Below are 46,634 nucleotides of genomic sequence, written 5' to 3'. Positions count from 1 at the left end.
CGTCGAGCTCGACTGGAGCGGCGTCCTGGTCGGTCTCGCCGCGCAGCAGACGCTCCTGCTCGGCGGGACCGACACCGCCGACGTCGAGCTCGCCGACCCCCGCGTGACCCTGGGCCTCGGAGCGCGCGTCGGTCTCGGCGGCTGGTGACGATGTTCTTCCGGAGCGGTATCCTCCGCGTCCGCCTTGGGAGGGCCCATGTCGAAGGAAGCCATCGAAAGCCTGCTGAAGGAGACGCGTAGGTTCGATCCGCCGGCCGAGTTTGCCGCGCGCGCGCGCATCAAATCGCGCGAGGCCTACGACGCGCTCTACCGCGAGAGCCTCGACGATCCGGACACGTTCTGGCGTCGCGAGGCGAAGGACCTCGTGTTCCGCACGCCGTGGACGCAGACGGTCGAGTGGAACCTCCCGCACGCGAAGTGGTTCGAGGGCGCGACGCTCAACGTCTCGGAGAGCTGCCTCGATCGGCACATGTCGACGCCGACGCGGAACAAGGCGGCGATCATCTGGGAAGGCGAGTACGGCGAGACGCGCACGCTGACGTACGCGCAGCTCTACCGCGACACCGTGCTCTTCGCCGACGCGCTCGCGAAGCTCGGCGTGGAGAAGGGCGACCGCGTGGCGATCTACATGGGCATGGTGCCCGAGGTCGTGGTGGCGATGCTCGCGTGTGCGCGGCTCGGCGCGGTGCACACCGTGATCTTCGGCGGCTTCGCGGCGGACGCGATCCGCGACCGCGTGCACGACAGCCAGGCGAAGGTCGTCATCACGCAGGACGGCGGCTACCGGCGCGGCAACGTGCTCGAGCTGAAGTCGACCGTCGACAAGGCGCTCGCGCAGCCGCAATCGGCGAGCGTGCAGAAGACCGTCGTGCTGCGTCACCTCGGCAGCGAGAAGTGTCCCGTGCAGATGACCGAGGGACGCGACGTGTGGTGGCACGAGATCGTCGATCCGAACGGCCACGCGCGTCGCGAGGCCACGATCGTCGACGCCGAGCACCCGCTGTTCATCCTCTACACCTCGGGCTCCACGGGCAAACCCAAGGGCGTGCTGCACACGACCGCGGGTTATCTCGTCGGCGCGCACGTCACCACGAAGTACGTCTTCGACCTGCGTGACGACGACGTCTACTGGTGCACGGCCGACGTCGGTTGGGTGACCGGGCACAGCTACATCGTCTACGGCCCGCTCTCGAACGGCGCGACGTGCCTGCTCTACGAAGGCGCGCCGAACTTCCCCGACTGGGGCCGCTTCTGGCGCCTCATCGAGCGGCACGGCGTGACCATCCTCTACACCGCGCCGACCGCGATCCGCGCCTTCATGCGCCAGGGCGACGACTGGCCGAAGAAGAGTGATCTTTCGAGCCTGCGCCTGCTCGGCTCCGTCGGCGAGCCGATCAATCCCGAGGCGTGGATCTGGTACCACAAGAACATCGGCGGCGAGCGTTGCCCCATCGTCGACACGTGGTGGCAAACGGAGACGGGCTCGATCCTCATGACGACCTTGCCCGGCGCCGCGTCGGCGAAGCCCGGATCGACGGGTTTGCCCATGTTCGGCGTGGTGCCGGACGTCGTGACCAAGGACGGCACGAGCGTCGGGGCGAACGAGGGCGGCATGCTCGTCCTCCGGCGCCCGTGGCCCTCGATCTTGCGCACCGTGTGGGGCGACGACGAGCGCTTCCGCAAGCAGTACTTCAGCGATGTCGAGGGCTGTTACTTCACGGGCGATGGCGCGCGCCGCGACGCGGACGGCTACTACTGGGTCGTCGGCCGCATCGACGATGTCCTGAACGTTGCGGGTCATCGCATCGGCACCGCGGAGATCGAGAGCACGCTCGTCTCGCACCCAGCCGTCGCCGAGGCGGCCGCGGTCGGTCGGCCGGACGACCTCAAGGGCCAAGCGCTCGTGGTCTTCGTGTCGCTTCGCCCCGGATTTACGGCGAGTCCCGAGCTCGCGACGAAGCTCGCGAACCACGTCGGCCAAGAGATCGGCAAGTTCGCCCGACCCGATCAGGTCCGCTTCGCCGACGCGCTGCCGAAGACGAGAAGCGGCAAGATCATGCGGCGCCTCTTGAAGGATGTGGCCACGGGGCGCGAGACCACCGGCGACACCTCGACCCTCGAAGACCTCAGCGTGCTCGCCAAGCTCCGCTCCAACGAGGAGTAAGACGCCCCCCTCGAACCGCGTCGTTCGACGCTCGGGGCTCTCGCTCCGCGAGCGGAGCTACGCCCCGAACCCCTGCGGTTCTCTTTCCGATCCAGCACGACCCGCGGTACCCTTTGGGGCATGCGGTCCGCGCTGACGCGTACGTTCTCCGCGATCACGGCTCTCGCCATGCTCGCCGCTGCGTGCCCGGCCCTCGCGCAGGGCAAAGGCGCCGGCAAGAAGCCCCCGGCCGAGCCCGCAGCGCCCGAGGATCCGAAGCTCGTCGAAGCGAAGAAGCACATGGAGGCGGGCGCGGCCTTCTACAACGATCCCTCCGGGCACAAGTGCGAGGAGGCGTATCGCGAGTTCAAGAAGGCCTACGAGCTCTCGGGCTCGATGAACGCGGTCAAGGGCATGGGCCTCTGCGCGATGGAGCTCGAGCGCGACGGCGAGGCGATCTCTCTGCTCGACAAATTCCTCGAAGCGAAGGGCGATCAGCTCGACCCCGCGGACAAGCAGCAGATGGAGACGGACCTCAAGGCGCTGCGGTCCGTGGTCGCGTGGGTGACGCTGAAGTCCGATCGTCCGGGCGTGACGATCACGGACGTGCGCACGCCGGCGCGCGGCTTTCCGATCACGAACCGCTACACGATCGGCCTCACGGACACGCGCATCGGCATCCACCCCGGCTCGCACGAGTTCAAGGCCAGCGTCGACGGCGCGCCCGATCAGATCTGGAAGGTCGACATCCCGAACGGCGGCAAGTTCGAGCGCGAGTTCGAGTTCGACAAGGGCAAACCCGTGACGGCCGAGGGTTTTACCGAGAAGGACTTCCAGAGCGGCGGCGAGGACAAACCCGCCGAGCAGCCCTCGCGTCCCGTGCCGATGACGGTGTTCATCGTGGGCGGCGCGGCGATCGCCGCGGGCATCGCGGGCGCGGTGGTCGGAGGCGTGCTCGCGACGGGCGCGAAAGCCGACTTCGACGCGTCGAACGGGAAGGCGAACACCGCATCGGAGCTCGTGGTCCTCGAGGACATGCGTTCGAAGGTCGTCACGCTGAACACGGTCGCGGACGTGTGCTTCGGCTTGGCCGCGGCGGGCGCGGTGGCGGCGACGGTCCTCTTCGTCATGCGGCCCGAGAAGAAGCCGACCGAGCCGCCGAAGGAGTCGTTTGCCTTCGCTCCATGGGCCACACCGCAGGGCGGCGGCATGATGGCCGTCGGGACGTTCTAGTCCGAAGGGACGAGGCGCACGTTTGGAGATCGAAGCCGGCACCATCATCGCGAATCGCTACCGCGTGATCCGCCCGCTCGGGCGCGGCGGGATGGGCGAGGTGTTCGCCGCGGAGAACACGCGCACCGGGCGCCAGGTGGCGATCAAGGTGCTGCACGCCGACGTGAAGGCGAAGCACTCGGCCGTCGAGCGCTTCCGGCGCGAGGCGCGCGCGGCGGGCTCGATCAACAGCGACTACGTCACGCAGGTCCTCGACGTCGAGGAGGACGCGAACTTCGGCATCGTGCTCGTCTTCGAGCTGCTCGAAGGCGAGAGCCTCATCGATCGGCTGAAGCGCACCGGGCCGATCCACTTCGACGAGCTCTACTTCATCCTCGAACAGGTCTGGATGGGCCTCGCGGACGCGCACCGCGTGAAGATCATCCACCGCGACCTCAAGCCCTCGAACGTCTTCCTCGAACGCCGTCCGGATGGCTCCACGCGGGTAAAGATCCTCGACTTCGGCATCTCGAAGCTGCCGAAGGAGTTGGAGGGCGAGACGCTCACCGAGATGGGCCAGAGCCTCGGAACGTTCTCGTTCATGCCGCCCGAGCAGATCGGCAAGGCAAAGATGGTCGACGAGCGCGCGGACATCTACGCGTGCACGACGATGATCTACCAGTCGCTCACGGGACAGCTCCCCTACCTCGCGAAGAACGTGCTCGTGATGGTGGAGATGAAGGCGAAGGCGCCGCCGCGCAGGATCGGCGACGCGATGGATGGCCCCATCGATCCACGGCTCGAAGCGTTCGTCGCACGCGGGCTCGCGCGTGATCCGGACCAGCGGTTCCAGACAGCGACGGAGGCGCTCGCCGCGTGGCGCGAACTGAGCCCGCGTTCGTCGGGCGTGCCGTACGCGCAGCCGAACACGCTCGGGACCGCACACACGATGCCCGCGCCGCAGACGGGGGTGTCGATGTCGCGCACGCCTTCGCATGCGTCGGCGTCCTTGAGCGGCGGGCCGCGCGGGACGATTCCCTACGACGTGACGCGCCAGGAGTCGCACATCCGTCGCCCCGAGCCTCCGCCGATCGAGGCGGAGAACACGACCGACGACGCGGCCGCGACGCTGGCAATGCCGATCGCGCGGCTCATGCCGAACCAGACCGGAGGGGCCCCGCAGTGGCCGCCGCTGCCGCAGCCGTCGGGATCGAGCGCGGCGCGGCCAAGCCCCTCGGGATATGGTTCGACCTCCAACAGTTACCCGGGTCTGTCGAGCTCGGGCACGTACGGCGCGGTGCAACCGCCCGTGCCCGCGTCGCCGAGCTACGGCGCGCCGATGCCGAACGCGACGTACCCGGAGGCCTCGCGATCCTATGGGCAGCAACCGATGAGCATGCCGGCGCAGCAGGCCCCGTGGCCGCAGCAAACCGGCATGCAGCCCCTCGCGACCGACCTCGCGCCGCAGCATGCGCCGCGCCGTGTGTGGCCCTTCCTGCTCGGCGGCGTTCTGTTCGCGCTGATCGGCTTCGCCATCGTCGCGGCGATCATGCTCTCGACGGGCAAGTGATCGCCGCGCGCGTCGCGCGCACAAAACGCATCACGCGCCGTGGGTGCGGCGCGTGAACGCGGGTCGGTGTTCGCCTTGGATCAGAGCGTCCAGCGGACGAGGACGCACGTGACGTTGTCGGGTCCGCCGTTCTCGTTGGCGCGCTCGATGAGCTTCGCGGTCGCGGTCTTGATGTCGCCGTGGCGCGAGAGGATGTCGGCGATCTCGGGGTCGCTCACGGGGCCGGAGAGGCCGTCGGAGCAGAGCAGGTAGGTGTCGTTGACGGCGGGCACCTCGAAGCGCGTGTCGACCTTGACGGTCTCCTTCATCCCGAGCGCGCGCACGATGACGTTCTTGTGCGGGAAGTTCGCGATCTCCTCGGGCGTGAGGCGCTTCATCTTGATGTAGTCGTTGAGCAACGAGTGGTCCTCGGTGAGGCACTCGAGCTTGCCGTCGCGATGCCGGTAGACGCGGCTGTCACCGACGTGCGCGATGTACACGCCGTCGTTCGCCGTGAAGATGCCGACGAACGTCGTCCCCATGCCGCGCTTCTTCGACTCGCGCTGCGCGGTTTCGTAGATGCGCAGGTTCGCGAGCTTGATGCCCGTGATGAGGCGGTTCTCCTCGTAGCCCTTCGTGCGGTCCATCTTGTAGGGCCACGTGCGCTCGGGATCCTCTTGCGTCTGCGCGAAGAATTCTTGCATCGCGTCGACGGCCATCTTCGAGGCGACCTCGCCCGATGCATGACCACCCATGCCGTCGGCCACGATGAAGAGGCCGTACTCCGCCATGATCGCGAAGTTGTCTTCGTTGTGATTACGCTTGCGGCCGACGTTCGTCTCGCCGGCAACCTCGATGCGGAGCTGTTGAGCCACGGTTCACCGAATGTGGGGGACGGAGCGGCTCGCCTTTTCTCGGTACCGATGGGTAGCCGAGAGCCGCGCTCGTCATGGTCGGGATCGTTCGGCGGGGTGTCAACGAGATCCCGCGAGTGGGTCGTCGCGAGTTCGTTTCCACGGGATCAGATGGGATCGATCTTACCTCCTGCGGTCGAGCACGTCCGCTCTGGGACGGGCTTGCGTGGGGGGAGGCGCATCGCCGAGCGTCGGCAACTCGGCCGGATGCGCAGGCGGCGCCTTGGGTGCGGCGCGCGGATCGGGCGCCTGACGAAGCGCGACCGTCACCTGACGATACTTGCCCTGGCCAAACACCGTGAGCGGCACCTTCTCGCCGACCGCGTGCGTCCGGATGACCTCCGCGAGCTGCTCGGGGCTCGTCACGGGCACGCCGTCGACGGCGACGATCATGTCGCTGACGGAGGGATCGCCGCCCTTGAGCTTGGCCTCGGCCGCGGGGCTGTCCGGGTGGATGCTCTGCACACGGACGCCCTTGGCGAACGTTCCGACCTCGGACGAACCCTGGATGCCGAGCCAAGCCGCGGGCGGGACCGCGGTCGGCGGGACCGTGCGCAGGAAGGAGCGGATCGCGTTGATCGGGATGCCGAACGCGACGGGGGTGCAGGGGCGACCCTCGTTCGGGGAGCAGCCGCGGCCGAGCAGGGCGACGACGCGCCCGTCCTCGTCGACGATCGGCGCGCCGAGGTCGAGCGGCGAGATGCGCGAGCCGAGCTCGAAGGCGTTCGCGAGCGTGGCGTCGTCGGCGCCGAGGAGGTTTTTCCGGCCGCGGATCACCATCTGCGAGACCGAAGGTTTGCCCTTGGCGCCCATCGCGAAGCTGCGGATGGTCGCGTCGGTGCGGAGCGGATCACGCGTGGAGGCGACGAGCCCTTCGGTCCAGCGGCCCGACTGCGGGACGAGGAGCGCGAGGTCCCAGGTGCGGTCGTGGTGGCCGAGCTTGACGCGAACGACGGAGCCGTCGGCGAAGCGCGCTTCGAGGTCGTTACCCGAGCCGAGCGGCGAGAGCGCGGCGAGGATGCGGCCATCCCCCGCGAGCGCAGCGCCGAGCGAAAGGGGCTGACCGGCGCGTTCGATCGCGACGACACCGCGGAGCGCCTTCTCCTCGACGGAGGGTTCTTTCTTCGCGTTGGGATCCGCGGGCGCGTTGGGATCCGCGGCGGGCGCGGGAGGGATCGCGGCGGGCGGAGCGGCTTGCAGCGCGGGCAGTTGCGGCGGCGGCGCGATGCGACGGGGCGGCGCGTTCGGCTGAGGCCGTGCGACCGGCGGGGCGGCGACATCGGCCGGCGCGACCGCGGGCGCCGCTTGGGCGAAGACCGCGGTCGGGGCCATGAGCGCGAGGACGGCGAGGCTGCCCGCGATCGACCAGCGTTGAAGATTCTTCACGCCGGAGGTGTGACCGAACGCGGGGGACTTTTCGGGCGAGGCGGGGAAATTCGTCATGGGAGGCGCTCCTCGAAGCTCGTCGGCGAGATCGGCGCTCGCGCGATGATGTAGCGTGGACGGGGGCGCTGCAAAGGTCGCGCCGTGGGCGGCCGGGTCGCCGGCAGGGGCCGGCGATCTCGATCGATCCTACCACGGCGAGGGGCGGAGCGCCTCGGGTCCACGCAAGTCGTTGGACGGGGATTTGGGGGGATCGCTTCGGTCGCGGTCACAAAAGAGGAGCTCCGAGCAACATGGCAGGCGAAGAGGCAACCATGGCCCCGGGTCTGGCACGTGCAGAGATGAAGGAAGGCCGATCGCACGCCGAGGAGGCGCGCGACATCGAGGAGCTCCTCGCGGCGGGCAACCATCGCGAGGCGCTCGCGCGGTGCGCCCGGGTTTATGCAGCGCCGATCGGTCGGCTTTGCATGGCCTTCACGGGCTCGCAGGCGGACAGCGAGGAGCTCGTGCAAGAGACCTTGCTGGCCGCGTACGACGCGTTCCCGACGTACCGAGCGGAAGGAAGCGTGAGAGCGTTCCTGTTCGGGATCGCGCGTCGCATTTGCGGTCGGTTCTCCGAGACGCAGGCGCGGCAGAAGGCGCGGCTCCGGCTGGTGCACGACACGTCGTCGGGACGGGCGGACGCGGGCGAGCTCGCGCTGGAGAAGGAGAGAGCGTCACGCGCGCGCGAGGCGCTCTCGAAGCTCAAGCCGAGCGAGCGGGAGGCCCTGGTGCTTCGGTACGACGCGGGGCTCAGCTTCCGAGAGGTGGCCCAGGCGTGCGGGATCGACGAGGCGGCGGCGCGGAAACGCGTGAGCCGCGCGCTCGGGAAGATGCGGGCGGAGATCGGCGAGGAGTGAAGCGATGAGCACGAGCGAGACGAACGTGGGTGGGCTCTGCCGCGAGGTCGAGGAGCGAATCGCCGAGGTGCTGGATGGTTCGGCGCCGAAGGAGTTGTTCGAGCACATCGCCGACTGCGACGCGTGCCGGGACCTCCGGTACGACGCGGAGCGCGCAGCGGAGTTCGTGGGGCACGCGGGCGGAGACTTTCGCGTGGACGCGGGTTTTGCGGAGAAGGTGCTCGCGCGGCTCGACGTGGAGAACCTGAAGCCGCCGGCCGGCGTGGCGCCGAAGAGCGTCGAGGCCGCGGTGTCGGCGCCGCGCACGGCGAAGAGCGTGGTTGCCGAGGATCGGGTCTCCGAGCCGAGGGTGACGGACATCGCGACGGCGAAGACGGAGGTCGCGACCGAGCCCCCGCCGGCGCGGACGAACACGTTGGTGTCCAAAGTTTCGGAGAACGGACTCGGTTCGACGCAGCCTTCGGAGGCGGTGAGCGACGAGGTCAAGGCGGCGCAGCCCGCGCAGGCGATCACCGAGCGTGAAACGTCGCGCTCGCGCGAGCCCGAGGCGAAAAGCGGGACGATGGGAGCCGCGCGCACGGCGCCGCCGCGGACGACGAAGGGGAGCGAGGGGGGCAAGGTCGTCTCGCTCTTTCGCCGCCCGAAGTTCGTCGCAGGGCTTCTCGGCGCGATGGCCGCGGCGGCCGCCGCCGGGTTCTACCTGAAAGGCCAAAAACAAGGGCCGGAGGAGCTGACGTTCGAAGCCGCGTGGTCGGGGAAGATCGACTCGATCTCGCGCGCGTCCGCCGACAAGGAAGGCGGGCTCGAAGCGTGTGATGCGAGCGGCGCGTGCAAGCCGGTCAAGCCGGGATGGGCGTGGAAGAGCGACACGACGCTGCGCACGGACGCGCGCACGCGGGCGTACGTGTCGCTCGCGGATGGCTCGCAGCTCGCGATCGATCGAGGCTCGTCGGTCTCGCTCGAGGGCGGCAAGGTGCGTCAGGCGAAGCTCGCCTTTGGGACGATCGTCGCGGACGTGGCGAGCCTGAAGCACGGGCCGTCGGCGAAGATCAGCGTCGATGACGGCGAGGTCGAGGTGGTCGGCACGAAGCTCGTCATGACGGCCAGCAAGGGCCGCGCGAGCGTCGAGGTTGCGCGGGGCGTGGTCCTCGTGCGTTCGGCGGCGTCGGGCAAGCCGGTCGCCGTGCGCGCGGGCGAGGAGGCAACGATCGAGAAGGGCCGCGAGCCGCTCGTGGCAAGCTCGTCGAGCGTCGCGGACTCGCTCGAATGGAGCGATCGATCGCCGGAGGAGCTCGACGCGCCGGTGCTGCGCGGTCTCGGGGAGCTCCGGGCGCGTAAGCCGGGACAAACCAAGGAGAAGGACCACGCGGTGCGGCTCGCGAAGCACTCGGTGAAGGTGCGCATCGTGGACGTCGTGGCGCGGACCGAGGTCGACGAGACGTTCACGAACGACACGGACGAGGAGCTCGAAGGCATCTTCCGGTTCCCGCTGCCACCGGGCGCGCAGATCGAAAAACTCGCGCTGGAGGTGGACGGCAAGATGATGGAGGGCGCGTTCGTCGACCGCGACAAGGGCGCGGCGATCTGGCGCGGCGTCATCCAGAACGCGGCGCCGAAGACGCCGAAGCCGCGGGAGGAGATCATCTGGGTGCCCGGGCCGTGGCGCGATCCGGCGCTGCTCGAGTGGCAGCGAGGCGGTCGTTTTGAGCTCAAAATTTTTCCGATCCCGAAGCGTGGCTCGCGTCGCGTGGTGCTGACGTACACGCAGACCGTGGACCAGGCGGCTGGCGTCCGGCGCTTCACCTATCCGCTCGCGCACGATCCGAGCGGGACGACGAAGATCGACGCGTTCGACCTCGACCTGCAGGTGCTCGGTCACGACAAGGAGTTCGGCGTGCAGACGCGCGGCTACGAGCTCTCGCCCTCGGGCGGCGACGCGTCGGCCGAGCGACGCACGATGAACGCGACGGGGTTCATTCCGGCCGGTGATCTGACGGTCGAGTACGCGCTCCCCGATCGGGATCGCGAGGCGACGGCGTGGGCGTACCGGATGGAGCCCGCGAGCGCACCGCTGCCGGAGGAGCCGAAGGACGGGCCGGCGGCGACGAAGGCGAAGACGACGGAGGAGAAGGACGCGGCCGCGGCGGCGCGCGCCATCGCGTTCGATGCGTCGCCGTACGTGGCGATCGCGCTCCGGCCGAAGCTGCCGCGATGGCAGGTGGCGAAGGAGCACGTGCACGCGATCGTCGTGGACACGAGCCGGTCGATGGTGGGAGAGCGTTTCGCGCGGGCGACGCGGCTCGCCTCGACGATCGTGCGCGAGATGGATCGGCGCGACTCGTTCGTGCTGCTCGCATGCGACACAGTGTGCCGGCCGATGACGCAGGACGGCCGCAGCGGTTTGCCGAGCCCGCCGGGCGCAGCGTCAGCAGGCGAGGTGGAGCGCTTCCTCGGGAGCGTCGAGCCGGACGGCGGCAGCGACATGGCCGCGGCCGTGAGCGCGGCGCGGAGCGCGGCAGGTGCGCTCGGCGGCAAGGAGCTCAGGATCGTCTACCTCGGCGACGGCACGCCGACCGTGGGCCCGACGCGTCCGTCGCACATCGAGGCCGCGGTGCGTAGCTCGCTGCCGGGCAGCGATGGTTCGGTCGTGGCCGTGGCCATGGGCGCCGACGCGGATCTGACCTCGCTCGCGGCGCTCGCGCGCGGCGGCGGCGGCGTGGTGGTGCCGTACGTGCCCGGGCAGAAGGTCTCGTCCGCGGCGCTCGACGTGCTCTCGGCGGCGTACGGCGTGACGCTGCGGGATCCGGAGATCGAGCTGCCGTCGGGACTCACGCAGGTCACGCCCGGGCGGCTCGATCCGATCCGCGCCGGCGGCGAGACGTTCGTCGTGGCGCGCATGTCGAGCGGCGACGCGATCGAAGGGGCGATCCGGCTGCGCGGCCGCGTCGCGAGCGAGCGGTTCGAGCAGACGTACCCGATCAAGATCCTCGCGACGTCGAGCGCGGGCAACGCGTTCGTGCCGCGGCTCTACGCCGCCGCGAAGATCGCGGAGCTCGAGAACACGGGCGGCGCGGCGAGCAAGCTCGCGGCGATCGAGCTGTCGAAGCGCTTTGCAGTCGCGAGCCGCTTCACCTCGCTGCTCGTGCTGGAGAGCGAGGCGATGATGAACGCGTTCGGCCTCGAACGAACGCGCGTCGCGCCGACGTTCACGGGCGAGGAGCTCGCGCAAAGCTCGAACGCGGACGCCGAGGGCGAGGAGAAGACCGCCGACCCGGCGAAGGAAGAGGCCGAGGGCTCTGGCGAGCTCGACACGCGGGGCGCTGAAACGTCGAAGAAGGGCGGGGCGAGCGCACCTGCTGCCGAGGCCCCGTTCGATGCGTTCAACGACGACGCCGCAGCGGCGCCCCCGCCGCCTGCCGCGCCCGCGGCGACCGCAACGGCGGCGCCGGCGCCGAAGCCCGCGTCGAGGGCCCTCGGCGGCGAAGGCTGGGGCGGGAGCGGCCGGGGAGACGACGGCTTCGGCTCGGGCCGGGGGCGATTGGGCCGGACGCAGCGCCTCGTCCCGATGCGTCGAATCTTTGAGCGCAAAGGATCGTTCGAGGCGCTGAACACGCTCGCCTCGCAGAACGCCTCGAAGCTCCTCGCTGCCGAGAGCGCGCTCGCGAGCACGCCCGACAGCCGCGACAAGACCGTGGATCTCTTCGCGCTCTACGCGACGGCCGGGCGCCTCGGCGAGGCGCAAGAGCTCACGGCGAAGTGGAGCGGGCGCGACGCGCTCGATCCGGACGCGCTGACGGCGCGCGCGGATCTCGCGGCGCGGCAGGGCGATCGGGAGCGCGCGATCCGGATCCTCGGCGGCCTCGCGGACGTTCGTCCGGGCGATCGCGCCACGCAGACGCGGCTCGCGAAGATGCACGAGGCCTCGGGCAACCACGCCCTCGCCTGCGAGCACCGCATCGCGCTCGCGGACATGGCACCCGGCGAGGCGAAGCTCGTCGCGGATGCGGTGCGCTGCGCGAACACGCTCGGCATGACGGAGCTCGCGAGCCTGCTCAAGCTCGACGCGAGCGAGTCGGTGCGCGCCTCGATCGACAAACTCCTCGCGCTGCCCGGCCCCCCGCCCTCGTCCGTGCTCACCGGCGACATCCAGGTCTCGGCCGAGTGGACGGGTGGCGTGGACCTCGACATCGGGCTCATCGACGCGCAAGGCCGCCGCACCTCGTGGCTCGGCTCGCCTGGCAAGGCGCTCCTCAGCGCGCGGGACGTGACGAGCACACGGACCGAGGCGCTCGGGCTCGTGAACACGCCTTCGGGCAGCTACGTGGTCGAGATCGCCCGCGCGTCGGGCGCGGATCAGAACATCCCGGTGCGCGGCGAGCTGACGCTCAAGCTCGCGGGCGAGACGCGGAAGGTGCCGTTCGTGCTCACGGGTCCGCGCGCGGAGGTCGGGACGATGCGGGTGTTCTTCACCTCTCGCCTGGTCCCGGTCACGGACGTGCCCTTCAATCCCTGGGGTCCGTGAAAGGGCCGGCCCCCTGGAGCGCGCATCGGCCGGGGGGCTTCCCATGGACTTCGGGCCGGAAGTGGGGCATTCCCTCCCCACCATGAGCGCAGCGCACGACGCCCACGGAGATCACGCCGCGGGCCACCACGCCTCCCACGATCACGACCACTTCGACAACGATCCGGTGCAGGAGCTGCCGGCCGACGAGCCGCGCACGCCCACGTGGATCCCGATCGTGGGGCTCTTGCTCTTCTTCTTCGCGGGCACCGCGTGGCTGCTCGCGGGCAGCGGTGACGAGGCCCAGCCGAAGACCGACAGCGCGCCCGCCCAGGTCGCGCCGCAAGCCGCGCCGCAGCCGCAAGCGCTGCAGCCGCAAGCGCAGCCCGCGCGCTTGCCGCCTGCGGCCCCGCAGGCGCGTCCGACCCCGGCGCCGCTCGGCTCCGGTGGCCTGCGTCAGCTCACGCCGGATCAGGCGAAGCAGATCCAGCAGCAGATCGAGGCGCTCCGCGCGCGGCAGCAGCAGCCGGGCGGCGCGCCGCAGCCGCAGCCCGCGCCGCCGGTGCCGCGATGAGCGAGGTGATCCAGGCTTCGGACGTGCGTCGCGTCGTGGTCCTCGGCGCGGGCACGATGGGCCAGGGCATCGCGCAGGTGACGGCGCAGGCCGGGTACGTGACGCATCTCTACGACGTGGATGCGGCGCGGATCGGGCGCGCGATCGAGTCGATCAAGCAGGCGACGGATCGGCTCGTGCAGAAGGGCAAGATGCTGAACGAGGCGCGCAGCGAGCTCATCGGCGCGCTCGTGCCCACGTCGGATCTCGCGCAGGCGTGTCGTGACGTGGACCTCGTGATCGAGTCCGCGCCCGAGCAGATGGACCTCAAGGTCGGGCTTCTTCGCGAGGTGAAGGCGCTCGCGCCGGAGCGCGCGATCCTCGGCACGAACACGTCGAGCCTGTCGATCACGGAGATCGGCACGCGCACGGCCGCCGCGGCGCGCACGATCGGCCTGCACTTCTTCAACCCGCCGCCCGTGATGGAGCTGCTCGAGGTGGTGCGGGGGCTCGGCACGGACGAGGCCGTCGTCGCGGCGAGCCTCGCGATCGCCAAGCGCATCGGCAAGACGCCGATCGTCGTGAACGACATGCCCGGGTTCGCGACGAGCCGGCTCGGCGTGGTGATCGGCGCGGAGGCGATGCGCATGCTGGAGAGCGGCGTGGCCTCGGCGGAGGACATCGATCGGGCGATGGAGCTCGGCTACCGGCACCCGATGGGCCCGCTCAAGCTGACGGATCTCGTGGGCCTCGACGTGCGGCTCATGATCCTCGAGCACCTGCACCGCGAGATCGGCGAGCAGTTCCGGCCGCCCGCGATCCTGCGGCAGATGGTGCGCGCAGGCAGGCTCGGCAAGAAGTCCGGCGAAGGGTTTTACCGCTGGACCGAGTCGGGCCCCGTGCCGATCGCGCACAAGCGCTGACCCGACGCGGACCAAAACACGAAGGCCCGCTGGCTTCACGCCGGCGGGCCTTTCGTTTTGAGCTCCAACGAGTCGTTACTTGTTGAGCTTGTCCTTCTTGGCGTTCTCTTCCGCCTCTTTTTCACGCTCGGCCTGGCGCTTCTGGATGCGCTCCTTCACGGCGGCGTAGTCCTTCTCGTCCTTCACGCGGCGGTCGATGACCTTCTGCCGCTCTTCGGGCGTGCCCGCGTATCCCTTCGCGTCGGCCTGGTCCTTGAGGAACTGGGCGTACTTCGCCCACGCCTCCTTGCCCACGTCGAGCTTGCGTTGACGCTCGCGCAGGTCGGCCAGAACGAAGAGCACCTTCGACTTGAGATCCGCAGGGCCGTCCTTGTTCAGCGCGGCGCTCCACACGGCCTCGGCCTCCTCGGGTTTGCCCGAGGCGAGCTGCGCCTCGCCGAGCCGGTAGAAGGCGAGCATCTTCGTCGAGTCGACCTTGATCGCGTCCTGGAACGCCGTCACCGCGCTCGGGAAATCACGCGCGACGAACGCGTCCTCGCCCTTCTTGATCGCCTCCATGTAGGGGCTGATCCCCATCTTGTTCTGGGGATCCTTGAGCGGGCCTGCCGGCGCCGTCGGGGCCGTCGGAGCCGCCGCGCCCGCGGCGGGCTTGGCAGCAGGCTTGGCCGCGTCGGGTTTCGCAGGCGCCGCACCCTGGCCGAGCGCCGTTCCGGCGAGCGCGAGCGAAGAGATCACGAGGGAGGCAACGAGCAGACGGCTTGCCATGGCCCGAGCAGCCTACCTCAGCCCCGGACGGCATGGAACTTCTGCCGAAAAGAAACCCTACCGGCCGTCCACCGACGCGTCGCTCGGTCCCGCATCCCCAAAACCCCCGGAATCCCCCGGCGAACCCGCGTCGAACGCCGTCTCCTTGGCCTGCGCAGGCGCCGCCGACGCGCCGAGCGGGGCGAGCCGGCCCTCGGCGTCAGGCGGCCAGGCGAAGCGCTGCACGTCGCCCGTGGCGCGGTCGACGAGCGCGACGAACGCAGCGCGGGGGCTATCGGCCATGCGCACCTTGAGGCGCGTGGAGACGTTCGTGAAGTCCGGTCCGCGCAAGGGGCCGCGACGTCGATCCTTCGAGTCGCGATCGAGCATCGGCACGTCGAAGCGGATCCGATCGAGCAGCTCCTTGCCGACCCAGAACTCGACCGCGAACCGGCCCATCATGCGCACCGTGGGCGTCGGCGTGTTCACGAGGACCGAGGAAACACGCGGGAGCGAGGCCTTGCCGCCCTGGACCTGGATGTCGAAGACCCACTGCTTCTTCGACGCATTGCCCGGCGGATCCGGGGGAAAACCACCCCGAGGAGGCTCGGGCGCGGCGGGCGCCTTCGCGCGGGAGGGCTCGGCGAGCGAAAGCGCAGCGGCAGCGCCGAGGGCAGCGCCGAGGCCGAGCGCGAGGAAGAGGCGGCGGTTCTTCACGTGTCCTTGGACCTGACATCGTCGCCGAAGATTTCAATCGTCCCGCGGTCGCCGTCGACACGGACACGATCGCCGGTGCGAATCGCGACGGTGGCGCCCGGGACGTTGACGACGGCCGGAACGCCGTACTCACGCGCGACGATCGCCGCATGCGAGAGCGGGCCGCCGAGCTCGGTGACGACCGCAGCAGCGACGAGGAAAAGCGGCGAGAGGCCAACGTCCGTGGTGCGCGTGACGAGGATCTCGCCGGCGCAGACGGCGTCGAGGCCGCTCGTGCCGGGCGCGAGGACACGCGCGCGGCCCTCGACGACGCCGCTCGACGCCGGCAGGCCGACGAGGCGGCGGCCAAACGCGGGCGGGAGCTGGACGGGCGGCGGGCGGCCGATGAAGGTGGGCGGAGGATCGGGGCGCTGGGCATCGCGCAGGTGCTCGGCGCGGCGGAGGCGCGCGACGTGGCCGATCTCGGCGCGGCCGCTGCGGAGCGCGAGGATGAGCTCGTCGTAGGTGCAGAAAAAGACGGCGCCCGTGGGCAAGGTGGGGTCGATGCGGCGGAGGCGTCGATCGACGTCGAGCGCGATGGTGCGGAGCATGCCGAGGACACGCGTGACCCACATGCGCATGCGCTCGCGGAGACGCGTGAAGCGCTGCGTGCGCGTGACGAGGGCGCGGACGGCGTAGAGCACGGCCGGGCCGATGCGCGTTTCGAGCTGGGCCATCTCGCGATCGGCGAGGGCGCGAGCACGAGCGAGGGCGCGATCGGGGTCGCTGTCGGGCGCGCGGAGGGCAGCGACGAGCATGGCGAGGACCGCGGTGGGATCCTCGCGCCAGCGCGGCGTGGAGAGCTCGGCCTCGCGGACGGCACGGTCGCCGAAGGTGTCGAGGAACGATTCGAGCTCGCGGCGCGTGGGACCGTCGGGAAGATCGTTCAGGGCGCGAACTTTTCCGGCGAGGAGGCATTCGCGGGCCTCGGGTTCTTCGCGCGCGCGCACGGCGATGCGGGCGAGGGCAACGCCGGGGCCCGCGCTTTCGAGCTCGCGAACACCGCCGACGAGGGCATGCGCGAGAGACGTGCCGGTCGAGAGGGACCGGGGCATGAGCGGATCCATCGCGAGCGCGGCGTCTTCGTCGTCACGCGCGGACGAGCGGCGCGCGGCGACACGATCGAGCAGGCGCGCGAGCGCAAGGTGGCTCGCGAGCGAGGCCGAGGCGCACGAGAGCATCAACGTGCCCGTGCGATCGAGCAGCGCGCTCGCGGTGCGCAGCGTGGTGGCGAGCGCGTCGTCGGGCAGGAGGCCGAGGTCCATCTCGGCGAGGGAGCGACGCGCGCGTTCGGCTTCGACCTCGTAACTCGCGACGTCACGTTCGAGCCGCGCCTGGCTCGCGAGCACGCGCGGGGCCACGACGGGCAGGCGCGCGAGGAAGCCGCGCTTCGAGACGTCCTCGGTTTGTCGTTCGAGGAGCGCGATTGCGGCCTCGCCCGCGCCGCCGGAGGCTTGCAGAAGCGCACGCGGCGAGAGCAGCGGAACCTGCGCGGCGATTTGCATGAACGCGGTGAGGTTCAGGTAGAAGCGCCCGTGCACGTTGGTGACGAGGTGCGCGCCGCGCGGAACACGACAGCCGAGCGCGGCGAACGCTTCACGGAAACCCTTCTCGCTGAAGCTCCGCGCGATCGACCACGTGAGCGGCGTCGCCGCGCCGGGCAAAGCCTCGCCGACGTTCGCGCGTGACCAGACCGTCTGCGCATCGCCGCCCTCGGGAAAACCTCCGCCGCCGATCGGACGCACCTGCAGGAGGAGCACTTGATCCTTGCCCTCGGGCGTCCGCTCGACGGCGAACTCCACGTCGAAGGGCCCGGTGCCGCCTTGTTCGAGCCGGCTCGCGAGCTCGCCGAGCTGCCCGATCGCCTCGTGCGAGAGCGCGGGTAGCCTCGTGCGATCCTCGGGGATCGCGACCTCCTCCATGCCACGCGGGCCGACGACGAGCGCGCGTCGCTTCTCGGCGACGACCGTCGCGACCACGCCGCCCGCCTTCGCGAAGCGCACCGAGTCCGTCGGCATCGCGCCCTCCACGACGGGCGCGCCGAGCCCCAGCGTGACGTTGACGAGCCGCTCGTTCTCGCCCCAGTGCTCGCCCGCGAGCCCCGGCGGCGGCGCGGTGAACAAGACGCCCGCGGCCTCGGCGCGCGCCATCACCTGCACGAGCACGGCCATGGCCACGTCACGCACGCCGTGGTGCGCGAGGTAGTCGATCGCGCGCGGCAAAAACGCGCTCGCCCACACTTGCTTGATCGCCGCGGCGAGCCCCTCGGGCCCACGCACGCCGAGGAGCGTGGTCGCGAGCCCGGCAAAACTCGTCTCCTCGCCATCCTCGCACGTCGCGCTCGAACGCACGGCGAGACCCCACGGCGCGCTCTCGCCGACGTCCGCCCAGAGCGCTTCGATCGCAGCTTGCAGCGGCGCGGCGAGCGGGGCCGCCTGGATGCGATCGCGGGCGCGCGCGGCGCGATCGATGCCCGTGCGGCTGCCGGCGAGCTTGATCAGCGTGGGCAGGTCGTGGCCGCGCGGGAGCGTGGTCTCGGCGAGTGCGTCGAAGTGATCGGCGGGAAGGACCCAGCCGCGCGGAACGGGCAGGCCTTCACGGACGAGGCGCCCGAGGCTCGTGGCCTTGCCGCCGAAGCGCCGGGCGTCGCCGCGCCTGCGGCCAAAGGCGAGCGCGAGCGGACGGAGGGTGTTCTCGTAGCCGCTCGGCGTGTCCGTGCCGCCGGGCGTTCTCGCTGCTCGCGCCGAAGGGTCGACCACGCCGACGCCTTACCATGCTTTGTGCGCGGCGGCGCTCAGGGGGCGGGCAAGCCGCGCAAGACGCGCTCGTGCCAGAGCAGCATCTCGGCCCCACCGGGCCCTCGGTTCCAGGCGTAATCGTGCGGCCCCGGCGTCACGACGAGCTGATGCGGGACCTTTTCCTCTGCGAGCGCCGCGGAGAGCGCCCGCACGGCTGGCAGGAACGGATCGTCGTCGCTCGACACGATCCTCAGCGCGAACGGCTGCCGGTCCATGGCCGCACGCGCGAGCTTGGCGAAGACCGGGGCCTCCTCGGGCTTCAACGCCGGCTGGAGCGCACCGACCGCGCCGAAGATCTCCGGGTGCGCGAACCCGACGAAGAGCGCAAGCCGTCCGCCCATGCTGACGCCGTCGATGCCCGTCGCCGCGCGATCCGAGGACGCCTTCGCCTCGGCGCGCACGCGCGGCAGGAGCACGTCGGTCACGAATCGGCCGAAGGGCGCGGCGCCTTTCTCGGATCGATCCGCGACGACGGGCGTGTACGGGCACGCGACGACGAGCCCCTCGTACGGGTGTTTTGCGAGCGAGTCGTTCATCTGCGCGAGCCGGTCGGGTCGGACAAACCCTTCGAGATCCACACCTGTCAGCGGCGGCGCGAGAAGCCTTCGATCGATCCGATCGAGGCCGTAATCATCCCGCCACGCAAACGCGCCGACCTCGAGCCCACGCCCCGATTCGCCACGACCATGCAGCGCGACGAGCACAGGCAGAGGCCGCGTGGACGGCGCGGCGAGGACGAGGGCGCGCTCCTCTTCCGGCGTGAAAGAGAGGTCTTTCCAGCGAAGTCCGTCCACCGGCGACGGCGGCGTCTGCTTGCTGCGACAGGCGCCGATCGAGAACGCGGCGAGGCCGAGGAGGGCGCGGCGGCGGGTGAAGGCCATCAGCCAAGCTCTCTAGCGGAGCTCTTCGCGTCCGTCATGGGCGAGCGAACGAGCCGTGCGAACGACCCGTTTTCACATTTCCGATCGCCTGCCACCAAAGCCGCAATCCGACAGGCTCCTCCGTGCTGCGCGGTAGCGTTTGGCGCTCGTCACGCTATGGATCCAAAGTAGTACGGCGCCGAAACATCAGCGACGGCCGGGCCGGAAATCCAGCGGTATTCGCCCGCCGGATGTGCCCTGGTCGAGCCCGACGGCCTTCTGTTCATGGTGGGGAGACCAGGAACCGTGCAACTCGTGCATCCGAGCGCGAACGGCAGCGCATTGGCTGAAGACGAGGCGAGGACGGCCACGCAGGAGGGCTTTCGCGAGCTCCTGGAGGCCGCGCCCGACGCCATGGTGATGGTGGATGCCGCAGGCTCGATCATGCTCGTCAACACCCAGCTCGTACGCATGTTCGGCTACGAGCGCGGCGAGCTCGTCGGTCAGTCGATCGACATCCTCGTGCCCGAGCGCCTGCGGTCCGAGCACGTCAAGCACCGCACGCAGTACGCCGAAGAGCCGCGCCCGAGACCGATGGGCGCGGGCGTCGAGCTGCACGGGCGCCGCAAGGATGGCACCGAGTTCCCCGTCGAGATCAGCCTCTCGCCGATCCGCACGCGCGACGGAATCCTCGTCACCGCGGCGATCCGCGACGTCACCGAGCGCAACCGCGTGCAGGCGAAGTTCCGGAGCTTCCTCGAAGCCGCGCCCGACGCGATCGTCATCGTCAACGCCGCGGGCAAGATCTTCCTCTGCAACTCGCAAACCGAGCGTGTCTTCGGCTTCCCGCGCGCCGAACTCCTCGGCCAGCCCATCGAGGCCCTCGTCCCCGATCGCATCCACGACCGGCACATCCAGCACCGCGCGAGCTTCTTCTCCGACCCGCGCGTACGCCCCATGGGCTCCGGCCTCGAGCTCTACGGCCGTCGCAAGGACGGCACCGAGTTCCCCGTCGAAATTAGTTTGAGCCCCATCGAAACGGAAGAGGGCCTGCTCGTCGCGGCCGCGATCCGCGACATCACCGAGCGCAAGATGGTCGAGAAGAAGCTCCGCGCCTCGCTTCAGGAGAAGGAGGTCTTGCTCAAGGAGATCCACCATCGGGTCAAGAACAACCTCCAGATCGTCTCCAGCATGCTGAACCTGCAGATGGGGCAGATCACGGACCCGCACGCGCTGCAGCTCTTCAAGGAGAGCCAGACGCGCGTCCGATCGATCGCGCTTTTTCACGAGAAGCTCTACCAGTCGAAGGACCTCGCGCGTGTCGAGATCGCCGAGTACCTGCGGAGCCTCGCGGCGGGATTGCTCTACACGTACGGCGTGAGCCCCGATCACGTCGCGCTCGCCCTCGACGCCGAGGGCGTACCGCTCGGCGTCGACGCGGCGATCACGTGCGGGCTCGTGGTGAACGAGCTCGTTTCGAACGCGATCAAGCACGCGTTCCCGGACGGTCGAAATGGAACGGTGCGGGTCGGGCTCAAACGGCGCGGGGACGAGGTGGTCCTCGAGGTCGAGGACGACGGAATCGGCTTTCCGCCCGACGTCGACTTCCGCGACGCCGGCACGCTGGGCCTCAAGCTCGTGTGCATCCTGGCGGAGCAGATCCACGGGACGATCGAGCTCCAGCGAGACTCCGGCACGAAGTTCGTGGTGCGTTTCCCCCTGAGCCCGACGCAATCATGAGCGACGCGAAGCGGAAGATCTTCATCGTCGAGGATCAGCGGATCGTCGCCGCGGACCTCGAAAACACGCTGCGATCCCTGGGATACGAAGTCTCGGGCACGGCTGCGTCCGGCGAGCGCGCGATCGAAACAGTGCTCGCGCGGAGACCCGATCTCGTCCTGATGGACATCCGCCTCGAAGGGTCGATGGACGGGGTAGAGGCCGCGGAACGGATCCGCGCGGAGCTCGACATCCCGATCGTGTACCTCACGGCGTACGCCGACGAGGAGACGATCGTCCGCGCGAAGACGACGAGTCCCTTCGGGTACCTGGTCAAACCGTTCAACGAGCGCGAGCTGCGCGGCGCGATCGAGATCGCGCTCTACAAGCACGAGACGGATCGGCTGCTCCACGCGCGGATGGTGATGCTGGCCGAAGAGGAAGCGCGGCGGCGCGCCTCCGAGGAGGCCGAGAAGCGCTTCCGGCTGCTCGTCGAGTCCGTGAAGGACTACGCGATCTTCATGCTCGACCCCGACGGGCGCGTCGCGAGCTGGAACGCCGGCGCGACGCGGATCATGGGCCACGAGCAGAGCGCGATCCTCGGCACGCACGTGTCGACGTTCTACACGGAGGGCGACGTCGAGCAGGGCAGCCCGGAGGAGGCGCTCGCCGGGGCCAAGCGCAACGGCCACTTCCTCGGCGAGGGCGTTCTCGTGCGCAAGGACGGCTCGCAGTTCCGCGCGGAGCTCCGGCTCTCGCCCGTGCACGACGAGAACGGCGAGCTGCGGGGCTTCGCCACCGTGATGCGAGACCTCACCGAGCAGAAGCGCGCCGAGGAGATCCAGGCGTTCCTCGACGAGACAACGCTCCTGCTCACGAGCTCGCTCGAAACCGAAGGCACGCTGCAGAAGGCGACCGAGCGCGCGATCCCGCTGCTCGGCGATCTCTGCTTGGTGGACCTCGCGAACGAGCAGGGAGCCCTCGTCGTCTGCGCCGCCGCGAACCAGATCGGGAACGAAGAGCTCACGAAGGAGCTCTCGCGCGCGATCGGGCGGCGCGAGGGCGCCGATTACACGTTCCGCTGCGGCGGCAAGGTCCTCCACGAGGTGATCGAGAACCTCCCCTGCATGGCGCGCGTGCTCGGGACGAGCCCCGAGCTTTTGCGCTCGCTCGGGCCGATCTCGTACATCTGCGTCCCGATCGAGCTGCGCGGACGCAGGCTCGGCGTGGTCGAGCTCGTGCGTCGCGCGGCGCGAGGCCGGTACACGCCGGCGGACCTCGCCGTGGCCCAGGAGCTCGGGCGCAGGTTCGGCATCGCGCTCGACAACGCCCGCCTCTACCGCGAGGCGCAGGAGGCGATCCGCGCGCGCGACGAGTTCTTCATGATCGCCTCGCACGAGCTTCGAACCCCGCTCACGCCGCTGCAGCTCCAGCTCGAAGGGCTCGAACGCACACTGAAGCGCGCGGGGCTCCTGAACGATCAACTCACCGGACGCGTCGAGCGCTGCTCGCGGCAGATCTTCCGGCTCACGCGGCTCGTGGAGAGCCTGCTCGACGTCACACGCATCACGGCCGGTCAGCTCGCGATCGAGCCTGAAACCGTGGACCTCTGCGCGCTCGCCCGCGACGTGACCGAGCGCTTCGCTTCGGAGTCGAACGAGACGGGCACCAAGATCGAGCTGCGTTCGTGTTCGTCGCTCGTCGGCCGCTGGGATCCGTTGCGGATCGATCAGGTTCTCTCGAACCTGCTGGAGAACGCGGTGAAGTACGGGGGCGGCCGGCCCATCGAGGTCGTGATCACGGACGACGGTGACGCGGCGCGGATCTCCGTCACGGATCACGGGATGGGGATCGCGCCCGAGGCGTGCGCGCGGATCTTCGAGCGGTTCGAGCGCGCGGTGTCGCTCAAGCACTACGGAGGGCTCGGGCTCGGCCTCTTCATCGCGAAGCAGATCGTGGAGGCGCACGGCGGGAAGATCGCGGCGAAGAGCCAGCCGGGCGAGGGCTCGACGTTCACGGTGACGCTGCCGCGCTGGGGCGTCGCGCTCGCGTCCGAGGTCGCGTGATGCGCTAGAGCCCGAGCCAGGGGCCGGGATCGAGCGGCGTCGCGCCGTGGCGGATCTCGAAGTACACGGTGTCGCCCTGCCCTGCCGTCGGCGCCGTGCCGACGCGCGCGCCCGCGGCCACGGGATCACCCGCGCGGAGCTCGGTGCCGCCGAGGCTCGCGTACACGCTGTAGTAACGATCGCCGTGATCGACGATCACCGTGAGCGCGTAACTGTCGTACCGATCCGCGAACACCACGCGACCCGCGGCGACGCTGCGAACGGCCGCGCCAGGCTGCGTGAAGAGCTCGACGCCGCTCACGCCGTGCTTCGACGAGCGCCGCACCTCGGCGCGCCCTGCGACCGGGAAGAGCAGGCGACCCTTCTGCGCCTCGAACCCGAGGCGCGCGTCCGCGTCGCGAGGCCCGCTGTCGGCGCCGTAAATCGCCACGTAATCCGGGCGTGACGACGATTCGAAGGCGCGTGCGAACGCCGCCCTGCGCTCGTCTTCGGCTTCGAGCGCGCGCTTGGCCCGCATCATGGCCTCGCGCTGCAGCTCGAGCGGCGCGCGCTCGGCGCGGAGCCGCAGGATGCGACCTTCGAGCTCGGTGCGACGTTCGAGTAGCGCCTTCTCATCGGCGATGTCGCGCTCGAGGGCGCGACGAACCCGCTCGACCCGCGCCGCGTGATCGACGAGCGCGTCGAACCCTTCCCCCACGGGCAAGAGACCCGCGTGCACGTGGCGATAGTAGGCCCGACCGCGCGCCAGCATGCGCTTGCGCAAGGTCTCGATGTGCGGATCGATCCCCGCGAGCTCGACCTCGACGGCGCGTTGCTCGTCGTCGATCCGCTTCAAGAGTCGCTCGAAATCCGCGACGGACGAGAGCGCGCTCGGCGCCTGCACGGGCAGCGACTCCACGGGCGTGCCGCCTCGCGCCGCGCCCGAGACGAGCGCGAGGAGCAACACCGGCAGGATCGACGTGCGGCGCCTCATGTCAGATCGCAGCCATCCGGCGCAGGCTCACGAGCGCCGTCGTCGCCCCGAGCGCGCCGCCGAGGAGCACGAGCCCGAGCGAGACGGTCCAGGGCAAGAACGAGGGCGAGAGCCCGAGCAGATTCGCGAGCTCGTGATCGAAGCGCCCGCGCACCAGGAAAAACAACCCGCCGAGCAGCGCGATCGCCGCCGCCGCGCCCGCCGCGCCTTGCATCGCGCCCTCGATCACGAAGGGACGCCGCACGAACTCGTTCGTCGCGCCGACGAGCTTCAAGACCTCGACCTCGGTGCGCCTTCGGCTCAGCAAGAGCCGCATGGTCGAGCTGATCACGCTGAAGACCGCGCACATCACGACCACCGCGAGCGCCGCGCTCGCCGACACACCGCCGCCGAGCAGCGACGAGAGGCGCTCGGTCCAGCGCTGATACGTCTCGACCGTCTCCACCGCCGGCAGCGCCCGCAGCTTGAGCGCGATCGACTGGAGATCGGTCTCGCCGATGTCGTCCGTGAAGCCGAGCTCGAGCGAGGCCGGAAACGCGGCCGGCGGCAGCGACGCGAGCGCCGCGTCGGACTCGTCGACCACGATCTCGCGCCGCGCCTCCACGCTCGTCACGTGCCGCACGCGCTTCACGCCGGGTGTACGTTCGAGCGCGCGGACGAGCTCGTTCACCTCGGGATCGGCCACGCCGTCGCGCAGGTACACCGTCGCGCGCCCGGCCCGCGACCAGCGATCACGCACCGCCGAGAGGTTCGTCACCACGAGCAGCGACGCCGCAAGGCACACGAACGCGACGGCGAGGGAGAAGATCGACTGCACGTGCACGCGCATGTCCCCTCGCCCGGGTCTCCAGGCCTTCATGGGCACTCGCACGCCGTACCGTTCGCTCGCCATCCGAAACTCCTCCCCCTACGCCACGAGATTCATCGGGGCGTCCGCGCCGGCGACGTCGAGCCCGTTCGGCGCGTCCGTCGCCTTGCCGGCGTCGAGCACCACGACGCGCCGCGGACGCACGTCGAGCAGCGTCCGATCGTGCGTCGCGAAGAGCACCGTGGTCCCGGTCTCGTGGATGTCCTCGAACAGGCCGAGGATATCGATCGCGAGCTGCGGATCGAGGTTGCCCGTCGGCTCGTCCGCGAGGATGAGCGCCGGCTCGCCCACGATCGCCCGCGCGATCGCGACCCTCTGCTGCTCGCCGCCCGAGAGCCGCTTGGCCTCCTCGTCGCCGCGCCCCGCGAGCCCCACGCGTTCGAGCGTCTCGCCCACGCGGCTGCGCACGAGCCGCGGCGGCAGGCCCACGACTTCGAGGGCCACGGCGACGTTGTCGAACACGGTCCAGCTCGGCACGAGCTTGAAGTCCTGGAACACGTACCCGATGTTCCGGCGCAAGGCCGGGATCGACTCCTCGCGCAGGCGCCCCACGTCGCGGCCGAGGAACAGGATCCGCCCCTCGTCGACGCGGTCGGTGCGATGCACGAGGCGCAGGAGCGTGCTCTTGCCCGAGCCCGAGGGCCCCGTGATGAAGACGAACTCTCCCCGCTCGATCGTGAGCGACATCCCCCGCAGCACGGGCTGGTCGGCCCGGTAGGCCTTGTGCACGTCCTCGAACACCAGGATCGGTCGCCTCGCTGCAGCCGGGTCGAACCGATGCCCGGGTCTGAGGGCCGGGTGAAACGAAGGGCGCAGGGATGACGCCATGGCCGCGATTGCTACCAGGGCCCTACGGAGCGGGAAAATTTTTGGGGTAAGGGAGAGAGGCCATGCCGCTCCGCATCGCGTTTTTTGGCCTGCCGCTCGCCGCGCTCCTGCTCGCGAAGGACGGGCACTCGATCGAGCTCTGCGCCGTCTGCCGCAAGGACGCGCTCGGCGTGCGTCGCGCGCGGCGCGTGTTCGGCGAGCGCGTCCTCGTCCGACCCAAGGTGACCGATCCCGCGCTCCTTGATCGGGTGAGGCGCCTCGCGCCCGATCTCGTCGTGAGCTGGTTCTGGACCACGCGCCTGCCGATGCGCGTCGTCGAGGCCGCGCGGCTCGGCGGCATCGGCGTGCACCCCTCGCTCCTGCCGCGCCATCGTGGCCCGGATCCGACGACGTGGGCGATCTTGAGCGGCGACGCGATGACCGGCGTGTCCGTGCATCGCATCGCCGAGGAGTACGACACGGGCGCGATCCTCGAACAGGAAGAGCTCGCGATCGATCCGCGCTGGACCGGCTGGGATCTCGCGCGCGCCCTCGATCGCCCCTCGCTCCGCGCCCTGCGCCGCACCTGCATGCGCTTCTCCCGCGGCGAGACGATCGCCGAGATCCCGCAAGACGAAGACCTCGTCACGTACGCGCCGGCCCTCGGCGAGGACGAGCACGCGATCCGCTGGACCTGGCCCACCGATCGCGTCCTTCGGCACATCCGCGCCCTCGCGCCTGCGCCCGGGGCCTTCACCGAGATCGCGGGCACGCTCGTCACCGTGCTCGAGGCCCGCAAAGCGCCGCGTTTTCCCGAAGCGCTGGAGCCTGGAGAGGGGTACGCCGAGGGGGGCCATGCCGTGATTCGCACGGGGGACGGCGCGGTGATCCTGGTCCGCGGTGAGATCGACGGCGCGCCTGCCCCGGCGGAAGCCCTCGCCCGCCTCTTTCTTGCGCCGGAGCCTTTGCTAGGCTGACGCCGCGCTCCGCGACAGGCGCGCTTTCTTGGAGGAGGACCGTGGAACCCGCTCAGCTCGCAAAGACCGCGCGCGCATCCCTCGCCGAAGCGCTCGGTGCCCTGCAGAGTGCCGACGACGCGCCGGACGAGCTCCTCGAAGCCGCCGAGCCCATCGCGAAGACGATGGGCATCCTGCACAAGATCGAGCGCAGTAACGGAGCTGTACTCGACGGCCGCGACGTCGCCCTCAAGAACGTGCGCAAGGTCCTCGCGGACGTGCAGGCGCTCGACGTCGATCACCCCGCGGTCGATACGGTGCTCGAAGCGGTCGCCGCGTCGCTCGCGAAGGTGAACGCGCTCGCGAAGTACAAGGGCACGGGCGCGCCCGCGCCTCAACCCGTCGCGGAACCGAAGCCCGCGCCCGCTCCCGCGCCCGAGCCGGTCGCTGAAGCGAAGGCTGCACCCGTTCCCGCACCCGAACCGTTCGCTCAAGCGAAGGCTGCACCCCTTCCCGCGCCCGAACCGTTCGCTCAAGCGAAGGCTGCACCCCTTCCCGCACCCGAACCGTTCGCTCAAGCGAAGGCTGCACCCGTTCCCGCGCCCGAACCGTTGGCGCAAGCGAAGCCTGCACCCCTTCCCGCGCTTCAACCGGTTGTGTCGGAGGCGAGACTTGCACCCGTTCCCGCGCCCGAACCGTTGGCGCAAGCGAAGCCTGCACCCGCTCCCGCGCCCGAGCCCGTCGAGATCATCAAGCCCGCGCCGGTCCTCCAGATCGCCCCCGAGCCTGCGCCCGCGCCGATCTTCGCGCCGCAGCCCGTCGTCGAGGTGAAGGCCACGCCCGCGCCGCAGCCCGTCGCGCCTGCGCCGCAGCCCGCGCCCGCGCCCACGCCGGCCCCCGCGCCCGCGAAGGCCAAGGAGCCCGCGCCCACGCCCGCGCCTGCCAAGGCCGAGCCGCGCAGGGATCCGCAGCCCACGCCCGCGCCCGCGAAGGCCACGCCTGCGCCCGCGCCCGCGCGAAGCAAAGAGCACGCGCCTCCGCCCGGCACACGCGCCGTCGACGTCGAGCTCGGCACGCACAGCTCCTCGAACTTCTACAAGGGCCTCTCCGGCAACGACGTCATCGAGCACGGCGGCATCTTCGTCTCGACCTACCGCATCCCGAAGCTCGGCGCCGAGGTGCAGCTCCGCGTTCTTCTCCCCGGCGACTACGAGTTCTACGCGAAGGGCGTCGTGCAATGGACGCGCGAAGCGAGCGGCTCCTCCGAGCCCGGCTTCGGCGCGCGACTCACCCAGATCGGCAACGAGGGCAGGCAGCTCGTCTACCGCTACGCGCGGAACCGCGAGCCGATGTTCTACGACGACCTGTGAAGCCTTTTTCGAAACGCCGCGCGGCCCTCGTAGGCGCCGCGCTCTTGCTGGCCCTCGCCGTGCCCCGCACCGCCGAGGCCGTCGGAGACCCGGATCTCGATTGGCAAACGATCGAGACGGCGCACTTCCGCGTCCACTACCCGACCACGCTCACGCCGCTCGCCGAGCGCGTGGCGCGCGTCTCGGAAGCCATCCACGCGCGCCTCACCGTCGCGCTAGGAAACCGCCCGCGCAGCATCACCGAGATCGTGCTGACGGACGACGTCGACTCGGCGAACGGCTCGGCCACGGCGCTGCCCTTCAACACGGTCCGCCTCTACGCGACCGCGCCCGAGGACCTCTCGCCGCTCGGCGACTACGACGACTGGCTGCTCGACCTCATCACGCACGAGCACACGCACATCCTGCACCTCGACAACATCTCGGGGCTGCCCGCGATCGCCAACGCGATCCTCGGCAAGTCGTACGCACCGAACCAGGTGCAGCCGCGATGGATCATCGAGGGCCTCGCCACGGTGTACGAATCGCGCGAGTCGAGCGCGGGCCGCCTGCGCTCCGCGCTCTTCGACATGTTCCTGCGCGCCGACGTGCTCGACGACAACATCGCGCGGCTCGATCAGATGTCGTCGACCTCGATGCGCTGGCCGCAGGGGAACATCTGGTACCTCTACGGCTCGCGTTTCCTCGGCTGGGTCACCGACGTCTACGGCGGCCACACGATGACGGCCGTCGCCGCGGACTACGGCCAGAACGTCATCCCCTGGGGCATCAACCGCTCGATCCGCCGCGCCACCGGCCGGACGTACGAGGAGCTCTTCGAGGGCTTCAAGGATCACCTCCGCCTCAAGTACGCCGCGCAGGTACGCGCCGTCGAAGCGCGGGGCCTGCGCGAAGGCGTGCGCCTCACCCGCCACGGCCGCAACGTCCTCTACCCGAGGTTCGTCCCGCGAAACGCTCGCGCCACGGACGCCGACGAGCTCGTCTACTACCGCGACGACTACAACGCCCGCGAGGGCATCTACCGCGGGCGCTTCAACGCCCGCCATGACGCGTTCGAGGAGGACACGAAGCTCGTCGCCCGCACCCGCGGCGCCTCGGCCTCGGCGTTCTCGCCGGCCGGCGATCACTTCCACCAGAGCAACGGCCCCTTCAAGATCGTCTACCGCCGCGACGACCTCTACCGCGTCGAGAACGGCAAGACGGCGCCACGTGGCGACGAAGCCGCGCGCCATCGCCTCACCACCGGCCTACGCGCCGGCGCGCCCGACATCAGTCCTGACGGCCGTCGCATCACGTTCACCGTCAACACGAAGGGCACGACGTTCCTCGAGATCGCCGACCTCGACCCCGAGGGCCACATCCAGAACCGGCGCGACCTCGTCCCGAGCGCGCGCTTCGAGCAGGCCTACACGCCGCGCTTCTCGCCCGACGGCCGCTCCATCGCCTACAGCGCGTGGACCACGGGCGGCTACCGCGACGTCCGCATCGTCGACGTCGCCACCGGCTCGTTCCAGAACATCACGCGCGACCGCGCCCTCGACGCGAACCCCACCTGGTCGAGCGACGGAAAGACCCTCTACTTCTCCTCGGATCGCAGCGGCATCCCGAACATCTACGCCTACGACGTCGGAAGCCGCGCGCTCAAGCAAGTCACGAACGTCCGCACAGGCGCGCTCCAGCCCGCGGTAAGCCCCGACGACAAGACACTCGTCTACGTCGGCTACACCTCGAAGGGCTACGACCTCTACGCGATGCCGCTCGACCCGGCGCGTTTCCTCGACGCGCCACAGGCGCCCACGGATCGCCCCGATCCTCCACCCGAGCCCGAGCGCGTCCTCATGCAGAAGACCCCGTACCGGGCGCTCTCCACGCTCGCGCCGCGCAACTACGGCGTCTCCTTCGGCCCCGGCAACTACAGCCAGAACGCGCTCACGCTGAACACGTTCGGCGCCGACGTCGCGGGCTTTCACGAGTTCCAGGCGGAGCTCATCGCCGACTTCGCCGCGCCCGCGCCGCGCGTGAACCTCGACTACGCCTACCGCCGTCTCCCCGTCGATCTCAATCTCCGCTTCTTCTACGCCGTCTCCCCGCGCTACCAGGGCTACCGCATCAACGGCCGCGACGTCCCCTACGACGAGCGCGGCATCGGCCTCTCGTCGAGCATCGTCTACCGCATGCCGGGCGAGTTCACCGATCAGAGCTTGAGCCTCGCCTACTCGGTCACCGGCTTCCGCGCCGAGCTCCCCGGACAAACCCAGCCCGATCCTTACGCCACGCGCACGCGCCTGCCCATCAGCGGCACGATCGGCACCGTCCGCGCGTCCTACTCCTTCTCCAACGTCGAAGGCTCGCTCGACGCGGCCGGCGCGATCCGCGGCTACTCGATGCGCTTCGCCGTCGAATACGCGGGCCCGCCGACCGGCAGCGACTTCACCCTCCAGACGGCCGAGACCTCCATGGCCGGCTACATCCCCATGCCCTGGCGCGGCCTGCACACGCTCGCCTTGCGCGTCGCGGGCGGCATCGCCGCGGGCACCTACCCGCGCGACGGCTTCTTCTTCGTCGGCGGCTACGACCTCGACAACGTCAGCATCGTCGACACGGTCACGACGGGCATCTACGACGGCTCCTTCGTCCTGCGCGGCTACGCGCCCGGCAGCGCGGCGGGCCGCGCGTACCTCCTCACGAACGCCGAGTACCGCTTCCCGATCATCAAGCCCGACTGGGGTTTGTCCACGCTCCCCTTCTTCGTCCGCCGCCTCGACGGCAACCTCTTCGTCGACTACGGCGGCGCGTTCGACAAGCTCACGCGGGACGACGTCTCGTTCCTCTCGAACGGCGCGCTCATCGACGCGCCCAAGCTCCACACGTCGATCGGCGCCGAGCTCTGGCTTGGCCTCTCGCTCGGCTACTACCTCAACACGCAGCTTCGCGTGGGTTATGCCTACGGCTTCAGCGCGAAGGCGATCCCCGGCGGCCAGGCGTACTTCCTCGCCTCGAGCGCGTTCTGACGAGAAAGGCCAAGAACTTGCCCCGATCTTCGTGCAAGGCGTCTCTTCGGCACGTGCGCCGATCTCTCGCCCTCCTCCTCGCGCTCGCTTTTGCGGGCTGCGTCATGCCGCAGACGCCGACGGACAAGCTCATGGACGCCGCGTACGACCACAACACGGCGCTGCGCTTCGGCCGCATGGACATCGCGCGCGAACACGTCGCGCTCTCGGCGCGTGACGCGTGGGCGAAGCGTCACGCCTCCTGGGGCGACCGCGTGCGCGTCGTCGATCTCGAGCTTGCGGACGTGCGCATGAAAAACCGCGACGAAGCCGAGGTGCGCGTGCGTGTCGAGTGGCAACGCATCGACGAGGCCGAGCTCCGCACGACCGAGCTCGTCCAACGCTGGCGCAACGCGAGCGGCTGGCATGTCGACACGGAGGAGTGCGCCGCGGGCGACACGGCGCTCCTCGATCGTCCCGCGGACACGGCCACGCCCAAGGGCGAAACCGGCAGCGCTAGGGACGGTTTGTAAAGCTCATCCACCCCTCTCCCGAAAGGGAGAGGGGATGGGGGTGAGGGAGTCGTTCAGCTAGCAGCCGCCGGCGCCGCAGCCGCGGACTTCTTCGACTTCTTCGGCGCTGCGGTCTCCTGCGTGGTCTGCTCGACCTTCGGTGCCTTGGCGCGCGCCTTCTTCTTCACCTGTGCCTTGCGGCGCCTCATCTTGATCGAGTTGCGGCGATCACGGTAACCCATCGCGTGTGACTCCTCGGGGGATGCTTCGTCGGGCCCTCTCACAGCATGTGCTGCGTGAGCCTCGTCGTTCGGTTCGAAAAACGGGCGGCAAATCTGCCCAAGACTGGGCCCGCCCGCAAGGATTTGGGGAAGGGATCGAGGTGGGCTCGTCAGCTCCCGCCGACCGCTCCGTCGAGGGCGACCTCACGGCCGCGGACCTCGAGGCGATACCGGGAGTTCACGGTCTCGATGTAGAACACTTCCCGCCCCGCGAGCCGGAGGACCCGCTTGACCGGCGTCGTCACGTATTCGTGCATCCCGTCGGAAAACTCGATCACGACGACGGAGCCTTTCCGCGGAGCACGTACCAGTCGACCGACGACGGCGCGGGAGCCACGGCCGAGCTTGCGGAGCACAACTTGCACAGCAGTCATCCTAGCATGCACTCGCGAGACGGGCACAAGCTGCACAAGGGCGGGGCCTGATTTCCACGCGTCCGTCCAGCGCGCGCGATGAAAGATCCGGAATCGACGCAACGCATGCGCCTCGTTCGGAGGGTTTTCATCGAGCGACCGGGCTCCTACAAACCTCCGAAATTCCCCGGGATCCGAGCCCTTCTGATCTCGCCTGCGTAACGGGCCGGGGGCGGCGCGACTCGATGCCTGCCGTTTCCCCTTGCCTCTTTCCGCCGTCCGGGGTCTGTCTCCGCCCGTGCGCGGGGTACCTGCTCGTCCGACAGGGTCCGTCGAGGTCATCACGGGCTCGATGTTCAGTGGAAAAACCGAGGAGCTCATCCGGCGCATCAAGCGCGCGATCCTCGCTCGCCAGCGTGTCCAGGCGTTCAAGCCTCGCATCGACGATCGATACGACGCGCATCGCATCGTCAGCCACGAGGCCGTGAGCGTCGAGGCCGTGGCCGTCGGCACGAGCGCGAGCATCGAGGAGCGCGTGCTCGACGAGACCGACGTCGTCGCTATCGACGAGGCACAGTTCTTCGATCGAGGCATCATCGAGGTCTGCGACAAACTCGCCAATCGCGGCCTGCGCGTCATCGCGGCCGGCCTCGACCAGGACTACCTCGGCCGCCCCTTCCCGCCGATGCCCGAACTCATGGCCATCGCCGAGGAGGTCACGAAGGTGCACGCCGTCTGCGCCGTCTGCGGCGGCCCTGCGAGCCGCTCGCAGCGCCTCATCCCCAAGGCCACGACGGTGCTCGTCGGCGGCGCCGAGAGCTACGAGGCGCGCTGCCGCGGCTGCTTCGAGCCGCGCGACGTCCCCCGCACCGAATTCTGATCTTCTCCCCTCTCCCGCGAGGGAGAGGGGCTGGGGGTGAGGCTAATCCCGCCGCGCCACCGACCCCGAATCGAACGGGCTCCGCACGCCCGGCGCGTTCTTGTCCGCGAAGTACACGCGCAGCATGTCGGAGGCCACGTGCGTCGCTTTCACGCGCCACTTCGCGCCGTTCGCCACGAGCACCGACAGCGCGACCTCGGGTTTGTCGCTGGGCGCGAAGCCCACCCACCACGTGTAGAACGGGCCCTCGGGCGTCGGCTTCGTCAGCGTGCCCGTCTTCCCCGCGATGCGGATGTCCGGCAGATAGGACCGACCCGCGCGATCGTGGAACGACTTGTAACTCGTCCCCGAGTCCACCGTCTCTTCCATCATCGACGTGATTGCTCGAGCCGTCTGCTCGCTCATCACGCGCTTCAGCGGCATGCGGGCGGTCGGACCCTTGTAGATCTCGCCTTCCTCGTCCTTCACGCTCGTCACGATCGACAGGCGCACCATCTCGCCGCCGTTCGCGATCGTCGTCGCCAGGTTCACGCCCTGGAACGGCGAGAGCGTCGTGTTCCAGAAGCCTGCGGCCGTGCGGGCGAAGCCGAGGTCGTCCTCGGGCAGCGTGATCGTGCTTTGCGCGAGCTTCACGTCGAACGGGATGTCCTGCCCCCAGCCGAGCTTCTGCGCCGTCCCTTCGAGCTCGCCGCGATCGAGGTGTTTGGCCGCGAGCCGCGCGAACACCGTGTTCAAGCTGCGGCCCATCGCCTGCGCGAGCGTGGCGCACCACTTGTCGCGCTTCTTGTTCTCGACCATGTCTTTCGCGGTGATCGCGTGCTCGCCGCCCGAGTAACACTGCTTCGTGTTGGGCCCGAGCCCGGCGTGCTCCACGAGCGCCGTCGCCGTCACGATCTTGAACACGCTCGCCGAAGGCGCCGTCGCCTCCGCCGCGACGTCGTGCATCGCGCCTTGATCCACGTAGCTCGCCCACGCGAGCACCCGACCCGTCTTGATGTCGGTCATCACGACGGCGCCCTCGGGCACGTGCCCGCCGCGCAAAAGCGCCACGGCCGCACGCTGGTACTTCGGCACCACCGAAAGCTCGGCCTTGCGATTGCCGTGGGCCGGCGCGATCGCGACGTTTCCGCGATCGTCGATCCGGGTCAGGTCGATGTCGGTCAGTGGGGGTGGCGTCACCTCCCGCGTGACGACGGGCCCTCCGTTCGTTTCGATTTTGCTTTTCGCGAGGAGACCGGCGAGCTCCACGTCGTGCTTGCGCAACATGGGGAGCGTGACGGCCACGAGCCCCACGGCGGCACCGATGGCGATCCACTGACGCATTGGCTCCTCGGGCCTTAACGCGCGGCGTGTGGCTGGGCCAAAAATGTTGTGTGACGTCGCCGGCTCAGAAGTTCACGGCCGCGCGCGCGCCGAGCTCGTGCATCCACGTCGCGGATCGCGCGGGATTCTTCGCATCCTCGAGTAAATTTCCCGGCACGAGCGCGAGGTTCTCCCCCGTCCCGCTCCCCGGCGTGTGGTAGGCGAGCCAGTTCACCGTTACCCGGACGAACCGCGTGTGCCAGTACGTCGCGCCGAGCCCGACCTGGAAGACCGAGATCTTCGACGTCCGCCCCGGCGCGCCCGGCGTCGCCGTATCGTAGTCGCCTCCACGTGCGGCGCCGTCGTATGCCGCTTGCACGCCCGCCGCGATCGCCATCACCTCGAGCCCGCGCCGGTCGTCGTTTCGCTTTTGGGTCTCCGGTGCCGACAGATCGAGCCTGGGTGGCCGGGAAAAACCCGGTTCGCCGTTCACGTACGCATCCCCGACGGGCCACGCCGAGGCATGCACGTACCAGCCCACGCCCTCGACATTCCCGAGCCGCTCGGTGTGTTCGAACGCGAGACCATCGATCGCCTCGCGGGTCCCGTTGTCGACCCAGTACGCTTCGGCGCGGAGCTCGAACGGACCGATCGGCGCGCGCAGCTCGCCGCCGATGCGGTTTTGCGCGCCAGACGGCAAGACGCGCACGAGCCTGCCACGTGTATCGCGGTACCGCGGATCCCACAATGCGAACCCCTGCGCTGTCGTGATCGCGGGATAGTCGTACGCGACGAACGCCGGATCACGCGCGCCGCGCTGCATGCTCACGCCGATCTGCAAGCGTTGCAGGAGTTGTCCGGCCAGGCTGCTCGACCTCTCCGCGAACTCCTCCTTCGTCGCCGGCGTGCCCCGCGAGAACGGGCGCACAACGAAGCGGCCGATGAAATCGGGGTAACGGTCGACCTGCGGTCGATTCGGTCCGTCGCCGACGAAGACGCCGAGCTCGTAGCTCAGGGTTTGCGCTTCGTTGAGATCGCCCCAGATCGTCATGCCGATTTCCTTGCCGTTCGGCTGGACGAACGCTCGAATCGGCAGCACGCGCTCCATCCACGGGTGCTGATCGTTGCCCGTGCGGTTCTCCAGGGAAAACGGCGCCTGGTGTTGCCCGAGCATCACGTGAAACTGACGCAGGAGCGTGTAGTCGATGTACGCGTTCGCGAGCTGTGCCGTCGCTCCTACGGACTGCGGCGGCGCGAAGCGTGTCCACGCTTGGAGTGGCGCTTGTCCGGGCGGCAACGTCGCCGGCTGCGCCTCGCCCATCGGGTTCGTTATGGGCTGTCCGCCGAAATCCACGGAGGCCAGGGCAAACCATCGACGGAAGAGATCGGCCGCGAGCTCGATACGCGCGCGGCGAGCGAAAAAACGCGGCGCGAGCAACGTGCCGCCGTCCTTTGCTGGAAGCGCGCTCGCGCCGCCGCCGAGGAAGGAATGGAAATCGAGGTGCAGACGGCCCCGGACATACATACGGATGTCGTCCGATGGATCACGTAGAAAAATTCCGCCTTGAAAACCGGCCAGCGCCATCCGCGGCTCCGTGCGCGAAGGCACGTCGACCTCGATCGGAAACGGCTGCACGGGCGCGGGCGGCGGCGTGACCACGGGCGGCGTTTTGCCGGCGGGCGGCGGCGGCGGCGGGCCGGCAGGCGTGGGCGGCGGAATCACCACGTTCCGCAGCTCGAAGGGCCGCGGCACGGTCCCCATGGGCTTCGGCGCAGGCGGTTTCGCCTGGGTTTTTCCTTCCCCCGTGGCCGCGGGTTTGGGACCAGGCGGCTGCGGCGGCACTTGCGCGAGCGCCGCCGGGACAGAAAAAACACACGCGAGCGCGCCGGAGAGCACCGCCTTGGCTATGCTCCCGCGGAGGCCTCCTTCGAGGCGCTTCGTGTCCCCGCTTTTCGTATGCAGCATTCGCGAATGTTTCCGGCTTCGCGCCCGACGGGCGGGCACGACGCTCGCATGCGACGCGCAGAGGGTCAAGCCACGCGCGGCCAGGGCGACACGAGCAAGCGACAGAACGAACCATGACCAGCAGCACGCCCATTCGGATCACGGCAGACGTCGAGGTGCTCGACAACACGACGCTCGTCTCGCTCGCCGGTCCGGCGAGTGAACACCTGAAGTCCGTGGCGAGGACACTCGGCATCGACGCGAGCCTGCGGGGCAACATCATTCGCCTCGCCGGCGACGCCGACTCGGTCGCGCTCGCCGAGCGATTCCTCGCCGAGGCGGCCCAGCTCCTGCGCAGCGGCGCCGTGCTCGACGCGCAGGATTACGTGCGCGCCGTGCAAGCCCTCCGCGAGGACCCCGCGCTCACGCTGCGCGAGCTCTTCGAAGACGTCGTGCTCGTGACCGCGCGGCGCAGACCCGTCACCGCCAAGACGATCGCGCAAAAGCGATACATCCAGGCAATCCGTACGCACGACATGACGTTCGGCATCGGGCCGGCGGGCACGGGCAAGACGTACCTCGCCATGGCCATGGCCGTGCACGCGCTCCTCGAGCGTCGCGTGAAACGCATCATCCTCACGCGCCCGGCGGTCGAAGCGGGCGAGCGGCTCGGCTTTCTGCCGGGCGACCTCGCCGAGAAAGTGAATCCGTACCTCCGTCCGCTCTATGATGCTTTGCACGACATGATGGATGCCGACAAAGCCTCGGGGCTCGTCTCGCGCGGACAGATCGAGGTCGCGCCGCTCGCGTTCATGCGTGGCCGCACGCTGAACGATTCCTTCGTCATCCTCGACGAAGCGCAGAACGCGACGAGTGATCAGATGCGCATGTTCCTGACCCGCCTCGGCTACTCGTCGCGCGCGGTCGTCACGGGCGACGTCACGCAGGTCGATCTGCCGCACGGCGCGCGAAGCGGCCTCGCAGAAGCGCGCGAGCTACTCGCGGGGATCGATGGCATCGCGATTTGTCACTTCACCGAGGTCGATGTCGTCCGCCATCCGCTCGTACAACGCATCATCGTCGCGTACGAGAAGCGTGATCAGGAAGTGGCTGCGAGGCGCGCGGAAAAGGAGCGTGACCGCGATCGAGATCGCCGCGACGGACCCGCCGCGGCGCAATCGACCCCGACGAACCTCGAGCCCGCGGACGAGCCGCGCGAAAAAGGGACCGCCTCGTGAGCTTTTTCATCGACGGGGCAAGTGACGTCGCCCGAAGCTCGGCGCGATACGGCAGAGACGCGCTCACGACGATGAACATCATCGAGACGCGCCTCACGTCGGATGCGCGTCTCTCCGATCGCACCGTCGTTCGGCCGCATCCTATGCTCGTCACGGTGCGGAGCGACCGGCTCTTCGCGGTGCTCGCGCCGGGCTCGCTCTGGGACCGCGGCCGCGAAGTGCTCCGCCCCTTCGCGCACAAACTCGCTTCGGGCGAGGCCATGCTCGTCCTCATCGGCAGCCCTGCCATCGGCGACGTCACGGGCGCCTTGAACCGTGGCCTCGGCGCGCTCGTGAGCCCCGATCCGAGCTCCGACGAGCTCTACGTCGCCATCCACAACGTTTGCGAGCTGCTCGAGTCGAAGGCCCGCGCCGAGGCGCGCGGCAAATGGCTGAACCGCTATCGTTACGAGCTCGGCGAGCTCATCGAGATTGCCAAGGCCATCACCACCGAGCGCGAGCTCGACAAGCTGCTCTCGCTCATCCTGGAGAAGAGCCGCTTCATCACGGGCGCGGACGCCGGCAGCATCTACGTCGTCGAAGGCGACGACCCCGATCCGCTCCGCCGCACCCTGCGCTTCAAGCTCTCGCAAAACGACTCCGTGCCCTTCGACGCGCGCGAGTTCACCCTGCCCGTGAGCCCCCGATCGATGTCGGGTTACGTCGCGCTCCACAAACGACCCCTCAACATCGCCGACGTCTACGACCTGCCCGCGGTATCGCCGTACGGCTTCGATCGATCGTTCGACGCGAAGATCGGCTATCGCACGAAGTCGATGTTGTGCATGCCGCTGCTCTCGCGCAAAGGCGAGGTCATCGGCGTCATCCAGCTCATCAACAAGAAACGCGCCGCCGACCGAAAGCTCCTCTCGGACGAGGACGTCGAAGACCAGGTTGTTCCGTTCGACGCGCGCAGCGAAGAGCTCGTCGGCACGCTCGGATCACAGGCCGGCATCGCGCTGGAGAACGCGGTTCTTTATACCGAGATCCATCACATGCTCGAAGGGTTCGTCCGCGCCAGCGTCGAGGCCATCGAGCAGCGCGATCCCACGACGAGTGGTCACTCGCGCCGGGTCGCGCTCCTCACGGTGGGCCTCGCGCGCGCACTCGAGCGCGACACGGCCGGCCCCTATCGCGGCGTCACATGGACGAAGGACGATCTTCGCGAGCTCGAGTACGCGTCGCTGCTTCACGATTTCGGCAAGATCGGCGTACGCGAGCAGGTCCTCGTGAAGGCAAAGAAGCTCTATCCACACGAGCTCGCCATCATCCGTCATCGTATCGAGATCGCATCGCGCTCGTACGAGGTGGAGATCCTCGAACGCAAGCTCCGGCTCGTGCAACGCGGCGCGCGCGCCGACGAACTCGTCGCGCTCGATCAGGAGTTATCGTCGCGCAAGGCCGAGCTCGAAGCCGCGTATGCCGCGATCGTCGCGGCGAACGAGCCCTCGGTCCTCAAAGGCGGTGATTTCGCGCGCATCGAGGCCATCGCGCGCGAGACGTTCACCGACTTCTCGGGTGACGTCGTGCCGCTCCTTCGCTCCGAAGAAGTCGCGTGTTTGTCGGTGGCGCGTGGATCGCTCACGCCCGCGGAGATCGAAGAAATCCGCAACCACGTGGTCCACACCTACCAGTTCCTTTCGCAGATCCCCTGGGGCAAACAGTTCCGACGCGTCGCCGTCATCGCGGGCTCGCATCACGAACGCTTGAACGGCACGGGTTATCCGCATCGGCTGCGCGCCGAGGAAATCCCGCTGCAATCCAAGATGATGAGCGTCAGCGACATCTTCGACGCGCTCACCGCGAGCGACAGGCCCTACAAAAAAGCCGTACCCGTCGACCGCGCGCTCGACATCCTCGGCCTCGAAGTCAAAGACCAGCACGTCGACGCCGACCTCGTGCGCGTCTTCATCGAAGCGAGGGTGTGGACCGTGCTCGAACAGCCCGGCGCGCCGCACTCGGCCCTCGCGGCGTCTTCGCGATGACGCAATTGCGCGGTTAGTCCTTCTTCTTCAGCTCGATTTCGGCCTCGCGCACGATCGACGCGTCCCCGCTCGCCACACGGATGCGTCCGACGATCTTGTCGTCTTTGCGCTTGCCCTGGACGATGCCGAACATCGCTTCTTTGGAAAGCGCATCTTCCGGAAAAAACGTCGCGCGCACCTCGTCACCCTCGACTTTGCCGCTGAGCGCCGCGGCGCCGAGCGCGCCCGAGGTTTTTCCTTTCAGCTCGCCGTCCGGGCCGATGGTGAGCGTGAGCGTCCCCGAACCCACCGCCACCTTGCCGTCGTCCTTCGTGCGGACTTTGTCCTTCACTTTGGGCGGCATCTCGACCTCGCCCTTCTTTGCGTCGTACTTGCCTTCCCACGTCCCCACGAGCCCCGGCGGCTCGGCGGGCAGAGCCGCGGAAGCGCTCGGGCTCGGCGCGGCGCTCGGCGCGACCTCGGCGGTTTTTCCGGACGGAACGGTTGTCGCGGGGGCGATGGAGGGAGCGGGCGGCGCGCCTCCCTCGCTGCCGCTCTTTTCACAAGCGACGAGGGAAAGGCAGGCGATCAAGGAGAGGGCCGTGGAAACGCAGTGTCGCATCGGGGATTCGGCGCCCGCGAAGGGGCGCGGGCGCCGAGGTGCTTCGCGCGTCTCCTGCCGCGCGTCAATCTTCGCGGCGCGACGAGAGGATGCGCAAGAGCGCGAGGAAGATGTTCAGGAAGTTCATATAGAGCTGGATCGCGGCGCCCACCGCGTCGTCTTCTCCAGCCTGGAGCAGGCGCGACGTATCGTAGAGGACGTATGCGCCGAAGAGCAGGACGGACACGCTCGCGATGGCAAGGCCGAAAACCGCGCTGCCCAGAAAGATGTTCAGCAGGCCAGCGCCGATGACCACGAAGAGGCCCATCGTGAGCGCGCCGCCGAGGAACGAAAAATCTTTCTTCGTGGTGAGCGCGTACGCTGTGAGCCCGCCGAAACCACCGACGGAGAGCAAGAACGCGTCGCGAATGGGCGACGACGAGAGCGTCTTGCCGATCCCCGCGGCGAGCGTCGCGTAGAACAACGACGGCGCGATCACCACGCCGATCACGGTCGCCATACCAAAAAGCGCGACGACGTTGAGGCCCTTCACGTGACGCACCATCGAAGCGCCGAACACGGCGCCGAGCATCACGAGCATGCCGATGATGTAGTGCTGTCCGAAGAACGCCACGAGCGGCGGAACGGCCACGCGTGAACCGCCGACGCTGACGAACGCTTGCGACGCGGAAAGACCGCCGCGGAGGGCCACAAGCGCGCCGACGGCGGAAAACGCGATGCTCGCCGTGAAGAGGCCGTAGACGCGTTTCAGGAAAGCCACGCGGTTCTCGCCGCGGGTGAGGCTCTGCGCGCCCCACGTTTGCCCCCTGTAGTCCCACGAGTTCATGCTGTTCACTCCCTGGATGATGTGCGGGTGAAGGACCAGTCGAGGCGAAAGGTAGTCATCCACCACGACGTCGCAATGTTTCGCCCCGATGGTCGCTCCGCGAGGCCGATCACGCACGGGCCGTCCGCCGGCCATTTCCAGCGAGGGGATCGACGTCGTGGGTGGATCCGCGTACGTTGCGGACATGGATTTCTTGAAGTCGAACGGGACCAGGTTGGCATTTCTCTTCTTCGTCGGCACGGCCACCAGCGCGCTGTCGACCGTCGGCTGCGGCGACGATGGAAAGGGCGGTAGCGGCGGCACCGGCGGCACCGGTGGTGACGGGGGCGTGGGCGGCACCGGCGGAATGGGCGGCGCAGGCGGCGCAGGCGGCGCAGGTGGCGCGGGCGGCGCGGGCGGCGCGGGTGGCAGTGGCGGCGGCATGCAGGTATGCGCGCCCGGCACGGCCGAAGCCTTGCCCAAGCTCGTGCTGACCGAGCTCGTGACGGGCCTCGACCGGCCCACCTACGTGACGGGCGCGCCGGGCGATACGAACCGCCTCTTCTTGCTGGAGAAGCCGGGCCGCATCCGCATCGTGAACGGCGGCAATCTCGTGCCGGAGCCCTTCCTCGACATCAGCGCGATCGTCGAGGGGGCGGCCAATGAGCGCGGCTTGCTCGGCCTCGCGTTCCACCCGAACTACGCCGAAAATGGCCGATTCTTCGTCTACTACACGCAGAAGGCGAACCCGAACGGCGCGATCGCCATCGCCGAGTACGCTCGCGGCGCCTCGCCCGACACGGCGGTCCAGGGTTCGGGCAAGGTCATTCTCACCATCCCGCATCCGGGCTACAGCAACCACAACGGCGGCATGCTCGCGTTCGGGCCCGACGGTTACCTCTACGTGGGCACGGGCGACGGCGGCGGCGGCGGCGATCCGGACCAGAACGGGCAGGACATCAACGCCAAGCTCGGCAAGGTCCTCCGCATCGACGTCGATAAGTACCCGACGCCTCCGCCGGGAAACCTCCAGAACGGCGACAAGGACATCTGGGACTGGGGCCTGCGCAACCCCTGGCGCTTCAGCTTCGATCGATGCACCGGCGATCTCTACATCGCCGACGTCGGCCAGAACGTGGTCGAAGAAATCAACGTCGAGCCGCCCGGGGAAGGCAACAAAAACTATGGCTGGAACACCATGGAAGGAACGCTCTGCTACGACCCGGCAAGCGGCTGCGACATGGCGGGCCTCACCTTGCCGGTCACGGAGTATGTGCATGCAAGCGGCTTCAACGACTGCTCGGTGACGGGCGGATACGTCTACCGCGGGTCGAAGATCCCGGGGCTCGTCGGGACGTACCTCTACGCCGACTATTGCTCGAAGCGCTTCTACACGCTCGCGTGGTCGAAGGGCAACGTCATCGCCGAGGGGGAGATCACGGCCGATCTCGAAAGCACATCGCTGAGCGCGGGCATCACTTCGTTCGGCGAGGACACCGCGGGCGAGCTCTACGTCATCGTGGACAACAGCCAGGGCGGGACACCCGGCAAGCTGTACCGCATCGACCCGGAGTGACATCGACGCGCCCTCCCTCGGAGGGCGCTCCCGCGTCGAAACGCGCGCCTCTTCATCTCTCTACATCTCGTCTTCATCTCCTCTTCATCTCGATCGCCGCATCATCCGCGACTTCGGCGGAGGCGGGCTCCTCGAAAAGAGGACAACGCGCGCCCGCGCGCCGGGCTTGCTTCGTGAGGGCCGTCGCTGCACGGCCGGAAGGCTGCCGCGGCGCGCCTCCTCTCCTTATTATATGAGTGCGAGAACGAGCCGCGCCGGAGCGCCGAAGTCCCGGGCGCCTGCTCCTCGTCGGTTTCGTGGCGCATCGTCCCCGAGGCTTTGCGGCGCACAACGCGGTGTGATGGGGCCCTTCGGCGACGCTATCGCCGCGCGGGCCTCGGCGGGCGCGCGCGCGAGCCGGACACAAATCGTCGCGGACGCGTCGCGCGGCATGCCTCATCGAACCGGCAAGCGACTCGAGCTCGTCCCAGTGGCTATCCCGGTGTCACCGCCGGGCGTGGCCTGCGCAGAGAAGGAGCAGCAATGAAGCGACGTCGGGTCGGTCTTTAGGGAGAGACCCGCCCCCAATCCGGAAGGACATGGCAGCGTGCACGGCAAAGCCCGGGTCGCAAAGCCTGGATCGACTGGCAGCCCGCGCGCGCCAAACGAGAGCGCTGGCTGGACAATGCAAGCTTCTCGCGGCCTCGTGAGGGATTTCGAGCGGTCGGTCGGTCCGGTAAACGTCCGGCGCTACCGGGCGGCGGTGGAGGCAAAACCTGGGAGGCGCGCGCGAGCCGAACCAAAAAATGAACGAAAGGACCGTCCTGCCACTTTATTCGCTTGACCCGCCCGCCTCCAAAGGCATAGTCGTAACCATCCGCCGAGCGGGATTCGGCGAGGGAGAAGACATGGCAACCGACGCTTTCGAGCAGCAGATTGTGGAACTTGTGCGGAAGATGCCCGACTCGGCGATTCTCGCACTGGTCAAGGATAAACTCGGCTCGGCCGTGGCCTCCGCTCCGGCGGCGGCTCCGCTCGTGGCTGCGGCTGCGACCCGGGGTCGCGGTCGTCCGGCGCGCGTGCCGCAGGCGCTCGCGGCTGCTCCGGTGGTGGAAGCCCCGGCGCCCGCAAAGCGTGGTCGCGCGGCGGCGCCTGCTGCACCTGCGAAGCGCAAGCCCGGCCGTCCGAAGAAGACGGCGGCCCTTTCCGCGGAGCGGCAAGAGGTCCTCAATTCGGTGGAGCGCATCGTGAAGGCGTCGAACGGCGTGAGCGCGAGCGACGTGGCCCGCCAGGCCGGCATTCCGCAGACGCGCGCGGCGGCTGCGCTCAAGGAGCTCAAGCTCGCGAAGCGCATCTTCCAGGGTGGTGATCGTCGTTTCGCCCGCTATGCGGCCGACCTCAAGACGGCGGAGCAGGCGAGCCTGAACGCGCGCAAGACGGCGAGCGGCCCCTCGACGGCCGGCGCCCCCGCGAAGAAGGCGGCCCCCGCGGCGAAGGTCACGCGCAAGCGCGCGGCGGCCCCCGCGGCGCAGCCTGCGGCGAAGTGAGTCGCGGGCTGTTGGGGAACGTAGCGCGCGCTCGACGAAGACCATAGGTCCAGGGCGCGCAGCCGTTTATCAACAGCCTGCCAGCGAGTTACGACTCGCAAACCTGGCGGCCCGACGCGGAGGCGGTGAGTGAAAGACTCCCCGCCCTCGATTCGGGCCGCGCGGTCGTTTCGAAGGACGATCGATCGTCCGGACGAAGTCAAAACGACGTCGCCGACATGACGCGCCTCTCCGGCTCTGCTCGACCGGAGCGGCTGCCCACGATCGATCGTTATGGTCGACCCGCGGCAGCGCCCGAATGACGCGTGAGCGTCCCAGGTCGTCGCGACGTCCAAAACGTTTTTCGCGCTGGATCGCGCCGCCCGTTCGATTGGTCATCGGCGGCCAAACCCAGCGTGGCAGGCAGGCGTGTGTCGCGGCGATACGCGCGCGTGGTATGTCCGGGCGGACCGAGCATCCTTGCCACTGTCGCTCGCTCGGACGAACCCAGCTGACAAGCCAGTGCGATGCGCTCCCACGCCGCACTGCGCGAACACGCGCTCGTCGTTATGCGCGTCGCCAAAACGGTGCAGGCGTCACGCTTTCGACGTTTTTTTGCAGACCTATTACGGTCTTACCTTTCAATTTTGAACGATGTGCCCCTGCGCGCGTTTCAACTTCTCACGCTCGCACGAGGAGCGAGCGGGGATGGCGCGGTGAGGCAATCGTCCGACGACGGCTTTACGGCGGGTTCCAGGTCGCGCCGTCGTCGTCGGATACGAGCACGTAGAAGCCGCGCCTCGAAGTACCCGTGACATCGGCGGACACGATGAGCAGCGTGCGCTTGCCAAACGAAACGAGCGCACCAAAGTCGACGCGCCCGCGCGCGCCGGTCCCTTCGCCGATGATGCGCGCGCGCTCGTAAAACTTACCGCCGTCCGTCGACTGCGCGTAGTAGAGCCCCCAGCGCTCCCCGGCTTGCGCGCTCATCACGGCCGCCGCGCCCGTGGACGTCGGCACCGCGACGATGTCGCGCTCGTGTTTCTCGATCCAGGGCTTGAATACGGGACGCGATGGCGTCGTGCACTTGCCGTCTAGCTCACACAGCAAGAGCGTTATGCTCTGCTTGTCGGCATCCGGCGCCTCGACGACGAACTTCGTGTCGGTGCAGCCGATTGGCGCGCCGGAAAGCGCCTCGGCCGGACGCGGGACCAGCGTGAGCTTGTCGGGCGTCACCACGAGGTAGAAGTTCTTGTTCGGATTCTGCTTCGTCGGCGGTTGCGTGATCGCCTGGTACGAGATCGAACCGACGTCACACGCCGAGGGCGCGGATAGCTCGGCGAGGAGCGTGGGCGTCGGCTTCAGGAGCTTCAAGTCGATGTACTCGGACTCCGCAGGCGCCGCGACGGTCTGCCCGGGCGCGGGCCACTTGCGCGACACGACCTCGCGCCCCTTCACCGAGAAGAGCCGCGGCGGCCGACCGACGGGCCCCGTGGCGAACGTCTCGAGCTTGGGCAGCGCGACCTCGGCCGGCGCATCGGTCCCGGGCGGCGTCACATACCGCGCTATGAATTTCTTCGGTGTGGGCTCGACGACGATCGACGCCGTCTCCTTGTCGAGCAGCGCGAGGCGCGGCTTCGGGATGGGCAGCTTCGGGTCGGGCTTTCGGGCGAGCGGCGGCTGATCGACCATCGTCGCCGTACCGAACGAGGGCGCGTCGAGGCCCGCGAAGAAAAACTGGAACGGCGGCGGCGGGGGCGCCTTCTTCCCGACGGTCGGGGGCGCCTCCGCGGTCGTCTCCTTCGGGCCGAGGGCGAGGGCGAACACGCCATCCGTGCCGAACGTGTAACTCGACCAGGTCTCGCGGTCCGTGCGGAAGGCCTTCCACGTCTTGCCCGCGTCCACGGTCATCAGCGCGATCGCCACGCTGCCGGGGACGCCGCCGGCCAGGATGGCCCGCTTGTCGTCGAGCACGTAGACGTGATCGAACTTCATCGACGGCGGCGCGAGGCTCGCGTCGAGGCCCTTGGCGGTGCCGAGGCCGGTGGAGAGCTGATCGAGCGAGGCTGCGCCGCGTGGAGGCGCGGGCGGCGTGATCGGGGCCTCTTCTTTTTTCTTCGAGCAGCTCGGAAGCAAAGAGAGCGCGGCTGCGAGCGCGTAGGCCGTCGGGGACCAGGGGCCCATCGTCGTTCGGAACATCTCACTCGACTCGATCGGGATCCATGCAGCAGCGGAAGCCCGTGGAGTAATCGTGGTAACGGAAGTCGTGCGCGGTGGTCTGGTAGGAGCAACCCTCGCCGTTCAACGACGTGTCCATGTAGAAGCCGCCGCGGAACGTGCCGTCGCGATCCTCGATCCACTCGTGCAGGTTGCCGACCATGTCGAAGACGCCGTACTCGTTCGTGCACTCGGCGCGCATGCCGGTCTCGAAGAGCGAGTCCGGGAGCTGGTTGATGAGCGGCTGGTTCATGCCGTCCGACCAGCGGCGATCGTCGGGGATGCCGAGGCGCAAGGCGACCTCGACGACGGGGTGCGCGCGGCGGATGTCGTCGTTGCAGACGCGGCTCTTGCGCTCGTCGCCGTAGGGGAAACGGGTGCGGTTCGGGCCGCGGCAGGCGCGCTCCCACT

Annotated in this window: 36 protein-coding genes (1 of these 36 running past the window's edge); 19 read left to right on the top strand and 17 right to left on the bottom strand. The window is 69.2% G+C overall.

Annotation, left to right across the window (positions count from 1 at the left end):
* The first annotated feature begins 196 nt into the window (after nt 1-196).
* The 3 genes from acs (at nt 197) to KEG38_RS21505 (ending at nt 4,925) form a co-directional block, all read left to right on the top strand.
* A complete protein-coding gene (gene acs / locus KEG38_RS21515; RefSeq protein WP_272416959.1) occupies nt 197-2,164 on the top strand; it encodes an acetate--CoA ligase in 1,968 nt (655 codons plus the stop codon).
* Between the two features lie 120 nt (nt 2,165-2,284).
* Nucleotides 2,285-3,376 (top strand): hypothetical protein, encoded by a 1,092-nt coding sequence (locus tag KEG38_RS21510; RefSeq protein WP_272416958.1) that lies wholly within the window; start codon nt 2,285-2,287, stop codon nt 3,374-3,376.
* Between the two features lie 22 nt (nt 3,377-3,398).
* Nucleotides 3,399-4,925 (top strand): serine/threonine protein kinase, encoded by a 1,527-nt coding sequence (locus tag KEG38_RS21505; RefSeq protein WP_272416957.1) that lies wholly within the window; start codon nt 3,399-3,401, stop codon nt 4,923-4,925.
* Between the two features lie 80 nt (nt 4,926-5,005).
* On the opposite strand, the gene KEG38_RS21500 is transcribed toward KEG38_RS21505, so the two are convergent.
* Complete coding sequence (locus tag KEG38_RS21500) at nt 5,006-5,779, bottom strand: Stp1/IreP family PP2C-type Ser/Thr phosphatase (protein ID WP_136933489.1); 774 nt, start codon at nt 5,777-5,779, stop codon at nt 5,006-5,008.
* Between the two features lie 162 nt (nt 5,780-5,941).
* A complete protein-coding gene (locus KEG38_RS21495) occupies nt 5,942-7,261 on the bottom strand; it encodes a S1C family serine protease (protein WP_272416956.1) in 1,320 nt (439 codons plus the stop codon).
* A 254-nt stretch (nt 7,262-7,515) separates the two neighbouring features.
* Here KEG38_RS21495 and KEG38_RS21490 point away from each other — a divergent pair, with 254 nt between their 5' ends.
* The 4 genes from KEG38_RS21490 to KEG38_RS21475 all read left to right on the top strand — a co-directional run bounded on the left by KEG38_RS21490 (nt 7,516) and on the right by KEG38_RS21475 (nt 14,077).
* Entirely contained in the window at nt 7,516-8,100 is a 585-nt protein-coding gene (locus tag KEG38_RS21490; RefSeq protein ID WP_272416955.1) for an RNA polymerase sigma factor, read from the top strand.
* A 4-nt stretch (nt 8,101-8,104) separates the two neighbouring features.
* Nucleotides 8,105-12,622, top strand: coding sequence for a VIT domain-containing protein (locus KEG38_RS21485; RefSeq protein WP_272416954.1), 4,518 nt, complete (start codon nt 8,105-8,107; stop codon nt 12,620-12,622).
* Between the two features lie 82 nt (nt 12,623-12,704).
* The gene (locus KEG38_RS21480) at nt 12,705-13,175 is read left to right on the top strand and encodes a hypothetical protein (protein ID WP_272416953.1); all 471 of its coding nucleotides are present in this window, start codon (nt 12,705-12,707) and stop codon (nt 13,173-13,175) included.
* A complete protein-coding gene (locus tag KEG38_RS21475) occupies nt 13,172-14,077 on the top strand; it encodes a 3-hydroxyacyl-CoA dehydrogenase family protein (protein WP_272416952.1) in 906 nt (301 codons plus the stop codon). The genes KEG38_RS21480 and KEG38_RS21475 overlap by 4 nt, the downstream gene beginning before the upstream one ends.
* A 75-nt stretch (nt 14,078-14,152) precedes the next feature.
* Here the strand turns inward: KEG38_RS21475 and KEG38_RS21470 are convergent, their stop codons facing one another.
* Genes KEG38_RS21470 through KEG38_RS21455 form a run of 4 tightly spaced genes read right to left on the bottom strand, consistent with a single transcriptional unit; the run spans nt 14,153 to nt 19,256 of the window.
* On the bottom strand, nt 14,153-14,842 hold the full coding sequence (locus tag KEG38_RS21470) for a tetratricopeptide repeat protein (protein ID WP_272416951.1): 690 nt from the start codon (nt 14,840-14,842) through the stop codon (nt 14,153-14,155).
* Nucleotides 14,843-14,899: 57 nt separating this feature from the next.
* Nucleotides 14,900-15,538 (bottom strand): hypothetical protein, encoded by a 639-nt coding sequence (locus KEG38_RS21465; protein WP_272416950.1) that lies wholly within the window; start codon nt 15,536-15,538, stop codon nt 14,900-14,902.
* Nucleotides 15,535-18,336 (bottom strand): PEP/pyruvate-binding domain-containing protein, encoded by a 2,802-nt coding sequence (locus KEG38_RS55575; protein ID WP_272416949.1) that lies wholly within the window; start codon nt 18,334-18,336, stop codon nt 15,535-15,537. The genes KEG38_RS21465 and KEG38_RS55575 overlap by 4 nt, the downstream gene beginning before the upstream one ends.
* 35 nt (nt 18,337-18,371) lie before the next feature.
* Nucleotides 18,372-19,256, bottom strand: a complete 885-nt coding sequence (locus tag KEG38_RS21455; protein ID WP_272416948.1) for an alpha/beta hydrolase — start codon at nt 19,254-19,256, stop codon at nt 18,372-18,374.
* 285 nt (nt 19,257-19,541) lie between these two features.
* Here KEG38_RS21455 and KEG38_RS21450 point away from each other — a divergent pair, with 285 nt between their 5' ends.
* Nucleotides 19,542-20,975: a sensor histidine kinase gene (locus KEG38_RS21450; protein ID WP_272416947.1), complete on the top strand. Its 1,434-nt coding sequence runs from the start codon at nt 19,542-19,544 to the stop codon at nt 20,973-20,975.
* On the top strand, nt 20,972-23,020 hold the full coding sequence (locus KEG38_RS21445) for an ATP-binding protein (RefSeq protein ID WP_272416946.1): 2,049 nt from the start codon (nt 20,972-20,974) through the stop codon (nt 23,018-23,020). Before KEG38_RS21450 ends, KEG38_RS21445 begins: the two co-directional genes overlap by 4 nt.
* Nucleotides 23,021-23,024: 4 nt before the next feature.
* Here the strand turns inward: KEG38_RS21445 and KEG38_RS21440 are convergent, their stop codons facing one another.
* From KEG38_RS21440 to ftsE, 3 genes are read right to left on the bottom strand one after another with little or no spacing between them, the layout of a single operon-like run.
* Entirely contained in the window at nt 23,025-23,993 is a 969-nt protein-coding gene (locus tag KEG38_RS21440; RefSeq protein ID WP_272416945.1) for a murein hydrolase activator EnvC family protein, read from the bottom strand.
* A 1-nt stretch (nt 23,994) separates the two neighbouring features.
* Nucleotides 23,995-24,885 carry a cell division protein FtsX gene (locus tag KEG38_RS21435; protein ID WP_272416944.1) on the bottom strand — a complete coding sequence of 297 codons (891 nt, stop codon included), beginning with the start codon at nt 24,883-24,885 and terminating at the stop codon, nt 23,995-23,997.
* A 15-nt stretch (nt 24,886-24,900) separates the two neighbouring features.
* Complete coding sequence (gene ftsE / locus KEG38_RS21430) at nt 24,901-25,689, bottom strand: cell division ATP-binding protein FtsE (RefSeq protein WP_272416943.1); 789 nt, start codon at nt 25,687-25,689, stop codon at nt 24,901-24,903.
* A gap of 62 nt (nt 25,690-25,751) precedes the next feature.
* Here ftsE and KEG38_RS21425 point away from each other — a divergent pair, with 62 nt between their 5' ends.
* From KEG38_RS21425 to KEG38_RS21410, 4 genes are read left to right on the top strand one after another with little or no spacing between them, the layout of a single operon-like run.
* A complete protein-coding gene (locus tag KEG38_RS21425) occupies nt 25,752-26,645 on the top strand; it encodes a methionyl-tRNA formyltransferase (protein ID WP_272416942.1) in 894 nt (297 codons plus the stop codon).
* A 41-nt stretch (nt 26,646-26,686) separates the two neighbouring features.
* Nucleotides 26,687-27,994: a hypothetical protein gene (locus KEG38_RS21420; protein ID WP_272416941.1), complete on the top strand. Its 1,308-nt coding sequence runs from the start codon at nt 26,687-26,689 to the stop codon at nt 27,992-27,994.
* Nucleotides 27,991-31,005, top strand: coding sequence for a BamA/TamA family outer membrane protein (locus KEG38_RS21415; RefSeq protein ID WP_272416940.1), 3,015 nt, complete (start codon nt 27,991-27,993; stop codon nt 31,003-31,005). The genes KEG38_RS21420 and KEG38_RS21415 overlap by 4 nt, the downstream gene beginning before the upstream one ends.
* Before the next feature lie 53 nt (nt 31,006-31,058).
* Complete coding sequence (locus KEG38_RS21410; protein ID WP_272416939.1) at nt 31,059-31,517, top strand: hypothetical protein; 459 nt, start codon at nt 31,059-31,061, stop codon at nt 31,515-31,517.
* A 53-nt stretch (nt 31,518-31,570) separates the two neighbouring features.
* Here KEG38_RS21410 and KEG38_RS21405 read toward each other — a convergent pair whose 3' ends face one another.
* A complete protein-coding gene (locus KEG38_RS21405; protein WP_272416938.1) occupies nt 31,571-31,738 on the bottom strand; it encodes a hypothetical protein in 168 nt (55 codons plus the stop codon).
* A gap of 149 nt (nt 31,739-31,887) precedes the next feature.
* Nucleotides 31,888-32,142 carry a hypothetical protein gene (locus tag KEG38_RS21400; protein WP_136933470.1) on the bottom strand — a complete coding sequence of 85 codons (255 nt, stop codon included), beginning with the start codon at nt 32,140-32,142 and terminating at the stop codon, nt 31,888-31,890.
* Between the two features lie 286 nt (nt 32,143-32,428).
* On the opposite strand from KEG38_RS21400, the gene KEG38_RS21395 reads away from it, so the two are divergent.
* Nucleotides 32,429-33,010: a thymidine kinase gene (locus KEG38_RS21395; RefSeq protein ID WP_308215611.1), complete on the top strand. Its 582-nt coding sequence runs from the start codon at nt 32,429-32,431 to the stop codon at nt 33,008-33,010.
* Nucleotides 33,011-33,052: 42 nt separating this feature from the next.
* On the opposite strand, the gene KEG38_RS21390 is transcribed toward KEG38_RS21395, so the two are convergent.
* A complete protein-coding gene (locus tag KEG38_RS21390) occupies nt 33,053-34,333 on the bottom strand; it encodes a penicillin-binding transpeptidase domain-containing protein (RefSeq protein ID WP_272416937.1) in 1,281 nt (426 codons plus the stop codon).
* Between the two features lie 64 nt (nt 34,334-34,397).
* Nucleotides 34,398-36,278 carry a porin gene (locus tag KEG38_RS21385; protein WP_272416936.1) on the bottom strand — a complete coding sequence of 627 codons (1,881 nt, stop codon included), beginning with the start codon at nt 36,276-36,278 and terminating at the stop codon, nt 34,398-34,400.
* A gap of 113 nt (nt 36,279-36,391) precedes the next feature.
* Between KEG38_RS21385 and KEG38_RS21380 the strand changes: the two genes are divergently transcribed.
* Nucleotides 36,392-37,495, top strand: coding sequence for a PhoH family protein (locus KEG38_RS21380; RefSeq protein WP_272416935.1), 1,104 nt, complete (start codon nt 36,392-36,394; stop codon nt 37,493-37,495).
* On the top strand, nt 37,492-39,519 hold the full coding sequence (locus KEG38_RS21375; protein ID WP_272416934.1) for an HD family phosphohydrolase: 2,028 nt from the start codon (nt 37,492-37,494) through the stop codon (nt 39,517-39,519). Before KEG38_RS21380 ends, KEG38_RS21375 begins: the two co-directional genes overlap by 4 nt.
* A gap of 13 nt (nt 39,520-39,532) precedes the next feature.
* On the opposite strand, the gene KEG38_RS21370 is transcribed toward KEG38_RS21375, so the two are convergent.
* Both KEG38_RS21370 and KEG38_RS21365 read right to left on the bottom strand, forming a co-directional pair.
* Nucleotides 39,533-40,120, bottom strand: a complete 588-nt coding sequence (locus tag KEG38_RS21370) for a hypothetical protein (protein WP_272416933.1) — start codon at nt 40,118-40,120, stop codon at nt 39,533-39,535.
* A gap of 64 nt (nt 40,121-40,184) precedes the next feature.
* Entirely contained in the window at nt 40,185-41,132 is a 948-nt protein-coding gene (locus KEG38_RS21365; protein WP_272416932.1) for a Bax inhibitor-1/YccA family protein, read from the bottom strand.
* Here KEG38_RS21365 and KEG38_RS21360 point away from each other — a divergent pair.
* The 3 genes from KEG38_RS21360 to KEG38_RS21350 all read left to right on the top strand — a co-directional run bounded on the left by KEG38_RS21360 (nt 41,131) and on the right by KEG38_RS21350 (nt 44,329).
* Nucleotides 41,131-42,501, top strand: coding sequence for a PQQ-dependent sugar dehydrogenase (locus KEG38_RS21360; RefSeq protein ID WP_272416931.1), 1,371 nt, complete (start codon nt 41,131-41,133; stop codon nt 42,499-42,501). The two genes, KEG38_RS21365 and KEG38_RS21360, sit on opposite strands and share 2 nt — an antisense overlap.
* Nucleotides 42,502-43,388: 887 nt before the next feature.
* The gene (locus tag KEG38_RS21355; RefSeq protein WP_272416930.1) at nt 43,389-44,027 is read left to right on the top strand and encodes a hypothetical protein; all 639 of its coding nucleotides are present in this window, start codon (nt 43,389-43,391) and stop codon (nt 44,025-44,027) included.
* A 125-nt stretch (nt 44,028-44,152) separates the two neighbouring features.
* Entirely contained in the window at nt 44,153-44,329 is a 177-nt protein-coding gene (locus KEG38_RS21350) for a hypothetical protein (protein ID WP_272416929.1), read from the top strand.
* A 418-nt stretch (nt 44,330-44,747) separates the two neighbouring features.
* On the opposite strand, the gene KEG38_RS21345 is transcribed toward KEG38_RS21350, so the two are convergent.
* Complete coding sequence (locus KEG38_RS21345; RefSeq protein WP_272416928.1) at nt 44,748-46,205, bottom strand: sialidase family protein; 1,458 nt, start codon at nt 46,203-46,205, stop codon at nt 44,748-44,750.
* A 1-nt stretch (nt 46,206) separates the two neighbouring features.
* A protein-coding gene (locus KEG38_RS21340; RefSeq protein ID WP_272416927.1) for a formylglycine-generating enzyme family protein crosses the window boundary here: on the bottom strand, nt 46,207-46,634 show its final stretch. The gene runs 502 nt beyond the window's last position; 428 of the gene's 930 nt are visible here — the last part of the coding sequence; its start codon lies off the right edge, out of view; its stop codon occupies nt 46,207-46,209.

The sequence above is a fragment of the Polyangium jinanense genome, assembly GCF_028435265.1.
Taxonomy (GTDB): Bacteria; Myxococcota_A; Polyangia; order Polyangiales; family Polyangiaceae; genus Polyangium; species Polyangium jinanense.
The sequence above is the reverse complement of the archived record's forward strand: the minus strand, read 5'-3'. Positions and strand labels throughout refer to the sequence as shown.

Excerpts from the sequence above, each read along its gene's own strand:
- KEG38_RS21485 (WP_272416954.1), top strand. The coding sequence starts at position 8,105 with ATGAGCACGAGCGAGACGAACGTGGGTGGGCTCTGCCGCGAGGTCGAG.
- KEG38_RS21370 (WP_272416933.1), bottom strand. The coding sequence starts at position 40,120 with ATGCGACACTGCGTTTCCACGGCCCTCTCCTTGATCGCCTGCCTTTCC.
- KEG38_RS21495 (WP_272416956.1), bottom strand. The coding sequence starts at position 7,261 with ATGACGAATTTCCCCGCCTCGCCCGAAAAGTCCCCCGCGTTCGGTCAC.
- KEG38_RS21435 (WP_272416944.1), bottom strand. The coding sequence starts at position 24,885 with ATGGCGAGCGAACGGTACGGCGTGCGAGTGCCCATGAAGGCCTGGAGA.
- KEG38_RS21360 (WP_272416931.1), top strand. The coding sequence starts at position 41,131 with ATGGATTTCTTGAAGTCGAACGGGACCAGGTTGGCATTTCTCTTCTTC.
- KEG38_RS21475 (WP_272416952.1), top strand. The coding sequence starts at position 13,172 with ATGAGCGAGGTGATCCAGGCTTCGGACGTGCGTCGCGTCGTGGTCCTC.
- ftsE (WP_272416943.1), bottom strand. The coding sequence starts at position 25,689 with ATGGCGTCATCCCTGCGCCCTTCGTTTCACCCGGCCCTCAGACCCGGG.
- KEG38_RS21455 (WP_272416948.1), bottom strand. The coding sequence starts at position 19,256 with ATGGCCTTCACCCGCCGCCGCGCCCTCCTCGGCCTCGCCGCGTTCTCG.
- KEG38_RS21380 (WP_272416935.1), top strand. The coding sequence starts at position 36,392 with ATGACCAGCAGCACGCCCATTCGGATCACGGCAGACGTCGAGGTGCTC.
- KEG38_RS21510 (WP_272416958.1), top strand. The coding sequence starts at position 2,285 with ATGCGGTCCGCGCTGACGCGTACGTTCTCCGCGATCACGGCTCTCGCC.
- KEG38_RS21425 (WP_272416942.1), top strand. The coding sequence starts at position 25,752 with ATGCCGCTCCGCATCGCGTTTTTTGGCCTGCCGCTCGCCGCGCTCCTG.
- KEG38_RS21480 (WP_272416953.1), top strand. The coding sequence starts at position 12,705 with ATGAGCGCAGCGCACGACGCCCACGGAGATCACGCCGCGGGCCACCAC.
- KEG38_RS21470 (WP_272416951.1), bottom strand. The coding sequence starts at position 14,842 with ATGGCAAGCCGTCTGCTCGTTGCCTCCCTCGTGATCTCTTCGCTCGCG.
- KEG38_RS21445 (WP_272416946.1), top strand. The coding sequence starts at position 20,972 with ATGAGCGACGCGAAGCGGAAGATCTTCATCGTCGAGGATCAGCGGATC.
- KEG38_RS21355 (WP_272416930.1), top strand. The coding sequence starts at position 43,389 with ATGGCAACCGACGCTTTCGAGCAGCAGATTGTGGAACTTGTGCGGAAG.
- KEG38_RS21440 (WP_272416945.1), bottom strand. The coding sequence starts at position 23,993 with ATGAGGCGCCGCACGTCGATCCTGCCGGTGTTGCTCCTCGCGCTCGTC.
- KEG38_RS21390 (WP_272416937.1), bottom strand. The coding sequence starts at position 34,333 with ATGCGTCAGTGGATCGCCATCGGTGCCGCCGTGGGGCTCGTGGCCGTC.
- KEG38_RS21365 (WP_272416932.1), bottom strand. The coding sequence starts at position 41,132 with ATGTCCGCAACGTACGCGGATCCACCCACGACGTCGATCCCCTCGCTG.
- KEG38_RS21345 (WP_272416928.1), bottom strand. The coding sequence starts at position 46,205 with ATGTTCCGAACGACGATGGGCCCCTGGTCCCCGACGGCCTACGCGCTC.
- KEG38_RS21405 (WP_272416938.1), bottom strand. The coding sequence starts at position 31,738 with ATGGGTTACCGTGATCGCCGCAACTCGATCAAGATGAGGCGCCGCAAG.
- KEG38_RS21490 (WP_272416955.1), top strand. The coding sequence starts at position 7,516 with ATGGCCCCGGGTCTGGCACGTGCAGAGATGAAGGAAGGCCGATCGCAC.
- acs (WP_272416959.1), top strand. The coding sequence starts at position 197 with ATGTCGAAGGAAGCCATCGAAAGCCTGCTGAAGGAGACGCGTAGGTTC.
- KEG38_RS21385 (WP_272416936.1), bottom strand. The coding sequence starts at position 36,278 with ATGCTGCATACGAAAAGCGGGGACACGAAGCGCCTCGAAGGAGGCCTC.